The sequence below is a fragment of the Streptomyces sp. NPDC057302 genome, from assembly GCF_042667685.1.
GTDB lineage: Bacteria > Actinomycetota > Actinomycetes > Streptomycetales > Streptomycetaceae > Streptomyces.
On the sequence record NZ_JBHUZJ010000017.1, the window covers coordinates 52,335 to 107,595 of the forward strand.

General features: G+C 70.6%; 54 protein-coding genes and 1 pseudogene. 28 read left to right on the plus strand and 27 right to left on the minus strand.

The genetic code is table 11. The annotated features are described in order from the left end of the window. Nucleotides 1-107 precede the first annotated feature (107 nt). The 8 genes from ACFUPX_RS15280 (at nt 108) to ACFUPX_RS15315 (ending at nt 7,303) form a co-directional block, all read left to right on the plus strand. Nucleotides 108-728 (plus strand): TetR/AcrR family transcriptional regulator, encoded by a 621-nt coding sequence (locus ACFUPX_RS15280; RefSeq protein ID WP_383321249.1) that lies wholly within the window; start codon nt 108-110, stop codon nt 726-728. Between the two features lie 199 nt (nt 729-927). Continuing rightward, nucleotides 928-1,230 (plus strand): urease subunit gamma, encoded by a 303-nt coding sequence (locus ACFUPX_RS15285; RefSeq protein ID WP_266873899.1) that lies wholly within the window; start codon nt 928-930, stop codon nt 1,228-1,230. A gap of 31 nt (nt 1,231-1,261) precedes the next feature. Further along, the gene (locus ACFUPX_RS15290) at nt 1,262-1,573 is read left to right on the plus strand and encodes an urease subunit beta (protein ID WP_383321445.1); all 312 of its coding nucleotides are present in this window, start codon (nt 1,262-1,264) and stop codon (nt 1,571-1,573) included. Further along, nucleotides 1,566-3,287: an urease subunit alpha gene (locus tag ACFUPX_RS15295; RefSeq protein WP_383321253.1), complete on the plus strand. Its 1,722-nt coding sequence runs from the start codon at nt 1,566-1,568 to the stop codon at nt 3,285-3,287. The genes ACFUPX_RS15290 and ACFUPX_RS15295 overlap by 8 nt, the downstream gene beginning before the upstream one ends. Before the next feature lie 11 nt (nt 3,288-3,298). Further along, nucleotides 3,299-3,973, plus strand: a complete 675-nt coding sequence (locus tag ACFUPX_RS15300; RefSeq protein ID WP_383321255.1) for an urease accessory protein UreF — start codon at nt 3,299-3,301, stop codon at nt 3,971-3,973. Nucleotides 3,974-4,093: 120 nt separating this feature from the next. Beyond that, nucleotides 4,094-4,777 carry an urease accessory protein UreG gene (gene ureG, locus ACFUPX_RS15305; protein WP_383321258.1) on the plus strand — a complete coding sequence of 228 codons (684 nt, stop codon included), beginning with the start codon at nt 4,094-4,096 and terminating at the stop codon, nt 4,775-4,777. Next, on the plus strand, nt 4,774-5,547 hold the full coding sequence (locus ACFUPX_RS15310) for an urease accessory protein UreD (RefSeq protein ID WP_383321261.1): 774 nt from the start codon (nt 4,774-4,776) through the stop codon (nt 5,545-5,547). Before ureG ends, ACFUPX_RS15310 begins: the two co-directional genes overlap by 4 nt. A 151-nt stretch (nt 5,548-5,698) precedes the next feature. Next, a complete protein-coding gene (locus ACFUPX_RS15315) occupies nt 5,699-7,303 on the plus strand; it encodes an alpha/beta hydrolase (protein ID WP_383321264.1) in 1,605 nt (534 codons plus the stop codon). A gap of 98 nt (nt 7,304-7,401) precedes the next feature. Here the strand turns inward: ACFUPX_RS15315 and ACFUPX_RS15320 are convergent, their stop codons facing one another. Beyond that, the gene (locus ACFUPX_RS15320) at nt 7,402-8,130 is read right to left on the minus strand and encodes a lysophospholipid acyltransferase family protein (protein ID WP_383321267.1); all 729 of its coding nucleotides are present in this window, start codon (nt 8,128-8,130) and stop codon (nt 7,402-7,404) included. Nucleotides 8,131-8,413: 283 nt separating this feature from the next. Here ACFUPX_RS15320 and ACFUPX_RS15325 point away from each other — a divergent pair, with 283 nt between their 5' ends. Next, the gene (locus tag ACFUPX_RS15325; protein WP_383321270.1) at nt 8,414-8,833 is read left to right on the plus strand and encodes an SSI family serine proteinase inhibitor; all 420 of its coding nucleotides are present in this window, start codon (nt 8,414-8,416) and stop codon (nt 8,831-8,833) included. 73 nt (nt 8,834-8,906) lie between these two features. On the opposite strand, the gene ACFUPX_RS15330 is transcribed toward ACFUPX_RS15325, so the two are convergent. The 5 genes from ACFUPX_RS15330 to ACFUPX_RS15350 form a co-directional block, all read right to left on the minus strand. Further along, nucleotides 8,907-9,068: a hypothetical protein gene (locus ACFUPX_RS15330; protein ID WP_190078913.1), complete on the minus strand. Its 162-nt coding sequence runs from the start codon at nt 9,066-9,068 to the stop codon at nt 8,907-8,909. 85 nt (nt 9,069-9,153) lie between these two features. Next, the gene (locus ACFUPX_RS15335; RefSeq protein WP_383321274.1) at nt 9,154-10,107 is read right to left on the minus strand and encodes a cytochrome c oxidase assembly protein; all 954 of its coding nucleotides are present in this window, start codon (nt 10,105-10,107) and stop codon (nt 9,154-9,156) included. A gap of 102 nt (nt 10,108-10,209) precedes the next feature. Next, nucleotides 10,210-11,235 carry a 6-phosphofructokinase gene (locus ACFUPX_RS15340; protein WP_363207124.1) on the minus strand — a complete coding sequence of 342 codons (1,026 nt, stop codon included), beginning with the start codon at nt 11,233-11,235 and terminating at the stop codon, nt 10,210-10,212. Between the two features lie 143 nt (nt 11,236-11,378). Beyond that, the gene (locus ACFUPX_RS15345) at nt 11,379-12,107 is read right to left on the minus strand and encodes a type 1 glutamine amidotransferase (protein ID WP_383321279.1); all 729 of its coding nucleotides are present in this window, start codon (nt 12,105-12,107) and stop codon (nt 11,379-11,381) included. Between the two features lie 40 nt (nt 12,108-12,147). Further along, a complete protein-coding gene (locus ACFUPX_RS15350; RefSeq protein ID WP_383321282.1) occupies nt 12,148-13,386 on the minus strand; it encodes a MurT ligase domain-containing protein in 1,239 nt (412 codons plus the stop codon). A 142-nt stretch (nt 13,387-13,528) separates the two neighbouring features. Between ACFUPX_RS15350 and def the strand changes: the two genes are divergently transcribed. Next, entirely contained in the window at nt 13,529-14,068 is a 540-nt protein-coding gene (def, locus tag ACFUPX_RS15355; protein WP_383321285.1) for a peptide deformylase, read from the plus strand. 31 nt (nt 14,069-14,099) lie between these two features. Here def and ACFUPX_RS15360 read toward each other — a convergent pair whose 3' ends face one another. After that, on the minus strand, nt 14,100-14,747 hold the full coding sequence (locus ACFUPX_RS15360; RefSeq protein ID WP_383321288.1) for a TetR family transcriptional regulator: 648 nt from the start codon (nt 14,745-14,747) through the stop codon (nt 14,100-14,102). A gap of 167 nt (nt 14,748-14,914) precedes the next feature. On the opposite strand from ACFUPX_RS15360, the gene ACFUPX_RS15365 reads away from it, so the two are divergent. The 4 genes from ACFUPX_RS15365 to ACFUPX_RS15380 all read left to right on the plus strand — a co-directional run bounded on the left by ACFUPX_RS15365 (nt 14,915) and on the right by ACFUPX_RS15380 (nt 18,705). Next, on the plus strand, nt 14,915-16,141 hold the full coding sequence (locus tag ACFUPX_RS15365) for an acyl-CoA dehydrogenase family protein (protein WP_383321291.1): 1,227 nt from the start codon (nt 14,915-14,917) through the stop codon (nt 16,139-16,141). A 107-nt stretch (nt 16,142-16,248) separates the two neighbouring features. Then, on the plus strand, nt 16,249-16,692 hold the full coding sequence (locus ACFUPX_RS15370) for a MarR family winged helix-turn-helix transcriptional regulator (protein ID WP_383321294.1): 444 nt from the start codon (nt 16,249-16,251) through the stop codon (nt 16,690-16,692). Continuing rightward, nucleotides 16,689-18,086: an MFS transporter gene (locus ACFUPX_RS15375; RefSeq protein WP_383321296.1), complete on the plus strand. Its 1,398-nt coding sequence runs from the start codon at nt 16,689-16,691 to the stop codon at nt 18,084-18,086. Before ACFUPX_RS15370 ends, ACFUPX_RS15375 begins: the two co-directional genes overlap by 4 nt. A 70-nt stretch (nt 18,087-18,156) precedes the next feature. Then, complete coding sequence (locus ACFUPX_RS15380; protein ID WP_383321299.1) at nt 18,157-18,705, plus strand: isochorismatase family protein; 549 nt, start codon at nt 18,157-18,159, stop codon at nt 18,703-18,705. A gap of 28 nt (nt 18,706-18,733) precedes the next feature. Here the strand turns inward: ACFUPX_RS15380 and ACFUPX_RS15385 are convergent, their stop codons facing one another. The 4 genes from ACFUPX_RS15385 to ACFUPX_RS15400 all read right to left on the minus strand — a co-directional run bounded on the left by ACFUPX_RS15385 (nt 18,734) and on the right by ACFUPX_RS15400 (nt 23,049). Further along, nucleotides 18,734-19,522: a GNAT family N-acetyltransferase gene (locus tag ACFUPX_RS15385; RefSeq protein WP_383321302.1), complete on the minus strand. Its 789-nt coding sequence runs from the start codon at nt 19,520-19,522 to the stop codon at nt 18,734-18,736. 211 nt (nt 19,523-19,733) lie between these two features. Then, a complete protein-coding gene (locus tag ACFUPX_RS15390; protein WP_383321305.1) occupies nt 19,734-20,774 on the minus strand; it encodes a 3-oxoacyl-[acyl-carrier-protein] synthase III C-terminal domain-containing protein in 1,041 nt (346 codons plus the stop codon). A gap of 106 nt (nt 20,775-20,880) precedes the next feature. Beyond that, nucleotides 20,881-21,702 carry a helix-turn-helix domain-containing protein gene (locus tag ACFUPX_RS15395; RefSeq protein ID WP_383321308.1) on the minus strand — a complete coding sequence of 274 codons (822 nt, stop codon included), beginning with the start codon at nt 21,700-21,702 and terminating at the stop codon, nt 20,881-20,883. A 459-nt stretch (nt 21,703-22,161) separates the two neighbouring features. Then, a complete protein-coding gene (locus ACFUPX_RS15400; RefSeq protein WP_383321311.1) occupies nt 22,162-23,049 on the minus strand; it encodes a Gfo/Idh/MocA family protein in 888 nt (295 codons plus the stop codon). 222 nt (nt 23,050-23,271) lie between these two features. On the opposite strand from ACFUPX_RS15400, the gene ACFUPX_RS15405 reads away from it, so the two are divergent. The 3 genes from ACFUPX_RS15405 to ACFUPX_RS15415 are packed head-to-tail and all read left to right on the plus strand — an operon-like array spanning nt 23,272 to nt 25,826. Continuing rightward, nucleotides 23,272-24,759: an MFS transporter gene (locus tag ACFUPX_RS15405; RefSeq protein WP_383321314.1), complete on the plus strand. Its 1,488-nt coding sequence runs from the start codon at nt 23,272-23,274 to the stop codon at nt 24,757-24,759. Beyond that, nucleotides 24,756-25,331 (plus strand): TetR family transcriptional regulator, encoded by a 576-nt coding sequence (locus ACFUPX_RS15410; protein WP_383321317.1) that lies wholly within the window; start codon nt 24,756-24,758, stop codon nt 25,329-25,331. Before ACFUPX_RS15405 ends, ACFUPX_RS15410 begins: the two co-directional genes overlap by 4 nt. A 48-nt stretch (nt 25,332-25,379) precedes the next feature. Continuing rightward, nucleotides 25,380-25,826, plus strand: coding sequence for a cupin domain-containing protein (locus tag ACFUPX_RS15415; RefSeq protein WP_383321318.1), 447 nt, complete (start codon nt 25,380-25,382; stop codon nt 25,824-25,826). Here the strand turns inward: ACFUPX_RS15415 and ACFUPX_RS15420 are convergent. Then, nucleotides 25,799-26,746, minus strand: a complete 948-nt coding sequence (locus tag ACFUPX_RS15420) for a DMT family transporter (protein WP_383321321.1) — start codon at nt 26,744-26,746, stop codon at nt 25,799-25,801. The genes ACFUPX_RS15415 and ACFUPX_RS15420 overlap by 28 nt on opposite strands. Nucleotides 26,747-26,893: 147 nt before the next feature. Between ACFUPX_RS15420 and ACFUPX_RS15425 the strand changes: the two genes are divergently transcribed. Both ACFUPX_RS15425 and asnB read left to right on the plus strand, forming a co-directional pair. Beyond that, complete coding sequence (locus ACFUPX_RS15425) at nt 26,894-27,481, plus strand: TetR/AcrR family transcriptional regulator (protein WP_383321448.1); 588 nt, start codon at nt 26,894-26,896, stop codon at nt 27,479-27,481. Nucleotides 27,482-27,645: 164 nt separating this feature from the next. Continuing rightward, a complete protein-coding gene (gene asnB, locus ACFUPX_RS15430) occupies nt 27,646-29,487 on the plus strand; it encodes an asparagine synthase (glutamine-hydrolyzing) (RefSeq protein ID WP_383321324.1) in 1,842 nt (613 codons plus the stop codon). A gap of 13 nt (nt 29,488-29,500) precedes the next feature. Here asnB and ACFUPX_RS15435 read toward each other — a convergent pair whose 3' ends face one another. From ACFUPX_RS15435 to ACFUPX_RS15450, 4 genes are all read right to left on the minus strand, one after another. Beyond that, a complete protein-coding gene (locus tag ACFUPX_RS15435; protein ID WP_383321327.1) occupies nt 29,501-29,827 on the minus strand; it encodes a plasmid mobilization protein in 327 nt (108 codons plus the stop codon). A 243-nt stretch (nt 29,828-30,070) separates the two neighbouring features. Then, nucleotides 30,071-30,736: a formylglycine-generating enzyme family protein gene (locus ACFUPX_RS15440; RefSeq protein ID WP_383321330.1), complete on the minus strand. Its 666-nt coding sequence runs from the start codon at nt 30,734-30,736 to the stop codon at nt 30,071-30,073. Nucleotides 30,737-30,752: 16 nt separating this feature from the next. Next, entirely contained in the window at nt 30,753-31,991 is a 1,239-nt protein-coding gene (locus ACFUPX_RS15445) for an RNA polymerase sigma factor (protein WP_383321333.1), read from the minus strand. Beyond that, on the minus strand, nt 31,985-32,401 hold the full coding sequence (locus ACFUPX_RS15450; RefSeq protein WP_383321336.1) for a YciI family protein: 417 nt from the start codon (nt 32,399-32,401) through the stop codon (nt 31,985-31,987). The genes ACFUPX_RS15445 and ACFUPX_RS15450 overlap by 7 nt, the downstream gene beginning before the upstream one ends. A gap of 200 nt (nt 32,402-32,601) precedes the next feature. On the opposite strand from ACFUPX_RS15450, the gene ACFUPX_RS15455 reads away from it, so the two are divergent. Beyond that, nucleotides 32,602-33,426: an isocitrate lyase/phosphoenolpyruvate mutase family protein gene (locus tag ACFUPX_RS15455; RefSeq protein ID WP_383321339.1), complete on the plus strand. Its 825-nt coding sequence runs from the start codon at nt 32,602-32,604 to the stop codon at nt 33,424-33,426. Nucleotides 33,427-33,429: 3 nt separating this feature from the next. Here ACFUPX_RS15455 and ACFUPX_RS15460 read toward each other — a convergent pair whose 3' ends face one another. Together ACFUPX_RS15460 and lpdA are read right to left on the minus strand one after the other, a co-directional pair. Further along, nucleotides 33,430-35,607: an MMPL family transporter gene (locus tag ACFUPX_RS15460; RefSeq protein WP_383321342.1), complete on the minus strand. Its 2,178-nt coding sequence runs from the start codon at nt 35,605-35,607 to the stop codon at nt 33,430-33,432. Between the two features lie 130 nt (nt 35,608-35,737). Then, on the minus strand, nt 35,738-37,141 hold the full coding sequence (gene lpdA, locus ACFUPX_RS15465; protein WP_383321345.1) for a dihydrolipoyl dehydrogenase: 1,404 nt from the start codon (nt 37,139-37,141) through the stop codon (nt 35,738-35,740). 287 nt (nt 37,142-37,428) lie between these two features. Between lpdA and ACFUPX_RS15470 the strand changes: the two genes are divergently transcribed. The 3 genes from ACFUPX_RS15470 (at nt 37,429) to ACFUPX_RS15480 (ending at nt 41,492) form a co-directional block, all read left to right on the plus strand. Continuing rightward, the gene (locus ACFUPX_RS15470; RefSeq protein ID WP_383321348.1) at nt 37,429-38,763 is read left to right on the plus strand and encodes an 8-oxoguanine deaminase; all 1,335 of its coding nucleotides are present in this window, start codon (nt 37,429-37,431) and stop codon (nt 38,761-38,763) included. Nucleotides 38,764-39,351: 588 nt separating this feature from the next. Beyond that, the gene (locus ACFUPX_RS15475; protein ID WP_383321451.1) at nt 39,352-40,227 is read left to right on the plus strand and encodes a TauD/TfdA dioxygenase family protein; all 876 of its coding nucleotides are present in this window, start codon (nt 39,352-39,354) and stop codon (nt 40,225-40,227) included. Nucleotides 40,228-40,259: 32 nt separating this feature from the next. Continuing rightward, nucleotides 40,260-41,492 (plus strand): epoxide hydrolase family protein, encoded by a 1,233-nt coding sequence (locus ACFUPX_RS15480; protein ID WP_383321351.1) that lies wholly within the window; start codon nt 40,260-40,262, stop codon nt 41,490-41,492. A 37-nt stretch (nt 41,493-41,529) separates the two neighbouring features. Here ACFUPX_RS15480 and ACFUPX_RS15485 read toward each other — a convergent pair whose 3' ends face one another. Continuing rightward, nucleotides 41,530-42,075 carry a GNAT family N-acetyltransferase gene (locus ACFUPX_RS15485; protein ID WP_383321354.1) on the minus strand — a complete coding sequence of 182 codons (546 nt, stop codon included), beginning with the start codon at nt 42,073-42,075 and terminating at the stop codon, nt 41,530-41,532. Nucleotides 42,076-42,194: 119 nt separating this feature from the next. Between ACFUPX_RS15485 and ACFUPX_RS15490 the strand changes: the two genes are divergently transcribed. Beyond that, nucleotides 42,195-42,605 carry a hypothetical protein gene (locus tag ACFUPX_RS15490; protein ID WP_383321357.1) on the plus strand — a complete coding sequence of 137 codons (411 nt, stop codon included), beginning with the start codon at nt 42,195-42,197 and terminating at the stop codon, nt 42,603-42,605. Between the two features lie 28 nt (nt 42,606-42,633). Here ACFUPX_RS15490 and ACFUPX_RS15495 read toward each other — a convergent pair whose 3' ends face one another. The 5 genes from ACFUPX_RS15495 to ACFUPX_RS15515 form a co-directional block, all read right to left on the minus strand. Beyond that, a complete protein-coding gene (locus ACFUPX_RS15495) occupies nt 42,634-43,896 on the minus strand; it encodes an RNA polymerase sigma factor (RefSeq protein ID WP_383321360.1) in 1,263 nt (420 codons plus the stop codon). Next, on the minus strand, nt 43,893-44,246 hold the full coding sequence (locus ACFUPX_RS15500; protein ID WP_383321363.1) for a YciI family protein: 354 nt from the start codon (nt 44,244-44,246) through the stop codon (nt 43,893-43,895). Before ACFUPX_RS15500 ends, ACFUPX_RS15495 begins: the two co-directional genes overlap by 4 nt. A gap of 175 nt (nt 44,247-44,421) precedes the next feature. After that, on the minus strand, nt 44,422-45,378 hold the full coding sequence (locus tag ACFUPX_RS15505; RefSeq protein WP_383321366.1) for an aminoglycoside phosphotransferase family protein: 957 nt from the start codon (nt 45,376-45,378) through the stop codon (nt 44,422-44,424). Between the two features lie 146 nt (nt 45,379-45,524). After that, nucleotides 45,525-45,968, minus strand: coding sequence for a subtilase-type protease inhibitor (locus ACFUPX_RS15510; protein WP_383321369.1), 444 nt, complete (start codon nt 45,966-45,968; stop codon nt 45,525-45,527). A 337-nt stretch (nt 45,969-46,305) separates the two neighbouring features. Next, the gene (locus tag ACFUPX_RS15515) at nt 46,306-48,750 is read right to left on the minus strand and encodes a polysaccharide lyase 8 family protein (RefSeq protein WP_383321372.1); all 2,445 of its coding nucleotides are present in this window, start codon (nt 48,748-48,750) and stop codon (nt 46,306-46,308) included. A gap of 121 nt (nt 48,751-48,871) precedes the next feature. Here ACFUPX_RS15515 and ACFUPX_RS15520 point away from each other — a divergent pair, with 121 nt between their 5' ends. Further along, nucleotides 48,872-49,555, plus strand: a complete 684-nt coding sequence (locus ACFUPX_RS15520) for an alpha/beta fold hydrolase (RefSeq protein WP_383321375.1) — start codon at nt 48,872-48,874, stop codon at nt 49,553-49,555. Between the two features lie 100 nt (nt 49,556-49,655). Here ACFUPX_RS15520 and ACFUPX_RS15525 read toward each other — a convergent pair whose 3' ends face one another. Both ACFUPX_RS15525 and ACFUPX_RS15530 read right to left on the minus strand, forming a co-directional pair. Then, nucleotides 49,656-50,483: a hypothetical protein gene (locus ACFUPX_RS15525; protein WP_383321378.1), complete on the minus strand. Its 828-nt coding sequence runs from the start codon at nt 50,481-50,483 to the stop codon at nt 49,656-49,658. Nucleotides 50,484-50,716: 233 nt separating this feature from the next. Beyond that, nucleotides 50,717-51,541, minus strand: a pseudogene (locus tag ACFUPX_RS15530) (slipin family protein); the annotation flags it as partial. 101 nt (nt 51,542-51,642) lie between these two features. Here ACFUPX_RS15530 and ACFUPX_RS15535 point away from each other — a divergent pair. Then, nucleotides 51,643-52,371 (plus strand): class I SAM-dependent methyltransferase, encoded by a 729-nt coding sequence (locus tag ACFUPX_RS15535; protein ID WP_383321454.1) that lies wholly within the window; start codon nt 51,643-51,645, stop codon nt 52,369-52,371. Nucleotides 52,372-52,419: 48 nt separating this feature from the next. On the opposite strand, the gene ACFUPX_RS15540 is transcribed toward ACFUPX_RS15535, so the two are convergent. Further along, entirely contained in the window at nt 52,420-53,358 is a 939-nt protein-coding gene (locus tag ACFUPX_RS15540; protein WP_383321381.1) for a GlxA family transcriptional regulator, read from the minus strand. A 224-nt stretch (nt 53,359-53,582) separates the two neighbouring features. Between ACFUPX_RS15540 and ACFUPX_RS15545 the strand changes: the two genes are divergently transcribed. Both ACFUPX_RS15545 and ACFUPX_RS15550 read left to right on the plus strand, forming a co-directional pair. Further along, nucleotides 53,583-54,092, plus strand: coding sequence for a DUF2269 family protein (locus ACFUPX_RS15545; RefSeq protein WP_383321384.1), 510 nt, complete (start codon nt 53,583-53,585; stop codon nt 54,090-54,092). 154 nt (nt 54,093-54,246) lie between these two features. Beyond that, the gene (locus tag ACFUPX_RS15550) at nt 54,247-55,245 is read left to right on the plus strand and encodes a D-2-hydroxyacid dehydrogenase (protein WP_383321387.1); all 999 of its coding nucleotides are present in this window, start codon (nt 54,247-54,249) and stop codon (nt 55,243-55,245) included. The last annotated feature ends 16 nt before the right edge of the window (nt 55,246-55,261 follow it).

Below are 55,261 nucleotides of genomic sequence, written 5' to 3' on the forward strand. Positions count from 1 at the left end.
AGCTCCTCGAAGATCAAAGAGAAGGATCGTTCGTTTTATGTGGTGCCCACACTGTGCTTCCGGGCGCGGCGCTTGTCAAGAATGAATGTTCGTTTTATTTTGGGTGCATGGCCCGCGTATCCCAGGAGCACCTCGACGCACGCCGCCGCCAGATCATCGACGGCGCCGCCCTCTGCTTCGCCCGCAATGGCTTCCACGCCACCTCGATGCAGGACGTGCTCAAGGAGGTCGGTCTCTCGGCCGGTGCCGTCTACCGCTACTTCCGGGGCAAGGAGGAGCTGATCGGGGCGATCGTCGGCGAGGTCCTCGAATGGATCCAGGAGACCTTCGAGGCGGCGGCCAAGGAGACCCCGCCGCCACCGCCGGACGTGCTGGTCGGCCAGGCCCTGACGCAGGTGCTCAGCCGGAAGCCGGGCGTCCATGAGGGGGAGGCCTCGTACTTCCCGCGGCTCATCGTCCAGGTGTGGGCGGAGACCCTGCGCAACGAAGAGCTCGCCGCCGTGATGAACGAGGGGTACGCCAAGGTGCGGGTGGCCTGGGTGAAGATCGTCGAGGGGTATCAGGCGGCGGGCATGATGCGCGCCGACGTCCCGGCCGACCACGTCGCACGGGTGATGGTCGCCGCGGCCCAGGGATTCGCCGCGCAGCTCGCGCTGTTCGACGAGGTGCCGGTCGAGGCGCTTCAGGACGGTCTGCGCGGCCTGATGAGTATGGGGAAGCCCAGCTGATGGTCATGGGGTGGTCAAGCACTGGTTAACCTCGTTGAAACTCCTCCCAACTAGCCTGCAATGCCACGCCACCAGGGGTTTTCGTAACCAGGGTGCGCAAGATCAAGCGCGCTGCCTGTGTGTTACATCTATATCCGTCGCGGTGGCCGCGGCAGCCGGACCCCGCACGGTCCGGAGCGAGGACTGTGAGGTGGGACGCGTGCAACTGACCCCGCACGAGCAGGAGAGACTGCTCATCCATGTGGCTGCGGACGTGGCCGAGAAGCGAAGGGCGCGGGGGCTGCTGCTCAATCACCCCGAGGCGATCGCGCTCATCACGTCCCACATCCTCGAAGGTGCGCGCGACGGCCGCACCGTCGCCGAACTCATGTCGTCGGGGCGCAAGGTGCTCACGCGCGACGACGTCATGAGCGGCATCCCCGAGATGATCCACGACGTCCAGGTCGAGGCCACCTTCCCGGACGGCACCAAGCTCGTCACCGTCCACGACCCGATCGTCTGACGGGGGCGGCCAGATGAGTCCCACGCAACCCGTGATCCCCGGTGAGATCCTCTTCGCCGACGAGCCCGTCGCCTACAACGTGGGCCGCGAGGTCACCGCCCTCACCGTTCTCAACGCCGCCGACCGCCCCGTCCAGGTCGGCTCGCACTACCACTTCGCCGAGGCCAACCCCGGTCTCGACTTCGACCGCGCCGCCGCGCGCGGCAAGCGGCTCAACATCGCCGCCGGCACCGCCGTGCGCTTCGAGCCCGGAATCCCCGTCGACGTCGAACTCGTCCCCCTGGCCGGTCTGCGGATCGTGCCCGGTCTGCGCGGCGAGACCGGAGGTGCCCTCGATGCCTGAGCTGTCCCGCGCCGCGTACGCGGACCTGTTCGGCCCCACCACGGGCGACCGGATCCGGCTCGCCGACACCGACCTCCTCGTCGAGATCGAGGAGGACCGCTCCGGCGGCCCCGGGCTCTCCGGCGACGAGTCGGTGTTCGGCGGCGGCAAGGTCATCCGCGAGTCGATGGGGCAGTCGCGCACCACCCGCGCCGAAGGCGCCCCCGACACCGTCATCACCGGCGCCGTGGTCATCGACCACTGGGGCATCGTCAAGGCCGACATCGGCATACGGGACGGCCGGATCACCGGCATCGGCAAGTCCGGCAACCCGGACACGATGGACGGCGTACACCCTGATCTGGTGATCGGCCCGGAGACCGAGATCCTCGCGGGCAACGGCAAGATCCTCACCGCGGGCGCCATCGACACCCACATCCACTTCATCTCGCCGACCATCGTCGACGAGGCGCTGGCCTCCGGCGTCACCACCCTCATCGGCGGCGGCACCGGACCGGCCGAGGGCAGCAAGGCGACCACGATCACCCCCGGCGCGTGGCATCTGGCCCGGATGTTCGCGGCGATGGAGTCGAGCCCGGTCAACATCGGCTTCCTCGGCAAGGGCAACACGGTCTCCAGTGAGTCCATGCACGCCCAACTGCGGGCCGGAGCCGTCAGCTTCAAGATCCATGAGGACTGGGGCGCGACGCCCGCCACCATCGACGCCTGCCTGAACGTCTGTGAGGACACCGGAGCCCAGCTCGCCGTCCACACCGACACCCTCAACGAGGCGGGCTTCGTCGGCGACACGTTCAAGGCCGTCGCCGGCCGCACCCTGCACGCCTTCCACGTCGAGGGCGCGGGCGGCGGGCACGCCCCGGACATGATCACGGCGGTGTCGCTGCCCAACATGCTGCCCAGCTCCACCAACCCGACTCGGCCGCACACCGTCAACACCATCGAGGAACACCTCGACATGCTGATGGTCTGCCACCACCTCAACCCGGCCGTCCCCGAGGACCTGGCCTTCGCCGAGTCACGGATCCGGCCCACCACCATCGGGGCCGAGGACATCCTGCACGACATCGGCGCCATCTCGATCATGTCGTCGGACTCGCAGGCCATGGGGCGCATCGGTGAGGTCGTCATGCGGACCTGGCAGACCGCGCACGTGATGAAGCGAAGGCGTGGCTTCCTGCCGGGGGATACCCGGGCGGACAACCGGCGCGCGCGTCGCTATGTCGCCAAGTACACGATCAACGCGGCGGTCGCACAGGGCGTCGACCACATGATCGGCTCGGTCGAGAGCGGCAAGCTCGCCGACCTGGTGCTGTGGGACCCCAAGTTCTTCGGCGTCAAGCCGCAGGTGGTCATCAAGGGCGGCCAGATCGCGTACGCGCAGATGGGCGACGCCAACGCCTCCATCCCCACGCCGCAGCCGGTGCTTCCGCGCCCCATGTTCGGGGCGCACGGGAGGGCGCCGAGCCTCAACTCCCTCAACTTTGTCACCCAGTCGGCCCTGGACGACGGCCTGCCGGAACGGCTCGGTCTGGCCAAGGAGTTCACCGCGATCCGCTCGACGCGTGGGCGCACCAAGGCGGACATGCGCGAGAACGACGCCCTGCCGAGGGTGGAGGTGGCCCCCGACAGCTTCGCCGTCACCATCGACGGGGAGCTCGTCGAGCCGTCACCCGCCGCCGAACTGCCGCTCGCGCAGCGGTACTTCCTGTTCTGACGGGCGCTGTCATGTCCAGAGCCGCACTACTCGTCCTGGCCGACGGCCGGTTTCCCGCCGGAGGGCACGCGCACTCCGGCGGGGCCGAGGAAGCCGTCAAGGCGGGGCGCATCACCGGCGGGGCCGACCTGGAGGAGTTCTGCCGGGGGCGGCTGCACACGACAGGGCTCGTGTCCGCCGCGCTGGCGGCTGCCGCGGCCCTCGGGATCGACCCGCTTGAGCTCGACGAAGCCGCCGACGCGCGGACGCCGTCGGCCGCGCTGCGGGTCGCCGGGCGGCGGCTCGGGCGGCAGATGATGCGGGCCGCGCGGGCGGCGTGGCCCGATCCCTCGCTCGACCGGCTGGCCGCCGCCCGGCCCAAGGGGGCGCACCAGCCGGTCGTCCTCGGTCTCGCCGCCCGCGCGGCGGGTCTGGGGCCCGAGGACGCCGCCTACTGCTCGGCGTACGAGTGCGTCAGCGGGCCCGCGACCGCGACCGTGCGGCTGCTGAGCCTCGATCCATTCGACGCCACGGGTGCGCTGGCCCGGCTGGCACCCGAGCTCGACCTCGTCGCCCGGGCCGCGGCGGACGCGGCGCGGTGCGCGGTGGCCGAGGGGATCGACGCGCTGCCCGCGGCGTCCGCGCCGCTGCTCGAAGTCGGGGCCGAGGGGCATGCGGCCTGGCCCGCGCGGTTGTTCGCGTCGTAGGAGGCTCCGGCCTCCCCGCGCGAGCCACCGCCACCCAAGCCTTCCGGCACCCAAGCCTTCCGGCACCAAAGCCCCCTGGCCCAGGGCGAAACGAACTGCTGAACCACAGAGGAGTCGCACATGCATCTCGATCACTCCCACGACGAATCCGCCGCCGTGAGCGCCGACGCCCACCGCCCCGACGGGCGCCGCCGCGCGCTGCGGATCGGGCTCGGCGGGCCGGTCGGGTCCGGCAAGACGGCCACCGTCGCCGCGCTCTGCAAGGAGCTGCGGGACGAGCGTTCCCTCGCCGTCGTCACGAACGACATCTACACCCGCGAGGACGCCGAGTTCCTGCTGCGCGAGGCCGTCCTGCCGCCCGAGCGGATCACCGCCGTGGAGACCGGCGCCTGCCCGCACACCGCGATCCGCGACGACATCTCCGCCAACCTGGAGGCCGTCGAGGACCTGGAGGACGAAGTCGGGCCGCTGGACCTGATCCTCGTCGAGTCCGGCGGGGACAACCTCACCGCCACGTTCTCCAAGGGGCTGGTCGACGCGCAGATCTTCGTCATCGACGTGGCGGGCGGCGACGACATCCCGCGCAAGGGCGGCCCCGGCGTCACCACCGCCGATCTGCTCGTCGTCAACAAGACCGACCTCGCCCCGTACGTCGGCTCCGACCTCGCGGGGATGGCCGCGGACGCCAAGGCCCAGCGCGCCGAACTGCCCGTCATCTTCCAGTCGTTGAGGTCGGACGAGGGCATCGCCCCCGTCGCCGCCTGGGTGCGCGCCCAGTACGCCGCCTGGACCGCGTCCGCATGACCGTGCACGCCGTCGTGGCATCCGGGGTGCGCGGCATCGCCCGCATCACCGCGCGGGGCAACGGGCGGGGCGGCACCGTCCTGCCCGTGCTCGACGGCGAGGGGCCGCTCGCCCCGCGCCGCACCCGGTCGGCCGGAGCAGGGGCCCAGGTCACCCTCGTAGGAGCGATGAGCGGGCCCCTCGGGGGCGATCACCTCACCGTCGAGGCCGCCGCCCACGAGGGCGCCCGGCTGCAGATCGGCTCGGCCGCCGCCACGCTCGCCCTGCCGGGGCAGTCGAAGGAGGCCGCGCGGTACGACGTGCGCCTCACGGTCGGTGACGACGCGGAACTGCGCTGGCTGCCCGAGCAGTTGATCTCTGTACGCGACAGCGAGCTGCGGGTGACCACGCGGGCCGAGCTCGCCGCGAGCGCGACTCTCGTGCTGCGGGAGGAGCAGGTGCTGGGGCGGACCGGGGAGGAACCGGGACGGCTCACCAGCCGCCTCACCGTACGCCGACAGGGCCGCCTCCTCCTGGACCAGGAGCTCTCCTGCGGTCCAGGAGCACCCGGCGGGTGGGACGGCCCCGCTGTCCTGGCGGGGCATCGCGCCATCGGCCAGCTCGTCGTCGTACGCCCGGAGTTCGAGCAGAACCGCCCCGGCCCCGCGATGCTCGGCGAGTCGGCCGTACTCACCCCACTCGCCGGGCCCGCCGTGCTCGTCACTGCGGTCGCGCCCGACGCGCTGCGGGTGCGGCGCGTCCTGGACGAGGCGCTGCGCACTCTCACCTGAACAGGGGCATAACCGCTCAGCGGAGTTCCGTGCACCGTCTATCGGATTGGTAAAGAAACCCCTGCTGCGTCTGTCGCACTGAACCCTAAGACCGACAGGATCCTCCTACTGTTCGAAAATCGACAGGTAGATCGACAGGGGGAGGAACCAGTTGAGACGCACCACAGCATTCGGCGCCGCCGGCACGCTCATCACGGGCTCGCTCATAGCGGGCGCGATCATGGCGCCCGTCGCCAGTGCCGACGCCCGCCGGAGCGGCGGCGGCGCTGACGCCCGTCAGCGCACCAGCGCCGAGGCGCGCGGTGTCGCGCTCGCGGCGCAGCGCGCCGCCAAGGCAGGCATCGACTGGCAGGCATGCCCCGCCGACTGGGGTCTGGACAAGGCGATCAAGTGCGGCTTTGTCACTGTTCCGCTCGATTACGCCAAGCCCAACGGCAAGAAGATCAAGCTCGCCGTGGACCGCATCGGCAGCACCGGGACGAAGAAGGAGCGCCAGGGCGCTCTTCTCTACAACCCGGGCGGCCCCGGCGCCTCCGGGCTCCGCTTCCCCAACCGCGTGGTCACCAAGGCCCCGCTCTGGGAGAAGACGGCGAAGGCGTACGACTTCGTGGGCTTCGAGCCGCGCGGTGTCGGTCACTCGGCGCCCATCTCCTGCGTGGACCCGCAGGAGTTCGTCAAGGCACCCAAGCTCGACCCGGTGCCCGACTCCGCGGCGGACAAGCGCGCGCAGCGCAAGCTCGCCGCCGAGTACGCGGACGGCTGCGCCGAGCGCAGCGGCGAGATGCTGCCGCACATGACGACGCCGAACACCGCACGCGACCTGGACGTCATCCGGGCCGGGCTCGGTGAGAAGAAGCTGAACTTCCTCGGCGTCTCCTACGGCACCTACCTCGGCGCGGTCTACGGGACGCTGTTCCCGTCGCATGTGCGCCGCATGGTCGTCGACTCGGTGGTCAACCCGTCGAAGAAGAAGATCTGGTACGAGGCCAACCTCGACCAGGACGTCGCCTTCGAGATCCGTCTCAAGGACTGGATGAAGTGGGTCGCCAAGTACGACGCCACCTTCCACCTCGGCAACACCGCCGAGAAGGTCAGCAAGAACTGGGACAAGCTGCGTGCCGGCGCGAAGAAGGAGCCGCTGGGCGGAGTGGTCGGCCCCGCCGAGCTCATCGCCTACTTCCAGAGCGCTCCGTACTACGACTCCGCCTGGGTGGAGATCGCGACGAACTTCAGCAAGTACGTCGCCGGTGACGCCAAGCCGCTGATCGAGGCGGCAAGCCCCGACCTGTCGGACACCGCGGGCAACATCGCGTCGGAGAACGGCAACGCCGTCTACACCGCCGTCGAGTGCGCGGACGCCAAGTGGCCCACCAGCTGGAAGAAGTGGGACCGCGACAACACCCGCATCCACCGCGACAACCCGTTCATGACGTGGTCCAACGCGTGGATGAACCTGCCCTGCGCGACCTGGAAGAGCAAGCAGCACGAGCCGGTCGAGGTCAAGACCGGCAAGGGCCTGCCGCCCGTCCTGATCGCCCAGTCGACCCGTGACGCGGCCACCCCGTACGAGGGTGCCGTCGAGCTGCACAAGCGGTTCAAGGGCTCGCGTCTGATCACGGAGAAGGACGCCGGCTCGCACGGCATCACGAACCTGGTCAACCCGTGCCTCAACGACCGTGTCGAGGCATACCTGCTGACCGGCAAGCTGGACAGCAAGGACGTGACGTGCGCACCGCACGCCACGCCCAAGCCGTAACGGCTCGCCGCTAGGCGGCAGAAGGGGGGCGGCCGGGTTTCCGGCCGCCCCCCTTCTGCCATCCCTGCATGACCTTGGCAGGACCGTACGTCAGGGCATCAACTCAGTGGCATCCGGGGGAACTTCCGCCTGCTCGCCGCGGCGGCCCGCTCGGCCTCCTCCGCCTTCACGACCGCGGCGTACTTGTCGACGTACTCCTGCCCCGAGAGCCCGAGGATGGCGTACATGATCTCGTCCGTGACCGCGCGCAGGACCGCCTTCTCGTTCTCCATGCCCGCGTAGCGCGAAAAGTCCAGCGGTGCGCCGAAGCGGATGGACACACTCTGGAAGTTCGGCACCTTCTGGCCCGGCGGCTGCGCCTCGAACGTGCCGATCATCGCGCACGGGATCACCGGCACCTGCGCCTTGAGCGCCATCACGGCGACGCCGACCTTGCCCTTGTAGAGCCTGCCGTCGTGCGAGCGGGTGCCCTCCGGGTAAACGCCGAGCAGTTCCCCCTTGCGCAGCACGCCGAGACCCTCGCGGATCGCGGCCTGGCCGGCCTCCTTGCCGGTGCGGTCCACCGGGATCTGCCCGGCGCTGTGGAAGAACGCGGCCGTGAGGCGGCCCTTGATGCCGGGTCCCGTGAAGTACTCGGCCTTGGCGAGGAAGGTGATCCGCCGCTTGATGATGGCGGGCATCAGGAAGTGGTCCGAGAACGAGAGGTGGTTGCCCGCCACGATGGCCGCGCCGGATTCCGGTATGTGGTCGAGCCCCTCGATACGCGGCCGGAACATGAGCCGCAACAGCGGCCCCAGGACGACGTACTTCAGCAGGTAATAGAACACCCGTTGCTCCTCACTCCGGTGGACCGGCCTGGGTACTGCGTCGTCGCAGGTCACGGGTCCTCGCGCAGCGGTCAGTTTAGGTGCGCCGTCCCTACGGGAGAAGGGAGCGAAGCCGGTGGCCCCGGTCCGTTGGCCGACGGGACACCCCTAGGGGACACCCACACGGGCCGCGCGCCGACCTCGTACGAGGGACCCGGCGGCGTGTCGCCCGGGTGCGCGGCGGCTGCGGGGGTGGCCTGGCTTCTCTCTCCGACGCAGCACGTCACCGTCCCAGGAGGTCCCCATGAGGTCCCGTCCCACGTCCAGCCTGCGCCGCCCCGTCGTCGCCACCGCCGTCGCGCTGATCTCCCTCGCCGTGGCCGCGCCCGCCCACGCGGCCGAAGGAACGGCCCCCGCCCGGTCGAAGGGCGTCTTCCTCACCGTCACCGGGCAGGACAACGCCTGGGTCCGCGGGGTCCTGCTCGACTGCGTGACCCAGCGGCCCGCGCACCACCCGCACGCGGCCGATGCCTGTGCGGCGATCGACAAGGCGCACGGCGACTTCGACGCCCTGGCCGCGAAGCCGGGGATGTGCACCAAGCAGTACGCCCCGGTCACCGTGAGCGCGACGGGCAGCCACCGCGGCAGGCCGGTCAGCTGGAACAAGACGTTCGGCAACGCCTGCGAGATGGACCTCTCGACGGGCGCCGTCTTCCGCTTCTGACCGCTTTTGGCAAAGCGTTCAGCAGAGCTGCCGACAGCGCCCCGCGCCTCTCCTCGCCGCCGCGCGGCGCCCCTCAGGGGGTGCTGCGCGAGAGCACCATCGCCAGTGTGAGCATCCCGATCACGACCCAGCCGAACCACAGCCAGCCGTTGCTCCCGAGCGCGACCGTGTACGCGGTCACCGCGACCAATCCTCCGATGGTGAATACACCCATCGTCTTCGTCGAATCAGGCATCGCCCTGCCTCCTCCCGGCAGCCCCGGCGCCTCGACGCCAAGACCGCGGCCTGAGACCATCCTGACCCGCGAAGACCCTTCGCCGCTAGCGCCCGCGCGCGGCCAGTGATGCCAGATAGGCGTTGTACGCCTCCAGCTCCTTGTCGCCGTCGCGGTCCGCGGCCCGGTCCGTACGCCGTGCCTGGCGCTGTTCGGAGCGGTACCACTGGAAGAGCAGCGCGAGCAGCACGAGCACCGAAGGCACCTCGCTGAACGCCCACGCGATGCCGCCCGCCGCGGTCTGGTCGGCCAGCGCGTCGATGCCCAGGGAGGAGGGCGGGTTCTTGTACGTGCCGACCATCGGCTCGGACGCCATCATCAGCGCGATGCCGAAGAACGCGTGGAAGGGCATCCCGGCGAACAGCTCCAGCATCCGCATGATGTAGCCGGGCCGGTGCGGCCCCGGGTCGACGCCCATGATCGGCCAGAAGAAGACCAGGCCGACCGCGAGGAAGTGGACCATCATCCCGATGTGGCCCACCTTGGACCCCATCAGGGTGTCGAAGATCGGGGTGAAGTAGAGCGCGTACAGGCTCGCGATGAAGAGCGGGATCGTGAACGCGGGGTGCGTGATGATCTTCATGTAGCGGCTCTGGAGGACCCACAGCAGCCACTCGCGCGGGCCCTTGTGCCCCCGGCGTGCCGCGACCGGCAGCGCGCGCAGGGCGAGGGTGATCGGAGCGCCCATCAGGATCAGGATCGGCGACAGCATGCTGATGATCATGTGCTGCACCATGTGCACGCTGAACATGACCATGCCGTAGTCGTTCAGCTTGGTGCACATCACGAGCAGGATGGTCAGCACGCCCACCACGAACGAGATCGTGCGGCCGACCGGCCACTTGTCCCCGCGCCGTACGAGCCGGACCATGCCCCAGCCGTAGAGCGCGAGCGCCGCCAGGCAGCCGATGAGGAAGAAGGGGTCGGCCGAGAACTCGAGCCCGCGCCCCAGCGTGAACGGCGGCAGATCCATGTTCATGCCGTGCCCGCTGTGATCCATCCACTGGCTCCTGATTCGTGCGGTTGTGCGCTGTGTGTCCGCACCAGACTAGAACGGCCCCCGGACGCGGACGCGTCCGGGGGCCGTTCGTTCAGCCTTGATCTAGAGGACGCACTCCGCCTCGGCGTAGCGCTCGTCCGGCACCGTTTTGAGGGTCTCGACGGCCTCGGCCAGCGGGACCATCGTGATGTCCGTGCCGCGCAGCGCCGTCATCTTGCCGAACTCGCCGCGGTGCACGGCCTCCACGGCGTGCCAGCCGAAACGGGTGGCCAGCACGCGGTCGTACGCGGTGGGGGTGCCGCCGCGCTGGACGTGCCCGAGGATCACCGGGCGCGCCTCCTTGCCCAGGCGCTGCTCCAGCTCGCCGGAGAGCCGCGTGGCGATGCCCGCGAACCGCTCGTGGCCGTACATGTCCTTGGTGCCCTCGTCGAAGTCCATCGTGCCCTCACGGGGCTTGGCGCCTTCGGCGGCCACGACGATCGCGAACTTCTTGCCCGCGGAGAACCGTTCGCCGACCTTCCGCGCCAGCTCCTCGATGTCGAAGGGCCGCTCCGGCACGACGATCGCGTGCGCCCCGGCGGCCATGCCCGAGTGCAGCGCGATCCAGCCGGTGTGCCGGCCCATGACCTCGACGATCAGGACCCGCTGGTGCGACTCGGCGGTCGTCTTGAGGCGGTCGAGGGCCTCGGTCGCCACGCCGACCGCGGTGTCGAAGCCGAACGTCACGTCGGTGACCGCGATGTCGTTGTCGATCGTCTTGGGCACCCCGACGATCGGCAGACCCGCGTCCGAAAGCAGCCGGGCCGCCTTCAGCGTGCCTTCGCCGCCGATCGGGATGACCGCGTCCAGGCCCAGGTCGGCGAGGTGGCCCTTGGCCCGCTCGACGCCGTCGCGCAGATGCGCGGGCTGGACCCGGGACGAGCCGAGAATCGTTCCGCCACGGGCCAGGATGCCGCCCACCGCGTCCAGGTCGAGCTTGCGGTAGTCGCACTCGAGAAGGCCACGCCAGCCGTCGTGGAAGCCGATGACCTCGTCCCCGTGGTCGACGACGGCGCGGTGCACGACCGAACGGATGACGGCGTTCAGACCGGGGCAGTCGCCGCCGGAGGTGAGGACACCAATGCGCATAGCCCGGAATACCTTTGCAACGTGGGCCGAAGTCCGGACCACGTCGTCCGGCTGGAACCCCGCCACCCTATAGGCGGCAGGGGGCGGGGCAGCACCGGGCGTCCGACTGCTGGACGCCCCCGCTCACCTGTGCGGCGGGTGCTTCAGGCGGGCTGCTGCGCCGCCGTCATGCGCTCGGCGCGCAGCGCCTCGTACCAGCGGTCGTCCGTCGGCGGCAGCGCGTTCACGTCGAGGGCCAGCTTCAGGAGCAGGTCGGCGATCAGCGGGTTGCGGGCGAGGACGGGGCCGTGCATGTACGTGCCGAAGACCGTGCCGTTGAAGGCGCCCTCGGTGCCGTCGCCCGTGCCGTTGCCCCGGCCGAGCGAAACGCGTGCGAAGGGGCGCGCCGAGGGGCCGATGTGCGTGATGCCCTGGTGGTTCTCGAAGCCGGTCAGCGAGGGCAGGCCCAGCTGCGGGTCGATCTCGCCGAGGACGTCGCCGACGCAGCGGTCGCCCTCGCCGCGCGTGGAGACCACGTCGAGCAGGCCGAGGCCCGGCTCGCGCTGGCCGAGGTCGTTGATGAACTCGTTGCCCAGGATCTGGTAGCCCGCGCACACCGAGAAGACGATCGCGCCGTTGCCCACGGCACGCTGCAGACCGCCGTCGCGGCGCAGACGCTCGGCCGCGAGGCGCTGCGGGCGGTCCTCACCGCCGCCGATCAGGTAGATGTCGCCGGAGGTGGGCACCGGCTGGTCGCTGCGCACGTCGTAGCGCTCGACCTGGAGCCCGCGCTGCTGGGCGCGGCGCTCCACGACCAGGGCGTTGCCCTGGTCTCCGTACGTGCTGAGCAGGTCGGGGTAGACCCACACCAGCCGCAGGCTGTTGTCGCTCATGCTCATTCGTCCCTACGAGGGTCTAGAGGGTCCGGTGGGGTCAGTTGCCGACGCGGCGGCGCAGGTCCTGGAACGCGGTGTAGTTCGCGATCGTCTCGATCCGTCCCGGCGGCGCGAGCTGCACGGCCTCGTCGAGGGACTCGCAGACCCGGAACTCAAGGCCAGCGACCTCAAGACGCACCGCGAGGTCCAGCTTGCGGTCGCCGAGGACGAAGATCGGGTGTCCGGCGAGGCGCGTGTAGTCGACGTCCCACAGCCAGGAGGTGTCGGTGCCGTCGGCGCCACGGGCGTTCACGGAGAGCACCACCGGGGTGGGCGGCGGGTCGATCAGCGAAAACGTTTCGAGCCAGCCCGCGGGGTTCTTCGCGAGCAGCAGACGCAGATCACGGCCCTGGAACTGCACGACGTCATAGCGTCCCGCGACGGCCTGCACCTGGTACATCCGCTCCAGGGCGACCTGCGGCGGCACGCCGAAGACGGCGGCGACGGCGGCCGAGGTGGTCGCGTTCGCCTTGTTCGCGCGGCCCGGCAGCTGGAGGTGGATCGGCCAGGCCGAACCGTGCGGGTCCAGGACGTGGTCACCGGAGAGCACCCAGCTGGGCGCGGGGCGGCGGAAGCCGCACTCGCCGCAGAACCAGTCGTCCCCGGGACGCTGCATCACACCGCCGCAGGAGGGGCACGACCAGGCGTCGTCCTTCCACTCCTGGCCCGCGGCCACCCATACGACGTTCGGCGACGAGGACGCGGCCCAGACGACCAGCGGGTCGTCGGCGTTCGCGATCACGACCGCCTTGGATCCGGCCAGGCCCTCACGCCAGGCCTCCGCCATCATGCGGGTCTCACCGGCGCGGTCGAGCTGGTCGCGCGAGAGGTTGAGCAGCGCGATCGCCTTCGGCTCCACGTCACGGGCGACACCGGCGAGGTACTTCTCGTCGACCTCGATCACGCCGTACCTGGCGTCCGAGCCGCCCGCGAGGGCCGAGGTGATACCGGCCGGCATGTTCGCGCCCAGGGCGTTCGACACCACGGGCCCGCTGGCGCGCAGCGCCTCGGCGAGCAGCCGGGTGGTGGTCGTCTTGCCGTTCGTGGCGGAGACGAGCACCACGTCCAGGTGCGTGGCGAGACGCCCGAGCAGGTCGGGGTCGAGTTTGAGTGACACGCGGCCGCCGATCACCGATCCGCTGCCGCGGCCCGCCGCGCGCGACACCGCCGCGGCCGCCTTGCCCGCCGTCACGGCCAGCTTGGCCCGCGGCGACAGCGGGTCCGTGTTGCCTGCCATCAGTTCTGGATCCTCCTTGCGTACGGCGCCGCGCCTGCCCCCGGCAACGCGATGAACCTCAGCCTATCGAGATCCACTCCCAAGCCCGAACCGCGGCACCACCCCGACCCCGGGGCTTTCCAAGGACCGTACCCTTGCCGCCATGCGAAGCGGCTCGATCCCGGGCGCCTCAGGGCGCGTACGACCTCTGACACTGCTCGGTGACCCCGTGCTGCACAAGCCCTGCGAGGAGGTCACCGCTTTCGGCCCCGAACTGGCCCGGCTCATCGAGGACATGTACGCCACGATGTACGCCGCCCAGGGCGTGGGTCTGGCTGCCAACCAGATCGGCGTGAGCCGACGGGTCTTCGTGTACGACTGCCCGGACGACGACGATGTACGTCATCTCGGGTACGTGGTGAACCCGCGCCTCGTGGAGGCGGACGGAGTCAGCGTGCGCGGCCCGGAGGGCTGTCTCTCGCTGCCGGGCCTCGAAGCGGGCACGCCCCGCTTCGACCACGCCGTGGTGGAGGGGCTCGACATGCTGGGTGAGCCGGTGCGGGTGCACGGAACCGGCTGGTTCGCGCGCTGCCTGCAGCACGAGTGCGACCACTTGGAGGGCGGCGTCTACACCGATCACGTCACGGGCTGGCGGCGGCGCAAGGTTCTGCGGGCCGCCGCCAAGGCGTCCTGGAACAGCTGACGCCCCGCGCCCGGCCGGTCCTGTCAGGTCCTCAGAACCCGGGGCCGCCGACGCGGTTGCCCGCCGCGGCGAGCCGTCCCCACAGCAGGTCGGCCAGGCTGCTGACCAACTCGGCGCGCGGGCAGGGGCGTTCGCCCAGCCACCAGTCGCCCGCCGCGTGCATCATGCCGACGATGCCGTGCCCCCACACGCGGGCGAGCTGCGCGCTTCCCGGGCCGAGATCGACCCGCTCCTCGATGACCTGCGCGAGCTCCTCGCCCATGCGGCGCAGGACCGGGGCGGAGTGCAGACCCACGTCGAAGCCCTGCTCGCCGGGGGCGGCGCCGTCCGAGGGGTGCATGAGGAAGCGGTATACCTGCGGGCGGGCCTCGATCGCGGCGAGGTAGGTGTCGAGGGTCTGCTCGACGCGCTCCCTGCGCTCGGCCGGGGCGTCCAGGGCGGCGCGCAGCGATTCGAGGAGCGCGTCGGTGTGCCGCGTGGCGAGCGCGGCGTACAGTCCGCCCTTGTCGCCGAAGTGCCGGTAGAGGATCGGCTTGGTGATGCCGGCCTCCGCGGCGATGGCGTTCATCGAGGCGCCGGGCCCGTCGCGAAGCACCACCCGGTCCGCGGCCTCGAGCAGCTCGCGCCGCCGGCGCTCGGCAGACCGTTGCTGCTCGGTCTGCTGTGTGGTGGTCTCCATAGCGTTTCTCTCCCCGCCCATGCGATTGCGCCCCGCACGCGCAACGTAACACCCCGCGCGAGGCGCCCATCGAACGGGCGGCCGGGAGTTGACATCGGCTACCGGCCGGTAACAGACTCCAGTTACCGCAAGTAACGTACGTCTTCACCGCAGGTCCTGGAGGGGTCATGGCCGAGTTCACCATGGAGCTCAACGACGAACAGAAGGAGGTCCGGGACTGGCTCCACGGGTTCGCCGCTGATGTGATCCGTCCGGCCGCCGCCGAGTGGGACGAGCGCGAAGAGACGCCGTGGCCGATCATCCAGGAGGCCTCGAAGCTGGGGATCTACTCCCTCGACTTCTACGCCCAGCAGTTCTTCGACCCCACGGGCCTGGGCATCGTGATGGCGACCGAGGAGATCTTCTGGGGTGACGCGGGCATCGGCCTGTCCATCATGGGCACGGGCCTGGCCGCCGTCGGCGTGCTCGCCAACGGCACCGAGGAGCAGATCGGCACCTGGATCCCGCAGATGTACGGCGACGTGAACGACGTCAAGCTCGCCGCCTTCTGCTCCTCCGAGCCCGACGCGGGCTCGGACGTGGCCGCGATGCGCACCCGCGCCGTCTACGACGAGGCCAAGGACGAGTGGGTCCTCAACGGCACGAAGACCTGGGCGACCAATGGCGGCATAGCCAACGTCCACGTCGTCGTCGCGGTCGTCGACGCCGAGCTCGGCTCCAAGGGCCACGCCTCCTTCATCGTCCCGCCGAACACCCCGGGCCTCTCCCAGGGCCAGAAGTTCAAGAAGCACGGCATCCGGGCCTCGCACACCGCCGAGGTCGTCCTGGAGGACGTCCGCATCCCCGGGCACTGCCTGCTCGGCGGCAAGGAGAAGCTCGACGAGCGCCTCGCCCGCGCCAGGGAGCGCGCCAAGACCGGCGGCGAACGCGTGAAGAACGCCGCGATGGCCACGTTCGAGGCGTCCCGCCCGGTGGTCGGCGCCATGGCCGTGGGCACGGCCCGTGCCGCGTACGAGGAGGCCCTGGAGTACGCCAAGACGCGTACGCAGTTCGGCCGCCCGATCATCGACAACCAGGGCATCGCCTTCCAGCTCGCCGACATGCGTACACAGATCGACGCGGCCCGTCTGCTCGTCTGGCGCGCTTCGTGGATGGCGAGCACCGGCAAGAAGTTCGAGTCGGCCGAGGGCTCGATGTCGAAGCTGTACGCGAGCGAGGTCGCCAAGAAGGTCACCGCGCAGGCGGTGCAGATCCTCGGCGGCAACGGCTTCACGCGGGAGTACCCGGTGGAGCGCATGCACCGTGACGCCGCGATCTACACGATCTTCGAGGGCACGAGCGAGATCCAGCGTCTGGTGATCGCCCGCACGTTGTCGGGGATGCCGATCCGCTAGCAGGGGCGCAAGCCCGCCGGCAGAGGCGCAAGTCCGCCGACAGGGGTGCGAGAGAGATAGACAGGCAGCCTTGCAAGGTTGCCTGTCTATCTCGTACGGTGACGTACATGAGCGCACCCCTTGACGACTCGGCCCCCGAGCAGATCGCCGCCGACCTGTCGAACGTCGTCCGGCGACTCGTGCGACGCCTGCGCGGCGTGACACCGGCGACCGGACTCAGCCCCACGCAGCGTTCCGTGCTCGCCCGCCTCGACCACGGGGGCCCCGCCACCACCGCGGCCCTGGCCCGCGAGGAGCTCGTCAGGCCCCAGTCCATGCGCCTGACCGTGGCCGCCCTCGAGGAGATGGGGTTCGTCGAGCGCGCCCCCGATCCCGACGACGGGCGGCAGTCCGTCGTCTCCGTGACCGATCCGGGGCACCGCACGCTCACCGAGATGCGGGCCGCCAAGCACGACTGGCTCTCGACGGCCCTGGCCGACGGACTCGATCCGGCCGAGCGCCGCCAACTGGCCGATGCCATCGTGCTGTTGGAGCGACTGGTGCAGAAGTGAGGGCGGCGACGACCACGCCGGCCCGCCCGGCGGCGGACGGGCGTCCCGCCTTCGGGGCGCGGCTCACCGCGCCCCTCCTCCTCGGCTCCCTGCTCAACCCGCTCAACACGACGATGATCTCCACCGCCCTGGTGGCGATCGGGCACGACTTCGGCGTCGGCGCCGCCGACACCGTCTGGCTCGTGTCCGTCCTCTACCTCGCGAGCGCCGTCTCCCAGCCGGTGCTCGGCAAGCTCGCCGACAGCATCGGGCCGCGCCGGGTCTTCCTCGGCGGGCTCGTGGGCGTCGTCGCCTCCGGGCTCGTCGGCACGCTCGCCACCGGCTTCGGCTGGCTGCTCGTCTCCCGGCTGCTACTGGGCGTCGGCACCTCCGCCGCCTACCCCGCGGCCATGGCCGTCCTGCGCGACGAGTCACGCAGGCTGGGCACGCCGACTCCGCGCACCGTCCTTGGCCGGCTCTCCTTCGCCGCGCTCGGCAGCGCGGCGATCGGACCGACGCTCGGCGGCCTCCTGGTCGCGACCGCCGGATGGCGCGGCATCTTCGCCGTCAACATCCCCGTCGCACTCCTCGCGTACGGCGCGGCGCTCCGCTGGATCCCCAAGGACCCGCCGCCAGGGGAGCGGCGGGGCAAGGGCGCCGCGGGAGGCCTCGACCCCCTCGGCACCCTGCTCTTCACCGGCGCGCTGACCTGCCTCGTCGTCTTCCTGCTCGACCTGGCGCACCCCCTGTGGTGGCTGCTGGCCCCCGTGGCGGCGCTCTCCGCCGTGCTGACCTGGTGGCAGCTGCGTCACCCGCACCCCTTCATCGACCTGCGCATGCTCGGCCGCAACCACGCGCTGGCCCGCACCTATCTGCGGCACGGCCTGAGCTACCTCGTCGTGTACTGCGTGATGTACGGATTCACCCAGTGGCTGGAGGAGGCGCGCGGCCTCTCGTCCCTGCACACCGGGCTCGTCATGCTCCCCATGTCGCTCGCCGCGCTCGCCTGCTCACTGCTCGGCGCCCGTACGAAGGGCATTCGCGCCCCGCTGGGCATCGCCTCCGTCCTGCTCGTCGTGGGCAGCGGGCTGCTCTTCCTCACCTCGGGCGGTACGCCGCTCGCCGTGCTCCTCCTGGCGGGCGCCTGCTTCGGCATCCCGCAGGGCCTGATGGGCACCAGCAACCAAGCGGCCGTCGCGAGTTTCGCCCCGGCCGACGCGATCGGCTCGGCCGCGGGGCTGCAGCGCACGGCCCAGTACATCGGCGCCATCGCCGCGTCCGGTCTGATCGGCCTCGCCTACGGGCAGCGGGCCGACGACGCGGGCCTGCACCTCATGGCCGCGGTCGGCGCCGTCCTGGCGCTGGCCCTGGTCGCCCTGACCCTCACCGACCGGGCCTTGCGCGCCCGCCCCTGACTGACCAACTCCCTCCCCAACCATCCCCGTACGACCCCCGTACGACCCCCGTAAGAAAGAGATCTGAGCCATGACTGCCACCACCCTCGACCCCACCACGGCGCTCGTCATCGTCGACCTCCAGAAGGGCATCACCGGCCTGCCCACGGTCCATCCCTCCGCGGAGATCGTCGAACGCTCCGCCCGTCTCGCCGACGCCTTCCGCGAGCGCGGCCTGCCCGTCGTCCTGGTCCGGGTCACCGGCGGCGCCCCCGGGCGTACCGAAGGCCCCGCCCGCGGCGGCGACGTACCCGCGGACTGGGCGGACTTGGTGCCCGAACTCGGCCGCCAGGAAAGCGACATCGTCGTCACCAAGCAGCAGTGGGGCGCCTTCTACGGCACCGACCTCGACCTCCAGCTGCGCCGCCGGGGCGTCACCCAGGTGGTGGTCACCGGCATCGCGACGAGCATCGGCGTCGAGTCGACGGCCCGCGCGGCACACGAGCACGGCTACCACGTCACGGTCGCCGTGGACGCGGTCACCGAAATGGACGCCGAGGCGCACCGCAACAGCGTCGAGAAGGTCTTCCCGAGGCTCGGCGAGACGGACACGGCGGAAGCGATCATGAAGCTGCTGTGATCGACCCGGGGACGGGCGCCGGTACGGGCTAGGGCCGGTACACGTACGGCGTCGTCACGCTCAGCTGCTCGAACCCGAGGCGCTGGAGGATCGGGCGGCTGTCCTCCGTGGCGTCCACCTGGAGGTAGCGGTAGCCGCGTTCGGCGGCGATGCGGGTGCGGTGGGCGATCAGCGCCCGGTAGATGCCCTTGCCCCGCCACTCGGGCGCGGTGCCGCCGCCCCAGAGGCCCGCGAAGTCGGTGCCGGGGCAGAACTCCATGCGGGCCGAGCTCACCGGCACGTCGCCGGCCATCGCGACCACCGCGACGATGGTGTCCGGGGTCTCGGTCAGCTGGGCGAGGACCCGCTTGGCGAGGCGTTCGCCGAGATCCGAGCTGTCCTCGCCGAACGCCACGTCGTGGGCGTCCGCCATCAGCCGCGCACCGGCCGCGTCCGTCACCGGCAACAGGCGTACGCCTTCGGGCAGTACGGGCTCCGTCGGCAGGTCGGCGACCTCGGCCACCAGCATGGTCTCCGCCGGCTCGGGGACGAAGCCCGCCGCCAGCAGGCGGTCGGCGAGGTCGGCCGGGCTGTCGTGGGAGTGCAGCTTCCACTCGAACTCGCGCCCGAGCGAGCCGTAGTGGCGCACCTGCTCGGCGATGACGGCATCGGCCGTCGCCGCATCGACATCCGCCCAGTGAACGCCGTTCCAGTCATGCGCGGCCCCGGTCTGCCGAACGACGGCCCCGACCCGCTCGACACACACACCGGCACTGTCCGCCTGAGCGCCACGCCGGATCTGCCGGTCGTACGCCGCCAATACCGCTTCGAGATCCATGCGGGCACTTCAGCAGCGGGGCGGGGGTGGGGCAAGCGAATTACCGCTGGTGGCGCTCCAACTCCACCCTTGGGCGCAGACCCTGCGGCAGGCCGCAGCTCCTGGGGTGCACGGCCATCGCATACTGCCCTCGCCAGGGCGGTGAGTACGGAGGATGAGGGAGGGCGGCGCGGCGCGGCGCGTCGGTGGGATGCCGGGGGAAAGCTCCTGGTTACGCCTGCCAGTGACAGCGCAGGGCCGCGGTGGCGAAGCCGGGGCCGAAGGCGACGGAGACGCCGTGCGCACCCTCTGCGGGCGGGGCCGCATGGGTGCGTTCAAGGACCCGGAAGACGCTCGCGCCGCCCATGTTGCCCTCATCGGTGAGTGTGTCCACGGAATGGCGGATGTCATGGGCATCGAGACCGAGTGCCTTCGCGGCGTCCGAGATGATGCGATGGCCGCCGGGGTGGATCACTGCGAAGTCGACATTCTGCGGCCCGAGCCAGTCCATGAGGACCGGGAACGTTTCGGCAGCGGCGGACGGGGCCTGCTTGGTGGAATCGAAATGCATCCCGCGTGCGTCAAGTCGGCCTCTGTACCGGTCGAGGCTGTCGGGCAGCGTGTACTCGAAGGTGTCCTCGATGGCCAGGCCCGCGGTCAGCGGAGTTCCGGTGACGACCGCGGCGCCCGCGGCGTCCGCGAACAACGCCTTGTAGATCATCGCTTCCATGGTCGTGGCGGAGTGGTTGTAGGAGGTGGAGAGGACTTCCGCCGCCACCACCAAGACCTTGCTGTCCGGATGCGCGGCGATGAGGTCCGATGCTCGGACGAGGCTTTGGACGCCTCCGGCACAGGCGACGGTCGTCAGTGCGACACGGCGCACTGTGGGGCGCAGGCCGAGCCGAGCCATGAGGTGGATGTCGAGGTTGGGGACGGCCCAGCCGGTGGAGTGCGTGGTGACGATCGCGTCGATGTCTCCCGCCGTCAGCCCTGCCGCGGCGAGGGCTGCCGTGGCGGCCTGCTCGGACATCGTGACGGCATCGTCGAACGCGGCCTGGGTGCGCTCGTGGACGTCGGCCGTGCCGGAGACGGTGGGTGAGATGAGGGGGCGGGTGAAATGGCGGGTGCGTACACCGCAATTGCCCACGACACGCAGGATCGAGGAGAGCCGCGGGTGATCGTGGTGGTGGGCGCGGATGTTGTCGGCTATCTCATCGGTCGTGACCTTGTGCGAGCCGAACACGGTTCTGGGGCTGGATACGAAGGCAGGCACGGTTGCTCCCACGGTGCTAGGGCGGGCGGGTGCCGTTCAACGTACTTGACGGGGCTGAAATCCTACCCCTGCGCTTGCGGGGGGAAGGGCAGCGGCAGACGTGCCGTCAGTTGGCTCGAAGTACCGGCGCGCGAGTGTGACTGCGCTGTGCGCCCGCCTTGAATATGAGGATGAACAACCGTGCACCGGGCGCCGCCATGGGTTGTGCCGCGCAGATCGACACCCATCCCGGCCCGTGCAGGGCGTGGCGCAACGGGCGTTCGTGCCCGTCGGGATGGATCAGGGCGCCGTCGGTCTCGTACAGGGCGGCCATCTCGGGGTCCGTGAGGACCTCTTTCTCGATCTGGCGGAGAATCTCGTCGTCCGGCCGGGCCGTGAGCGCGGCACGCAGCTGCGGTAGAACCATCGGCGCCCACGAGTTGCGCCAGTCCGTCAAAGATTCCCGGCCGTTGCGGTCAAGAAGCATCCACCGCATGGTGTTGCTCGGTACGTGGCCTTCGGGGAACAGGGCGGCGAAGGCGTCGTTGTGCGCGAGCAACTCCCATGAGGCGTCGGTGACGTACGCCATGTGCTTGATGCCGTCCACGGCCTCCCGCCACACACCGGCGATCTCCTTGCCTGATGACGAGTACAGCGGTCCCGGTGGCTCCTGCATCAATGCGTACCGACACAGCGAAACCCACTCCTGCTCATTGAGCCCGAACAACCGCGCCACATCCCGCAGCAGCGAAGTGGGCGGATTGGGGTAACTGCCCGACTCCAGGCGGTGATACGTCCCGATCGCCCGGTGCAGCAGCTGGTCGACCTGATGCTGGGAGAGGCCGCGGGCCCGGCGTCCCTGGCCCGTGGGGCGGCTGAAGCCGTGTGATTCGGGGGCAATGAGGGCGCGTCGTTCGCGGAGCAGTGCGCGCAGCGCCGTCTTGTTCATGGTGGGTAATCCCTCTTGGTGCATGCCGAGTTGAGCATCAGCAGTCTAAATATTCTCACCAGCTTTGGTAGTAAAGATTGCCCGAAGAAAAACGATCAGTCGATGCGGCATCATGGGCGGAGCGGGACCACCGACCTGCGAGTTCCATCGTCGGCGGGCACGCGGACACAACTGTGGGGCATCTTGACCGGGGAGCTGGAAATTGGCTGAAATTCCCCGGCGTTGGATACCCCCTAGGCCCATTGGGCCGCTGCGGGAAGAGTATGGATCGCTTGTTCGTATTCCGATGTGTGTGGTCGGAAGCGTGGCACTCGGGACGTACGACGCATGACTTCCCGAATCGGTTCCTGGGTCCACTGGCTGCGGCCGGTGCCGTCACTCGCCATTACGTAGCGGCCACGGTACCGGCCGCCCGCGGTTGTCCCGGGGGCGGTTCGCCCGAGCCGGTCAACAGCCGCCTCAGCCGGCAGGCAGCTGCTCCTCGGCACGGGCCAGGATCTCCGTCACGCGTACCCCGAACCGCACGTCGCAGTCGTGCGCGCGGCCGGATCGTGCCGAATCGACGAGCGCGTCGATCGCCGAGCGGAACGCGTCCAGCGCCCCGCCCCCCGACGGCATCAGCGCCGTCCCCGCCTCACCGCGCAACTCCACCGTCACCCCCGCGGCCTTCGCGGGCGTGGTCAGGCTCAGCGTCGCCGTGCTGGACGCCCCGCCGCTGTGCCGCAGGATCAGATGGACCAGATCCGCCTGTCCCGCCGCCGCCGTCACGTCGGTGACATCGCCGAGCACCGGCATCAGGGCGGACAGCGCGTGCGGGCCCACGTCCCACAGGCCGCCCCGCCGTGCCCGCCACGGCGAGGAGAACGGGCTGGTCCCGTCCGGCGAGTAGAACGAGCCGTACCAGTCGGCGCGCCCCGTGAACCAGCCCTCCGTCGCCGCCTGCTGGGACACCCAGGCCGACGTCGGCGCGGCGAAGCGCAGCGTGAAGAAGACCACGGACGCCACCCTGGCCGCCTCGACCGCCGCCGCGAGGTCACGCGCCGCGGCCACCGTCGTCGCCACCGGCTTGTCGAGGAGCAGATGACGGCCCGCCGCCGCTGCCCGCGCGGCGAGCGGCGCCTGTACGTCCGGCGGGACGGCGAACGCCACGGCGTCGCTCGCCGCGAACAGTTCGTCCACGTCCGCGTACGCCGTGGTCGCGTGCGCCGCGGCCAGCGCGGCCGTCGCGTCGGGCCGGCGCCCCCATACGCCGCTGAACTCCACGTCCGGGTGCGCGGCGAGCGCCGGAGCGTGCGTGGACGAGGCCCAGGGGCCCGTGCCGACCAGTCCAATTCGCAGTCTCGTCATGGGCGGCATTATGGCTGACTCCATACCGTCGGCGGTGGCGCCGACCAGCGCCCGCAAGGCGGTTGGCCGCTCTTCGCCGACGTGTTCACATCGCGGATGGCTTGATCTCGTATCCGAAATCGGCGGTGGTGAAAGCCCATTCACCCGCTATGGTGAATTCTCATTCACTTGGTTTCGCCCGCTCTTCACTTCTCTCCACTTCGTGTCCGCGCTGGAGTGATCATGAAGCTCGTCCCGATTTCTTCCGCAGACAGAGCGCGCACAGGTGCCCGCCTGACGGTTCCCGTCCTGGCCTTCGGCGGCATTCTCATGGCGATCACGCAGACGGTGGTCGTGCCCCTGCTCCCCGATCTGCCCCGCCTGACCGGAAGTTCACCGGGCGCGGTGTCCTGGCTGGTCACCGCCACCCTCCTGGCCGGGGCCGTCCTGACGCCCGTACTGGGCCGGGCCGGCGACATGTACGGCAAGCGGCGGGTGCTGCTCGCCGCGCTGGGCCTGATGACCGTGGGATCGACGCTGTGCGCGCTCACCTCCGACATCCGGCTGCTGATCGCGGCCCGCGCGCTGCAGGGCGCGGCAGCGGCCGTCGTCCCTCTGTCGATCAGCATCCTGCGGGACGAACTCCCGCCGGAGCGCACCGGTTCGGCGGTGGCGCTGATGAGCTCGACGGTCGGCATCGGGGCGGCGCTCGGCCTGCCGCTCGCCGCGCTGATCGTGCAGTACGCGGACTGGCACGCCATGTTCTGGGCCACGAGCGCGCTGGGCGCCATCGGGCTCGCCCTCGCCTGGTGGACCGTACGCGAATCGCCCGTTCGCTCCCCGGGGCGCTTCGACACCTGGGGCGCGCTGGGTCTCGCCGTGGGCCTGGTCTGCCTGCTGCTCGCGGTGTCGCAGGGCGGGCAGTGGGGGTGGGGCAGCGCGCCCGTACTCGGCCTGTTCGCCGGGTCCGTCGTGACCTTGACCGTGTGGAGCAGGCAGCAACTGCGCTCGAAGCAGCCCCTGGTGGACCTGCGCCTGGCCGCGGGGCGGCGCGTCGCGCTGCCGCACGTGGCGGCGCTCCTGGCCGGGTTCGCCTTCTACGCCAACTCCCTGGTCACCGCCCAGCTGGTGCAGGCGCCCGTGGCGAGCGGCTACGGACTGGGTCTTTCGATCGTGGCGACGGGCCTGTGCCTGCTGCCCAACGGCGTGATCATGCTGGTGCTCTCGCCCGTGTCGGCGCGGGTGTCCACCGCTTACGGCGCCCGCGTGACGCTGGCCATCGGGGCGGCCGTCATCGCGCTCGGCTATGTCGTACGCATCGTCGACAGCCGTCACCTGTGGGTGATCATCCTGGGGGCCGCCGTGGTCTCGGTGGGGACGACGTTCGCGTACTCGGCCCTGCCCACCCTGATCCTGCGGGCGGTGCCCCTCGCGCAGACCGCGTCCGCGAACGGCGTGAACGTCCTGATGCGCACCATCGGGCAGAGCGTGTGCAGCGCGGCGGTCGCCGCCGTCCTCGTCCGGCACACCACGCTGCTCGACGGGGTGCACGTGCCGACCCTGTCCGGCTACCGGCTGGCCTTCGCCATGGCCGGAGCCGTCGCTCTCGTCGCCTGCGCCGCGGCCCTCGCCATACCCTCGGATCCCGCGCCCCAGGGCTCGGAGCGGGCCGCCGGGCAGCCGGGACCCACGCAGGAGACGGCCCTGGAAGGGAAGAAGGTGACGCCATGAACACCACCTCCGCACCCGCGCCCGCCCGCCGGGACGCCGAAGCGACGAAGGCCGTCATCATCCGCGCCGCCCGCTACCTCCTCGCCCGGCACGCGCACGCCGACATCACGCTCAAGGCGGTGGCCGAACGGGCGGGTGTGAGCGCGCCGTTGATCCTCAAGTACTTCGGCAACAGGGACGCGCTCTTCGCCCGCATCATGTCCTTCGAGGCCGACGTCGAGGCCCTCCTCGACGCGCCCCTGGCCGCACTGGGCCACCACATGGTCCACCACCTGCTGACCGGGCAGGCGGAGCACGGCGCCGATCCCATCCTGCGGATCGTCTTCGCCCCGCTCCACCGCGAACAGGGCGACATCCTGCGCGCCAACTTCCGTACTCAGGTGGTGGACCGGCTCGGTGAGCGCCTCGAAGGGCCGGACGCGGGGCTGCGCGCCGAGCTCGCGGTGGGCACGCTGCTCGGTCTCGGCGTGATGTACGGGATAGCCCGCGCGCCACGCGTGCGCGCCGCATCCGTCGCCGAGATCACCGCGCGGTACGGACCCACGGTGCAGGCCTTCCTCACGCCTGCGTGAGAGTCTCGGACTCCGGAACCCCGTCGACCTCCGGAACGGAGAGCACGTATGAGCGACGCGAGTGAACGCCCCGCCCTGGCGAGCGAGTTGGGTATGGAGCCGCACCCGGAAGGCGGCTGGTTCGTCGAGACCTGGGCCTCGGGGCACTCCTTCACGCCTCCGGGCTACCCCGGCGCGCGGACCGCGGCCACCGCCATCTACTTCCTGCTCTGCCCGGGGGAGGAGTCCCGCTGGCACGTGGTGCGCTCCGACGAGATCTGGCTCTGGCACCGCGGCGGCCCCCTCGACCTGCGACTGGGCGGTGACGGTGAGCTCCCGAAGGAGGGTGCGGCGCCCATGCGCCTGGGACCGGACGTCGAGCACGGCGCACGCCCGCAGATCCTGGTGCCCGGCGGTGTGTGGCAGGCGGCTCGCCCGGCCGGCGACGAGCCGGTCCTGGTGAGCTGCGTCGTCGCGCCCGGCTTCGACTACGCGGACTTCCGGCTGGCGGACTGACGCGGCGCGGCCGTCGACGAGGCGTCCCGGGGCGAGCGCACCACCGTGCCCGCCGAGCCCTTGCCCCGGTGCACGACGGCGACCGCGACGAGCCCGACCGCGAGGCCCACCGCCGTCTGTACGCCGAAGGGTTCGCCGAACATCAGGGCGCCCCACAGGGCCGTCACCGGCGCCATCAGGAACATGAGCGTGTTGACCTGCGTGACCCCGGAGCGCCGCAGGATCAGCCAGTAGAGCCCGTACCCGCCAAACGTGGAGAGCGTCACCAGCCAGCTGATCGCCACCCAGAACGACGCCTCCGCGGGCGGCTCGGCGGCGCCCGCGCCCACGGCGAGCGCGGTGAAGATGACGGCGCTGGTCACGCAGTGGACCGTCATCGAGACCGCCGGGGCGACCGGGCGGGGGGAGCGGCGGTCCAGGAAGGTCGCCGCGACCAGCGAGAACATGCCGAGGAACGGCACCAGATAGGCCCACCACGGAGCGTCGGTGCCGCCCGTGGCGTCCGCCGCCGTCACGATGGCCACCCCGCTCACGCCGAGCCCCAGGCCCACCCACTGCGTGCGCGATACGTACTGGCCGAGCAGCGGCCCGGCGAGGGCGCCCGCGACCAGGGGCTGGGTGCCGTCGATCAGGGCGGTGGTGCCGCTGGAGACGCCGAGCTGGATCGCGTAGTACACGGTGAGCAGATAGCCGCTCTGCGAGAGCGCCCCGACCGCCGCCTGGCGCAGCGCGTCACGTGCCGTGAGCCCCTTCCATGACGCTCGCGCCACGGTGAGGGCGATTAGGGCGAGCACGAGGGCCAGCGGCAGGAACCGCCACATCAGGACCGTCACCGCGCAGGCGCTCCCGGCGCCCAGCTTGGCTCCGATGAAACCCGAGCTCCAGGTCAGTACGAACGCGATCGAGAGCAGGACGTTCATGGCGTTCCTCCGATAGCGGCTGGGTATACAGATCGGTCTACTCGCCGTCGAGTATACAGATCGGTTTACTATGGAGAGATGGACGACAAGGTGAGTGAGATCGCGAAGGCCGCCACGGGCTCGGGGAGTGCGCCGCACAGGATCGTCATGACGCCGGGGGCGCGGCGCGCCCTGGACGCCGCGAGCGCGCTGTTCTACGACCGCGGTATCCACGCCGTCGGTGTGGACCTGATCGCCGCGGAGGCGGGGGTCACCAAGAAGACGCTGTACGACCGGTTCGGCTCCAAGGAGCAGATCGTCGTGGAGTATCTGGCGGCCCGTGACGAGCGCTGGCTGGCCTTCCTCGCTCCGTACGTCGAGAACGCGACCACCCCGCGGGCCAGGGTCCTGGCCGTTTTCGACGCCTCGCGCGACTGGGCCGGGGTGAACAGCGCCAAGGGGTGCAGCATGGTCAACGCGCACGCCGAGATCAGCGACCCCGCGCACCCCGCCTATCAGGTCATCACCGGTCAGAAGGCGTGGATGCTCGCCCTGTTCACCGGCCTGGCCCGTGACATCGCGCCCCGGCGTGCGGCGAAGCTGGGCCGCACGCTCATGCTGCTGCACGAGGGTGCCCTGGTCGCGCACGGCCTGCGCATCTTCCCGGACGCGATCGGCCGGGCCCGCGACGATGCGGCGGCGGTGCTCCGTGAGGCCTCGCGCCCCACCGCTGCCGCCGATGAAAAGCGCAGGTGAGAGCCCCTTTGGGGAAGTCTTTGCCGTTGGCCGGAATGCGCCGTTCCGTGTTACCGGCTCATTGACCGTACGCAGTCGCGAGGCGCACCCTTGCCATATAGCTGCCATCTACACCTAGTTTGCCGGGTGGTAGCGCACAGGCAGCGTGAAGCAGGAGGTAGCGCATGTGTGGCATTACTGGCTGGGTCTCCTTCGACCGTGATCTGCGGTCCGCGTCCGGCACGTTGGACGCGATGACCGAGACGATGTCCTGCCGTGGCCCCGACGACCGCGGCACCTGGATCGAAGGCCCCGCCGGACTCGGGCACCGCAGGCTCGCCATCATCGACCTGCCCGGCGGGCGCCAGCCCATGACCGCGGCGACACCGCGTGGCACCGTCGCCCTCGTCTACTCGGGGGAGACCTACAACTACACCGAACTGCGCCGTGAACTGACCGGCCGCGGCCACGAGTTCACCACCGACTCCGACACCGAAGTCGTCCTGCGCGGCTATCTGGAGTGGGGCGAGGCGGTTGCCGAACGGCTCAACGGCATGTACGCGTTCGCGGTGTGGGACGGCAGGAACGACAAGCTCGTCATGATCCGCGACCGGATGGGCATCAAGCCCTTCTACTACTACGAGACCCCGGACGGCGTCCTGTTCGGCTCCGAGCCCAAGGCGATCCTCGCCAATGAGCTGGCCCGCGCACGGGTGAACGCCGACGGTCTGCGGGAGCTCTTCACCTTCGTCAAGACGCCCGGTCACGCCGTGTGGGAGGGCATGCGCGAGGTCGAGCCCGGCACCGTCGTGACCGTCGACCGCTCCGGCCCGCGCCGTCACGTCTACTGGCAGCTGGAGACCCGGCCGCACCCCGACGGCCAGGAGGAGTCGATAGCCAAGGTGCGCGAGCTCCTCGACGACATCGTGCGCCGCCAGCTCGTCTCGGACGTGCCGCGCTGCACGCTGCTCTCCGGCGGCCTCGACTCCTCGGCGATGACCGCGATCGCCGCTCGCCAACTCGGCGAGGCAGGCGAGACCGTACGCAGCTTCGCCGTCGACTTCGTCGGCCAGAGCGAGAACTTCGTCGCCGACGAACTGCGCTTGACCCCGGACACGCCCTACGTGCACGACGTGGCCAAGGCCTCCGGCACCGATCACCGCGACATCGTCCTCGACTCGCACGCCCTCGCCGACCCCGAGGTCAGGGCCAAGATGATCCGCGCCCGCGACCTGCCCATGGGCTTCGGCGACATGGACGCCTCCCTCTACCTCCTCTTCCGTGCCATCCGCGAACACTCGACGGTCGCGCTCTCGGGCGAGTCGGCGGACGAGGTCTTCGGCGGCTACCTCCAGTTCTTCGACGAAGAGGCCCGCAATGCCGACACCTTCCCCTGGCTGGTGAAGTTCGCCGAGCACTTCGGCGACGACGCGGACGTCCTGCGCCCTGACCTGGCCGCGACCCTCGACCTGCCCGCGTACATCCAGCAGAGCTACGACACGGCGGTCGCCAAAATCCAGCGCCTCGACGGCGAGAGCGACTTCGAGTTCCGGATGCGCAAGGTCTGCCATCTGCACCTGACCCGGTTCGTGCGCGTCCTGCTCGACCGCAAGGACCGCGCGAGCATGGCCGTCGGCCTCGAGGTGCGGGTGCCGTTCTGCGACCACCGCCTGGTCGAGTACGTCTACAACACGCCCTGGTCCCTGAAGTCCTTCGACGGCAGGGAGAAGAGCCTCCTGCGGGAGGCGACCGCGGACGTCCTGCCGCGCTCCGTGTACGACCGGGTGAAGAGCCCCTATCCCTCCACCCAGGACCCCAAGTACGCGATCGCCCTCCAGGGGCACGTCAAGGACCTCCTCGCCAAGCCCGACCACCCGGTGTTCGACCTCGTCGACCGGGACCGCGTGGCGCGGGCCGCGGGGCGCGACGTACCGCAGATCACCCAGGCGTCCCGGCGTGGTCTCGAACGCACGCTGGACCTGGCGCTCTGGCTCGACCTGTACAAGCCGGAGATCTCCCTGGCCTGAGGCTCACCGCCCCTCACTGCCCCGAGCAGCTGCGGACCGTCGGCTGCGGTGGGACCCGCTCCTCGGGGGCGGGCTCCACTGCGGTCGCGAGCGTGTCCAGGAAGCGCTGGAGCGCGGGTGCGCCACCGGGGCCCAGGCTGCGGCGGATGCGCGGCACGGCCGCCGGGGCGCCGGAGCCGCGCCGGGCGCCGGCGGTGAGGCAGGGGAGCTCCGAGGCGTCGACGGTCGCGGCCCGGCGTATGAACTCGTCGACCGTGAGGCCGAGCTGGTCCGCGTTGCGCTGGACCGCTTCGTACTCGTCGGGAGTGAACAAGACCTGCACAGGCTTGGCACCGTCCATGAACGCATGATGCCGTCCGGGGGGTGCGCCGCGCGGTGCGGTTGGCATATTCGCGCTCGAAGGCGTGAAACGGAACGGGATGGACATGCCCGGTCGGAAAGAGAGGTAGGCCCCGACCGGACGGGGGAATCGCGATCGGGACCTACGTACTGTTCAACGGTGAACCAATAGCCTGTGTTCCCAGGTCGGGCCCTTGTCCCTGTGAGCTGCGTTACGTGCGGGACGGCTCCGGGCGGCTCCCGTTCAAGGGGCGGAGCTGCGCGCGACGCGGAAGCCCACGTCGTCGATCCGGAACGTCGGGTGGCTGCGGCGCCGTACCGAGGCCCGGCAGCTCCAGTGCTCGTCGAACCAGCCGCCGCCACGCAGCACCCGGTAGGTGCCGTACACCTCGGGGTCGTAGAGGTCCCAGCACCACTCCCACACGTTGCCCAGCATGTCGTGCAGGCCCCACGCGTTGGGCCGCTTGCCGCCCACGTCGTGGATCCGCCCGGCGCCGTTGCCGGCGTGCCAGGCGATCTCGTCGAGCGGGCCGTACCGCGCGCCTGCCGTACCGGCCCGGCACGCGTGCTCCCACTCGGCCTCGGTCGGAAGGCGGTAACCGTCCGTGGAGGCGTCCCACTCCACGCCGTCATCGGCGTCGAGGGCGTAGGCGGGTGCCAGCCCCTCCCGCACGGACAGGGCGTTGCAGAACCGGACCGCGTCCAGCCAGGACACGCCCTCGACGGGCAGCCGGTCGCCGTGCGCGGTGCTCGGCCGCTCGCCGGTGACCGACGCGTACTGCTCCTGGGTGACGGGGAACGGCGCGAGCGCGTGGGCCGCGACATCGACCGGCCAGCTGCGTTGCGTCCGCCGGTCCGACAGCGTCATCCGGCCGCCCGGGACGCCGGTCATCTCGATCTCCGTACTCATGCTCCGTACTCGTGGCTCAGGTCGACGACAGGCGGGCCGCACGCATCTGGAGGTAGCGCGTCTCGGGGATGCTCAGCGTACGCTTGGCCGCCAACTGGTACGCGGCGCGGGCCGCTTCGGTCTCGCCCGCCCGCTCCAGGAGGTGGGCGCGCACGGCGTCGAGCCGGTGGTGGCCGGCCAACCGGTCTTCCAGGGAGTCCACTTCGGCGAGACCGGCCCGCGGCCCGTGCACCATGGCGAGGGCCACGGCACGGCTGAGTTCGGCCATGGGTTCGGGAGTGCGGCGTACGAGGATGTCGTACAGGGCGAGGATCTGCGGCCAGTCGGTGTCCTCGGCGCGCGCCGCCTCGTCGTGCAGCGCGGCGATCGCCGCCTGCAACTGGTAGGCGCCCGCGACGCCTTGGGACAGGGCCTTCTCGACCAGCGCGGAGCCCTCCTCGATCGCGCTCGGGTCCCAGCGCGTGCGGTCCTGTTCGTCGAGCGGGATGAGCTCCCCGTGGGGGCCGGTGCGGGCCGCGCTGCGGGCCTCCGTGAGCAGCATCAGCGCGAGAAGGCCGGTCACCGTGCCCTCCTCCGGCAGCAGCGTGCGCACGGACCGGGTGAGCCGGATCGCCTCGCGCGCCAGATCCGCGCGGTGCAGATCGCTGCCCGAGGTCGCCGTGTAGCCCTCGTTGAAGATGAGGTAGAGCACCTGAAGGACGACCGCGAGCCGCTGATCACGGTCCTGGCGGTCCGGCTGCCGGAACGGCACGCCCTTGACCTTCGCCTTCGCCCGGCTTATCCGCTGCGCCATCGTCGCCTCGGGCACGAGATGGGCGCGGGCGATCTCGGCCGTGGTCAGACCGCCGACCGCCCGCAGCGTCAGCGCGACCTGCGCCGCCGGACTCAGCCCGGGATGGCAGCACAGGAAGAGCAGGGTCAGCGTGTCGCCGTCGGACGGCGCGCGGCTCTCGCCCGGCGCGGGCGCCGTGAAGGTGTCCCGGGGCGCCAGCTGGGCCGCCTCCTCCTCACGTCTGCGCCGCGCCTCGTCACTGCGCAGCTGATCCATGAGCCGCCGCGATGCGACCCTGATCAGCCAGCCGCGCGGATTCTCCGGGACGCCCTGTTCGGGCCATTGCCGGGCCGCCGACAGGAGCGACTCCTGCACGGCGTCCTCGGCCTCGCCGAAGTGCCCGTACCGCCGTACGAGCGCGCCGAGGACCTGCGGCGCGTGCAGGCGCAGCAGGTCCTCGACCAGGTCCGTGCCGTTCAGCACGCGACGTCGGGGCCGCCCATGATGGGGCGGATCACCACGGGGTAGAGGGGCGCGCCCTCGGGAACCGGGCAGGTCTGGATGCGGTTGGCGATCTCGGTGACCCGCTCCAGGCTCGCGCACTCCAGGACCCAGTACCCGGCGAGTACTTCCTTCGTCTCGCCGTAGGGACCGTCCGTGATGACCGGGCGGCCGTCCTTGCCGACGTCGACCAGACGGGTCTGCGCGGGCTCGGCAAGGCCCTGGCCGTCGACCATCTCGCCGGACTCGGCCAGATCGTCGTTGAGCGCGCCCATGAAGGCGAACATCGCCTGCAGGTCCTTCTCGCTCCAGGCCGGGCTGGTCGCGTTCGCCTTGCCGCTCTGCGCCTCGTAGTCCGCCTGCGTGCCCTGAACCATCACCAGATACTTCATGATGTCGCTCCTCAGCTGTGCGGTGGTCACCCCTTGTGGGCAACTCTCACAGGGGACGTCGGAGCGGACGACCCGTTCTCGACACTACGCCGGAACAAATTCGGTGCGTCGTCGAAAGTGCTCGCCCGGCCACCGCCCCGGCCCCGGCCGACCAGGACGTTTCGGCAGCGGCCGAATCGACGCGCGGCTACGGTCCGTGCATGACGTACGCACATCGAGCCGCCGCGTTCCGCGCCCTGCACCGCACGGGTGAGCCTCTGCTGCTGCCCAACGCCTGGGACCACGCGTCGGCCGCCGCGCTCGCCCAGGGCGGCTTCCCGGCGATCGGCACGACCAGCCTGGGGGTGGCGGCAGCCGCCGGAAAGGCGGACGCCACGGGTGACACGCGGGAGGAGACCCTGCGCCTGGCCCAGGGCCTGGCCCGGCTGCCCGCGCTGATCACCGTGGACATCGAGGGCGGCTTCAGCGAGCGGCCGACGGAGGTAGCGGAGCTCGCGGCGGACCTGGTCGGGGCGGGCGTCGTGGGAGTGAACATCGAGGACGGGCGCCCGGACGGCACGCTGGCCGACACGGCTCCGCAGTGCGAGCTGATCCGTGCGATCAAGGAGAGCGCCCCCGATCTGTTCGTCAACGCCCGCACGGACACGTACTGGCTGCGCGCCGGGGGAGCGGACGAGACCGAGCGCAGGGCCGCCGCCTACCGGCAGGCGGGCGCCGACGGCCTGTTCGTACCCGGCCTCCAGGACGACAAGGCCATCGCGGCGCTGGTGGAAGGGCTGCCCGACGTCCCGCTGAACATCCTCTTCGCGCCCGGCGCCCTGACCTACGCCCGTCTCGCGGAGCTCGGCGTGCGCCGGGTGAGCAGTGGCTCGCTGCTCTTCCGGGCCGCGCTGCACGGAGCCGTCGAGGCGGCGCGCTCGATCACCCGGGGCGGCGCGGTGCCGCAGGACCTGCCGTCGTACGCGGATGCCCAGGCGCTCTCGGCGGCGTACGGCGATAAGGACCAGCCGCCCACTCGGCGGTGAGGACTAGCGGCGCGCCCCGTCCGCCTCGGTCGCGCCGCCCGCGTCCGGCTTCTCGTCCCCGCCGTGTCGCGTGCCGCCCCCGTCGCGCTTCCGGTCCCCGTGCCCCGGCCACCACGCCGCGTGCCCGATCAGGGCCGTCAGGGCGGGCGTGAAGATCATCGCCATCACGAAGGCGGCGATGAGGATGCCGAAGGAGAGGGAGAAGCCCATCTGGGAGAGCGTCGAGTTGCCCGCGAGCATCAGTGTCGCGAACGTGCCCGCCAGGATCACGCCCGCCGAGCCGATCGTCGGACCCGAGTGGCGCACCGCCGTGCCGGCCGCGTCGTGCGGGCTGCGGCCCTCGCGGGACTCCTCGCGCAGCCGCGACACCATCAGGATGTTGTAGTCCGTGCCGAGGGCGACCACGAACAGATACATGATCACCGGCAACATGAACATCAACCCGGGCTGGCTGCCGATCTGCTGGAACAGGAGCGAGGTCGCGCCCAGGGTCGCGCCGAAGCCGAGGGCGACGGACAGCATCAGGTACCAGGGCGCCACCAGGCTCCGCAGCAGCAGACCGAGGATGACCATGATGGCCAGGGCCGCGACCGGGAAGACCACCGAGTAGTCGCGGTCCACGGCCTTGTTGATGTCGACGTACACCGCCGTCGTCCCGCCGACCAGTGCTTCGGTGCCGGACGGCGCGTCCTGGTGGGCGGTCGGGCGCAGCCGGTCCTTGACGGTCTCCAGCGCCGCGTCGGAGGCGGGCGGGTCGGAGAGGATCACGGAGAAGGACGCCGTCGTACGGTCCTTGCTCAGCTGGGGAGCGGAGACCTTGCCCACGCCCTTCACGTCGTCCAGCTGTGACCGGAAGGCAGCGGTGCGCGCCGCGGGCAGCGCCCCGTCGTCCTTCGAGGTGAGGTAGACGGAGGTCGGGTCGGTGGAGCCCGCGGGGAAGCCCTTCTGGAGGTTGTCCAGGGCGACCATCGACTCCTTGTCCTTGGGCAGCGAGGAGCCCGCCAGGTCGAAGTTGGCCCGGTAGCCGAGCGCGCCGAGCGTGAGCGCGCCCATGAGCACCGCCGACAGCAGGGCCCAGACGGCGGGCTTGCGGGCGATGGACGCGCCGAGCCGCGCGAATCCGGTGCCCTGCGGCTCGCGCTGCCAGGTCTTCGAGGGCCAGAACACCTTCGTGCCGAGCAGCGAGACGACGGCGGGGACCAGCGTCAGCCCGGCGAGCAGCGTCACGAAGACCGCGATGGCCAGGGCCGGGCCCATGGAGCGCAGCATGCCGAGCGAGGAGAGCGTGAGCGCGGCGAACGCGACGATCACGGCGCCCGCCGCCGAGGTGATCGCCTCGCCGACCCGCTCGACGGCATGCACCATGCCGCCCTTGGAATCCTCGCCCGCCCGCAGCGCCTCTCGATAGCGGAAGAGCAGGAACAGGATGTAGTCCGTGCCGACGCCGAACAGGACGACGGTGAGCAGCTCCTGGATGGAGGAGTCGGCCTTCATGTCGAAGGCTTTGTTCGCGGAGGCGATCAGGCCGGTCGCCATGGGGGAGATGAGGCCGATCAGGACGACGGGAAGCAGCGCGATGATCGGGCTCCGGAAGATCACCAGGAGCAGCACGACGATGATCACGATCGTGCCGACCCCGACGAGCAGCCCCGCCCGCTCCGACGCGTCGCTCTCGTCGAGCGCCTGCGCGGCGGAGCCGGTGATCCCTGCGGACAGGTCCGTCCCCTTCAGGTCGGGCCCCAGATCGGAGCGCAGCTCCTTGACCGCGTCCTGCTGTGCGGTGTCCTCCGGGTTGGTCATCTTCGGCATCGCGACGACGGACGTCTGCACGAGCTTGTTCGGCGAGACCGCGCTCGGCACGACCGCCTGCACCTCGGGGATCTTCTTGGCCTGCAGGTCCTTGGAGATACGGGTGACGTCCGCGGAGTCGGCCGCCGTCAGCTTTCCGCCGTCGGAGCGCTGGAAGACGATGATCGCGCCGATGTTCTGCTGCTTGGGGAAGTCCGCTTCCTGCACGTCCGCCGCGCGGATGGACTCGTAGTGGTCCGGCAGGAAGCTCGCCTCGTCGCTGCTGGAGGTGAGTTTCGGCGCCAGGGAGATCACGGCACCGGCCGCCACGACCCACGCCAGGATGATCCACCACGGGCGACGGACCACGAATCGACCCAGGCCAGCGAACATCGGCTACTGCCTCTCCCTCGCCCCCGAGGCGTCACAGCACGTTCCGACCAAGGATCTTCCGGACCGGGCGACCCCGCCACTTGAGCCGTTCGGCGCAAGCGGCGGGGTCGCCCCGGGAGACGGGGAGCCGCTAGAAGTTGATCATGTGTCCGGCCAGGCCGTGCACCGCTTCCTTGACCGCCTCGCCGAGCGTGGGGTGCGCGTGCACGTTGCGCGCGACCTCGTGCACCGTCAGGTCCCACTGCTGGGCCAGGGTCAGCTCGGGAAGCAGCTCCGTGACGTCGGGGCCGATCAGGTGGGCGCCGATGATCTCGCCGTACCGGGCGTCACTGATGATCTTGACGAAGCCGACGGTGTCGCCGAGGCCGTGCGCCTTGCCGTTCGCCATGAACGGGAACTTGGCGACCTTGACGTCGAAGCCCTTCTCCTTGGCCTGCGCCTCCGTCCAGCCGAAGCTGGCGATCTGCGGCTGGGAGTAGGTGGCGCGCGGGATCATCGGGTAGTCGAGTTCCATCGTCTCGGCGCCCGAGAGGGTCTCGGCGGCCACGATGCCCATGGACTCGGCGGTGTGCGCGAGCATCAGCTTCGCGGTGACGTCACCGATGGCGTAGATGTGCGGCACGTTCGTCCGCCCGCGACCGTCGATGTCGATGGCGCCGCGCTCGGTCAGCGCCACGCCCGTCGCCTCCAGGCCGAAGCCCGTGACGTTCGGTGCGAAGCCGATGGCCTGGAGGACCTTGTCCGCCTCCAGGACCTCCTGCGCGCCGTCCTTGCCGGTCACGGTGACCTTGACCTTGGGCCCCGACTCGTCGATGGACTCGACGCGGGTGGAGGTCTTCACGTCGATGCCGAGCTTGCGGTACTGCTTGGCGAGCTCCGTCGAGACGTCCGCGTCCTCCAGGGGAGCGATGCGGTCCAGGAACTCGACGATCGTCACCCGCACGCCGTAGTTGTGCAGGACGTAGGCGAACTCGATGCCGATGGCGCCGGCGCCCGCGATCACGATCGACTCGGGCACGCTGTCGGCGAGGATCTGCTCCTCGTACGTCACGACCCGCTCGGAACGCCGCGTGCCGGGCAGCAGCTTCGGCGTCGCGCCCGTGGCGATGATGCAGTTCTCGAACGTGATCGTGTCCGTGGAGCCGTCCGACTTGGCGACCTGGAGCGTGTTCGCGTCGACGAACGTGCCCCGGCCGTCGAACTCCGTGATCTTGTTCTTCTTCATCAGGAAGTGGACGCCCTTGACGCGGCCGTCCGCGACCGTGCGGCTGCGGTTGAACGCCTCGCCGTAGTCGAAGGACACGCTCCCCTCGACCTTGATGCCGTACGTCTTCTGCTCGTGCGTGAACAGATGTGCCAGCTCGGCGTTGCGCAGCAGTGCCTTGGTCGGGATACAGCCGACGTTCAGGCAGACACCTCCCCAGTACTTCTCCTCGACGACCGCTACCCGCTTGCCCAGCTGGGCGGCGCGGATGGCGGCGACATAGCCGCCGGGTCCTGCTCCGAGCACGACGACGTCGAAGCGGTCTTCCATGGGGAGGTCCTCTCTGGTGGTACGTATCTCGCGTACGGGTGGTGATACCGCTGATGGGGCGGAAGCGCTGGTGCGGACCGCCCGCTGCCACGATCATGCGTCATGTGGCCGCCTCGGCGCCGGGCGGGTGTCCCGGTGGCGCGGCGCGTGAGAGGGCCACGCACTCGGCCGGTCAAGTAGCGCCTTTCTGCCGGAGGTTCACTGTGCCCCACGATCCGCGTCCCCTCGAACCACAGCCCCATGTCACGCACAACCCGCACGGCGGACCGGCTCTTCCTGATCTCCTTGTGAAGGACGCCTCACTGCTCGTCGTGGACGGCGGACGTGAACTGCCCGGCGGCTGGGTCGCGATCACCGACGGCAGGGTGAGCGCCGTCGGAACCCCGGGCAGCGAGCCCGCGGCCCGGCGGACCGTGTCGGCGGGCGGGCGGCTCGTCACCCCCGGCCTGGTCAACACGCACCACCACATCTACCAGAACCTCACCCGCTCCTACGCACCCGCCGTCAACGGCTCCCTCTTCGACTGGCTGACCACGCTGTACCCGCTGTGGGCGGCGCTCGACGAAGAGGCCGTCCACGTCTCCGCGTACGTCGGCATGGCCGAACTCCTCATGGGCGGCTGCACGACATCGATGGACCACCTCTACGTCCACCCCCGCCCGCGCCTGGTCGACGCCGAGATCCGGGCCGCCCAGGACATCGGCTTCCGCTTCCACGCCACCCGCGGCTCGATGACACGCTCCGTGGACGACGGAGGACTGCCGCCGCGCAGCGTGACACAGGCCGAGGAGGAGGTCCTCGCCGACAGCGAGCGGCTGATCGCGGCCCACCACGACCCGGAGCCGGGCGCCCTGGTGCGCGTCGCGCTCGCGCCCTGCTCGCCCTTCTCCGTCACGAAGGAGCTGATGCGGGCCACCGCCGAACTCGCCGAACGCCACGACGTACGGCTGCACACCCACCTCGCGGAGGACCCGGACGAGGACGCGTACTGCCAAGAGGTCTACGGATGCCGCCCCGTCGAGTACTTCGAGGACGCGGGCTGGATGAGCGAGCGCACCTGGGTCGCCCACTGCATCCACCCCGACGACGCCGAACTGCGGCGCCTTGCGGCCGCCGGAGTCGGCGTCGCCCACTGCCCCAGCTCGAACATGCTCATCGGCGGCGGCACCGCGCGCGTACGCGACATGCGCGATCTCGGCCTGCCGGTCGGCATCGGCTGCGACGGCTCCGCGTCGACCGACCACGCCTCGCTGTGGATGGAGACCCGCGCCGCCCTGCTCCTGGGCCGCTACCGAGGCGGTCCCACGGCGATGACCGCACGTGACGCGCTCGACATGGCGACCCGTGGCTCCGCCCAATGCCTGGGCCGCGCGGACGAGTTGGGGCATCTGCGCCCCGGCGCCTGCGCCGACCTCGTCGTCTGGGACACCCACGAGGTCGCCCTGGCAGGGGCGTTGAGCGACCGAGTCGAGGCCTGGCTGCGCTGCGGACCCGCGCGCGCCTGGACCACGGTCGTCGCCGGGCGCGTCCTGGTGGACCGGGGCGAGCCCGTCCTGCCCGGCCTCGCGGACGCCCTGCGGGACCACGCCCGGATCGCGCGCCGGATGCAAGGGGTGGGGTGACCGGGTCAGATAGCCCAACGGGCTCTGGGCACACCCCTGTTGGAGATCCGGTACCGGGTTCACCCGGGTTCGGATCACGGGATAGTGCCGCCGCGACGGAGCGCGAGCACATGTCCCTCCGGGAGAGGTGGAGAACGCGCTGTGGCGGCAGACGTACAGTCCGGGACGACGTCCATTCCGACATCGCCCGGCAGCTACCTGGGCCTCTCGCAGGTCGTCGTGGACCGGGGCGAGCGGGGGCTGGTCGGCGTCCGGGCGCCGGTCGAGCCACCGAGCAGATCAAGGGGATCTACGAGTACGGGGGTTTGCTCCGCAAGGCATAGCCATACACAATGGTGGACATGATCCAGCACCTGACCGCCGCCGTGAGGACCTTCGGGGTCCCGTGGCGCCGTGGGTGCGAGCGATCGGGTCGATAGCTGTCCGGAGATCCGTCTCCAGCTGTCCTGCGTGCCGTCCTCGTGACGCCACCCGCTCACTCACAACTGAAGGATCACCATGGCCGTGGTTTCCCCTGCCGTCTCTCCCGCATCTCCTGCCTCGCCCCTCTCTCCCGCGCTGCGTGACGCCCGCGTCCCCGCCGACGGCATGTACGAAGGCCGCCGCACCCTGCGCCGCGTCCCCGAGGGCTGGGAAGAGCGCCCGTACGAACTGATCGACGTCGTCCCCCAGGGACGCATCATCGGCGCCGAGATCCGCGGCGTCGACCTCGCGCAGCCGCTCACGCCCGCGCTGCGCGAGGAGCTCAACCGCGCCCTCCTGGAGTGGAAGGTGCTCTTCTTCCGGGGCGCCGGTATCACCTCCGAGCAGCAGCGTGCCTTCGCCCTCAACTGGGGCGAGCTCGAGACCAATCCGCTGCTCGCGCGCGGCTCGGCCGACGACGTCGTCCGGTTCGACAAGGGCGGCAGCGCCACCCCCACGTACGAGAACGTCTGGCACGCCGACGTCACCTTCCGCGAGCGCCCCGCGCTCGGCGCCGTCCTGCAACTGCGTGAGGTGCCGCCGGTGGGCGGCGACACGATGTGGGCGGACATGGCGGCCGCGTACGACAACCTGCCCGAGGACGTCAAGGCCCGCATCGAAGGGGCCCAGGCCGTGCACGACTTCATCCCCGGCTTCGTCCGCTTCTACGGGCCCCAGAAGCTGATCCCGCTCCAGGAGCAGTTCCCGCCGGTCACCCACCCCGTCGTGCGCAGGCACCCGGAGACCGGGCGCAAGATGCTCTTCGTGAACACCTCCTTCACCACGCATATCGTGGGCATGGAGCGGGCCGAGAGCGACCGGCTGCTCGGCTACCTGGTGCGGCAGGCGCAAGTCCCGGAGTACCAGGTGCGGTTCCACTGGCAGGCGGGTGACGTCGCCTTCTGGGACAACCGCTCCACCCAGCACTACGCGGTCGACGACTACGCCCCGCACCGTCGCGTGGCCGAGCGCGTCGCGATCGCGGGTGACCGCCCGTACTGACCCCTTTCTTCGGTTCACCCGGAAGGAACCTCATGTCAGCCGCAGCGCGCTTCCCGTTGACGCCCGAGCCGATCCACGTCCCCGACGCGGTGCTCGACGACCTCAGGGCGCGGCTGCGGCTGACGAGGTGGCCCGACGACGTGGGCAACGAGGACGGGTACTACGGCGTTCGCCGCGGCTACCTCCAAGAGCTGGCCGAGTACTGGCTCCATCAGTACGACTGGCGCAAGGCCGAAGCGGCGATCAACTCCTACGAGCACTACCGGGTGAGTGTCGACGGCGTGCCGGTGCACTTCATGCGCAGGCCCGGCGTCGGCCCCGCCCCCACCCCGCTCATCCTCACGCACGGCTGGCCCTGGACCTTCTGGCACTGGTCCAAGGTCGTCGACCGGCTCGCCGACCCCGCCGCGTACGGCGGCGACCCGGCGGAGGCGTTCGACGTCATCGTCCCCTCGCTGCCCGGCTTCGGCTTCTCCGCGCCGCTGCCCGACCACCCCGACATGAACTTCTGGAAGGTCGCCGACCTCTGGCACACCTTGATGACCGACACGCTCGGCCACGAGAAGTACGCCGCAGCGGGATGCGACATCGGCGCGCTCGTCACGGGTCAGCTCGGCCACAAGTACGCCGGTGAACTGCACGGCATCCACATCGGGTCCGGCCAGAAGCTCACCATGTTCAACGGCGACCGGGGCTGGGACCTCAGCGGCGGGCAGCCGATCCCCGAGGGCCTTTCCGCGCCCGCCCACCGCCAACTCCTCTCTCTGGAACGGCGCTTCGCCGCCCACCTGGCCGTACACGTCCTTGGCCCCAGCACCCTCTCCTACGGGCTCAGCGACTCGCCGGTCGGTCTGCTCGCCTGGATCCTGGAGCGCTGGGACAAGTGGAGCGACAACCGTGGCGACGTGGAGAGCGTCTTCTCCAAGGACGATCTCCTCACCCACGCGATGATCTTCTGGGTGAACAACACCATCGGTACGTCGGTCCGCTATTACGCCAACGCCAACCGCTACCCCTGGACGCCCTCCCACGACCGGCAGCCGGCGATCGAGGCCCCCACCGGCATCACCTTCGTCGGCCACGAGAACCCGCCCGGTGTCACCACCACCGAGGAGCGGATCCGGAGCTGGCTGGGCGGCGAGCGTGCCGACTGGTATCAGCACGTCAACCTCACCGCGCACGAGGACGGCGGTCACTTCATCCCGTGGGAGATCCCCGACGGCTGGGTGAACGATCTGCGCCGTACGTTCCGCGGCCGACGCTGAGGCGTCGTGATGCTGAGGGATTGAGGGACTGCGTTGCTCAACGCTTAAGTAGCCGCTGCCACTTGACCTCGCCGTCCTGCCACTCATGGGTGGGGGCGAGGCCCGCGGCCGCTGCCACGGCCGCCGAGGCGCGGTGGTCCGGGTGGACATGGGCGATGACGCCGTGCACGGCCCGTCGGCCCGCCAGCCATTCGACGAGGCCGCGGGCAGCCTCCACCGCGAGGCCCCGCCCCTGCCAGGGGGTTCCCACGACCCAGGCGATCTCGGCGACAAGCCCTTCGCCGCCGTCGGCGGGACCGGCCGTCGCCTGCACCGTCCCGGCCAGGCAGCCCTCGTCGCGCAGCCGCAGCACCCAGTTGCACCAGGAGACCGCCGGGTCGGGGGAGCCCGCGGTCATCCGCCGGTAGCGGGCGCGCAGGGCCTGTGGATCATCCGGAGAGCCGCCGATGAAGGCGTGCAGGGCAGGATCGGCGAGCACGTCGGCCATCTCGTCCGCGTGCTCGACCTGGAGAGGTACGAGGTCGAGGCGGGCGGTGCGGATCTCCTGGGCGCGGATGATGGCCCTGCTTGGCTGACCGTTCAATTCCGTACGCCCCCCGAGGCCGAGACTCCCTGTGCGCGAGGCAGCGTAGCCGAGGAGCGGACGGGCGCGTGATCAAGGGCTGGGCTCGATTGTCAGTGGCGGCTGCGAGGATCACGACCATGAACCCGTTGCAGCTCACCGACATCGAAGAGGCTGTGCGCGCCAATTGGGGCCCCGACACGTACCCCTCGGACTCCGCCCGCGCCTGGCCCCCGGACAACCCGGCCCGCGGCCAGTGCGGCGTGACCGCGCTGGTGGTCCAGGACCTGCTGGGCGGCGAGCTGATACGGGGCGAGGTGCGCGTCGCCGACGAGTGGACCGACTACCACTGGTGGAACCGCCTGGGCATGGGCCTGGAAGTCGACCTCACCCGCGAGCAGTTCCGCCCGGAGGAGACCGTCGGCGGAGGCGTCCCCATCCCGCGACCCCCACAGATCACACGCCTCCGAGAGGAGTACGAGCTGCTGCGCGCCCGCGTCCTGGAGAAAGTGGGCGACCCGCGACATGCTCCGGACGGTGCGCGACGGTAGCTTCACCGGCGGACGCGTGAGGGTCGGTTCACGCGGCGGGCAGGCTTTCGCGGCGGGCGAGCAGGAAGGCGCGTTCGGCCGCGTTCTCGGTGCGGGTGAGGGCGGTTTCGTAGGCTCGCGATGCCTCGGCCGTGCGGCCCAGGCGGCGGAGCAGGTCGGCGCGGATGGCGTGGAAGACGTGGTAGCCGTCCAGGGCGAGTTCGTCGACCAGGGGCAGTGCCTGGGCGGGGCCCTTGACCTCGGCCACCGCGACGGCACGGTTGAGGGCCGCGACCGGGCTGGGGGCCACGGCAAGGAGCTGGTCGTACAGCTGGAGGATCTGGCCCCAGTCCGTGGCCGCCGCGGTCGACGCGTCGCTGTGGACCGCGTTGATCGCGGCCTGGATCTGGTAAGGCCCCGGCCGGTCGCGGCGCAGGCAGCGGCGGACGAGCTCCTGGCCCTCGGCGATCAGGGCGCGGTCCCACCGGCTGCGGTCCTGGTCGCCGAGGAGGACGAGCCCGCCGTCCGCGGTGGTCCTGGCCGCCCGCCGCGACTCGGAGAGCAGCATGAGGGCGAGCAGGCCAAGAGCCTCCGGCTCGTCGGGCATCAGCTCGGTCAGGAGCCGCCCCAGGCGGATGGCTTCGGCGCACAGATCGTCACGGATGAGCGCGTCACCCGCGCTGGCCGTGTGTCCCTCGTTGAAGACGAGATAGAGGACGGCGAGGACCGCGCGAAGCCGGTCCGGCAGATCGGCGTCACTGGGGATCCGGTAGGGGATGTGCGCGTCCCGGATCTTCCCCTTGGCCCGCACGATCCGCTGGGCCATGGTCGCCTCCGGCACCAGGAAGGCGTGGGCGATCTCCGCGGTGGTCAGTCCGCCGAGGAGACGCAGTGTGAGGGCCACCCGCGCCGCGGGGGCGAGCGCGGGGTGGCAGCAGGTGAAGATCAGACGCAGTCGGTCGTCACGCACGGGTCCCTCCCCGGCCGGTGGCTCCTGGGCATGCAGCAGAGCGGCCTGCGCGTGCCGGTCGTCGCGGGACGACTCCCTGCGGAGGCGGTCGATCGCGCGGTTGCGTGCGGTGGTGATGATCCAGCCCGCCGGGCTCGGCGGCAGACCGGCGGTGGGCCACCGCCGTACCGCCATGATGAACGCTTCCTGGACCGCCTCCTCGGCGATGTCGATGTCGCCGAACACGCGGACGAGGACGGCGACAGCGCGGCCGTACTCCGCCCGGAAGACGCGCTCGATCTCCTCCGACGTGACCTCGGGGGCGGGGGGAACCGATGTGCTCTCGGCGGGCTCCGACGTCACTGGCCGGACCCCTCATGGAGCGGCCTGACCTCGATGGGCAGGGTGATGGCACGGGCGACCTTGCGGCCCCAGGCGAGCGCCTCGTCCAGATCGGCAGCCTGGATGACGGTGAACCCGCCGAGGTGCTCCTTGCCCTCGACGTACGGGCCGTCGGTCGTGAGCACCTCGCTGTCCTTGAGCCGCAGCACGGTCGCCGTGCTCGGCGGGAAGAGACCCCCGCCGAACACCCAGGCGCCGGCCTCCCGCATTTCGCTCTTCACGGCTTCGAGGTCGCGCTGGATCGGTTCGAGGATCTCCGGCGCCGGTACGTCGCCGTCGGGCTGGTAGACGCTGAGCAGGTACTGGTTCATGGCTGTCTCTCCCTGGTGGATCTGCGTCGGGGGCCGGTTCGGCACCGGCCTCTCACTGTCTGTACGAACGGCGAGCGACCGGATCGACATCCGGATCGAAAGAGAAAGACGAAAGACGAAAGACGAGCGACGAACGACGAAAGATCCGCCCGGCATTCTCGCCGGGCGGATTCGCCTAGTGATCGGAGATGATCGCATCGAGGTGCCGCAGCGCCGCCGTCACGCGGGCCGGATCGTCGAAGAACGGGTCGTCAGGGACGGGCAGCGACCCCGCGAGGGCGAGCCCGCGACCACGCGCCCACGTCGCGTCGTCGACGTCGACCGCCGCGCGGAAGGCGCCCCGGGCCCCGTCGGGCAGGAACAGCCACGCGGGGAGCAGGTCGACGGCGGGGTCCCCCACGGCCAGCGTCCCGAAGTCGATGACGGCGCTCAGGCGGCCGTCGACGGCCAGGAGATTGCCGGTGGCGAGGTCGCCGTGGACCCACGAGGGCGGGCCGTCCCACGCGGGCGCCGCGAGGGCTGCCTCCCACACGGCGGTCACCGCGTCGCTGTCGACGAGATCCGCCGCCTTCAGCTTCGCGATCTTGGAGCGTACGAGGGAGTCGGCGAACAAGGAGTCGCACTCGGTGCCCACTCGCTCCCCGCGGTAGGCGTTGCTGAGCCTGGGGACCGGACCGCCCGTGGGATCGATCCGCCGCAGAGCGGTGACGAACCCGGCGAGGTCGGCCGCCGCCCGGAGCGGATCGGCCAGCGAGCCGGTCGTCGCGGTCTCGCCCTCCAGCCACCGGTAGACGGACCAGGGGAAGGGGTAGCCCTCGCCGGGCTCGCCCTTGCCCAGCGGCTCGGAGACGGCGAGCGGCAGTTGCGGGGCGAGCCATGGCAGCCAGCGCTGCTCCGCCTCCACCTGCCCGACCCATCGGCGGTAGCGCGGCAGTCGTACGGACATGTCGTCGCCGAGCCGGTAGGTCGCGTTGTCCATGCCGGACAGCGGGACCGGCGCGAGCGGCAGGTCCGCCCACCGGGGGAACTGCGCCGCGAGCAGCCGACGGACCAGATCCGTGTCGATGGACGGATCACGATCGGGCTGGGGCTCACGCTCGAAGGCCCGGTCGTCCGGTCCGCCTGATGCCATGTGGGCAACTCCTTTTACGGGCAAGCGCCTTGGACGTCGCTCAGGGCGTCGTCCAAGGCGCGATCGTGAAGGTCGGGGCCTCATCCCACCGTCAGGGCCGAGGCCGCGTCCACCCAATTACCGTCGGGCGCACGGCAGGCGGGAGGTCAGAACGCGAGGGCCGCGCCTCCCGCCACACTCGCCCGCATCTCGCAGCTGTTGCCGAAGGTCGTGGTCCACGCGACTCGTCTGCCCTGCCACACGCCGTCGACGGTGACCACCATGGGCTTCCATTCCTTCGTGCAGATCATGCCGGGTGACTTGCCGACCAGTTGCGCGAACTCGCCGTTCACCGCGCGCAGTTCGGCGCAGGCGGCGGACGCCGTGGGGTGGGTGCCCGAGGCCTTGGGCGTACAGGTCAGGGTCACGGCGCGCTGCATGGTCGCGGTGTCCGCCTCTTCGCCCTGGCCGACGGCGAGGACCAGCGACGAGGGCGCGTAGAGGCCGGCGGACGCGGCCTTGGGCTGAGCCTGCGCCGTGCCAGCGGTTCCGGACATCACACAGGCGGCCACGACAGCGGTGGCGCCCACCGTCTTGAGGAAGAAACGCACGTCAACTCTCCTTTGATGCGGGTGTTTTGCTGGTTGCGGACGGGAGTCTTGCCGGTGCGGAGAGTGAGCACCAAATGCATGGTCGATTTCCGGATGTAGGTGTCCGCTGAGCGGTCGCCGGACGGTTGTTCGGGCAGCTCAGGACGGGCGGCGGGGGCAAGGGAAGGCGCGCGAAAGGTGTCCAACATGTGGACCGGAAGCGTTGGTGCAAGCAAGAACAACTGCCTGACCTGCGAAAACAGTTGTTTGGATTTTCTACCGGAATCTACGGTAGACCGGAAAGCATCGGTGCTAAGGGTTCACGGGACCAAGGGTCCAAGGTCCCCCGGGCCCACGATCAGCCGAGCGTGACGCTGATCCGCTGACTGGCACCCTTCGTGCCGCTGAGATCCCCGAAAGTCAGCTTCAGGGAGGCGCCGGTGACCGCCGACGTGACCGTGGCGGGCTTCGCCGTCACCGCGGACACGGCACGGTTCCAGGTGAGGGTCAGCGAGGTCTGCGCGCGCATCGGGTCGCTGACGCAGATGACCGCGGTGCCGTCGCTCTTCTCGCTGATCTGCACGGAGCAGGGCGCGCTCGCGCTGAGCTTGCCCACCGTGCCGCCGAACCAGAAGTTGACCCCGGTGAAGCCGAGCGAGGGTACGGAGACCCCTTGCTGACTGTCGGTGTTGGCCAGGATCTGGAGCCATCCGCTGTCCGCGGAGCGGGCGGCCGTCTGCGCCGCGCTCGCGCCGGGCATCAGGGCGTAGGCGTACGTCCCGTTCATCGGTGCGGTGCCGTGGTCGACGTACATCGTGAGGTACTTGCGGGCGAGCGCGGTCGTCGCGCCGCCCTTGTTGATGTCGCTCCACTTGCCGGTGCGCTGTTCGCGCAGCGCCTTCACCGTCGCGCCGCCGGGGAAGACATAGCCGCCGTGGCCCCCGATGTGTGCCCACTTGGCGCCTGTGAGGGTCGCGGACCAGGGGGCGTTGGCCGGCTTGGCGGCGCCGTCCACCTGGAAGGAGGTGGTGCCCGTCGGGCCGAGGTTGCGGTTCTCGACGGTCGTCTCCACCGCCGCCCCGTCCGTGCAGACGATGCCCGCGCCCAGACAGACGATCGCGTCGTCCAGGCAGAACCACGACTTCTTCGCGCGCAGGGTGCTCTGCAGGCCCTTCAAGTACTGTCCGATGGAGGCGCGTTGCCCGTCGCTCGCGCCGCCCACCCACTTCACGTCAGGCATCGACGCGCCCCAGTCGCCGCCCGCCGCGTCCGCGAGCACCTTGCGCGACGCCGTGATGCCGGGCAGTCGGTACGGGTCGACCGTGGGCCAGAAGGCGTCGCTGTACTGCCCGTTGGCGTAGGTGTCGCCCCACCAGTAGAGCATTCCGGATCCGGTGTGCCAGCCGCGCAGATTCTCGCCGTTGCCCGTCTCGTAGTACGTGATGCGGGGATCGGCCATGCTGATCGACGCCGCCCAGCCGGGGCGCCGGTGCGTGGCGCGGGCCATGTTCGGGAAGAGGCGGTGGCCCGAGGGCTCGGCGATCGCGGTCACCGACGGGTCGTCCTCAACTCCCTTCAGCCGGGCCAGACCCGTCAGCCCGAGCGAGGCGTCGCTCAGCGGCGGGCTGTAGTAGTCGCGCCGCATCCAGCCCTTGACCAGGCCGCGCCACCGCGCGTTCTCGGCCGCGCTCGCGCCCTGACCGAGCAGCACCACCGCGGACATGATGGGGTGGCCGCGGCGGTGGTCGTCGGCCTGGATCTTCTTGGCGTCGGCCGTGGCGAGGCCGCGGCTGATGGCGCGGCCCGCCACGCCGTCCATGACGAGACCGTTGTAGATGAACGGCGCCCAGGCCTTCTCCACGGCGTCGAAGACGATCTGCTTCTTTGTGTCCGTGACCTCCCAACTGGAGCCGCGCAGAAGGGAGAAGAGCATGCCGAGGCCGCCCAGCATCACCGACCCGTACGACCCCGTGTAGGGGACGGTGGTGTGCTGGATGAACGAGCCGTCGGTGTAGAGGCCGTCGCCGGCCGTCACGTACGGGAACACGGGGGACAGGGCGTCCCTGGCCAGCGCGATCTTCGCCGATGAGCCGCCGACGACCCCGCGCAGCGCGAGCACCCGGCACAGGTCGACGCGGTTCGCGCCGGTGCTCGTCCCGGTGTAGCTGCCCACCGCCGAGTCGGGCACGAAGTGGTCCACGGCCTTGCAGTAGTTGGCGACCTGGGCCGCCGACAGCTGGTCGTACATCAGCACGCAGACGTCGAGGAGGTTCTGCGGGGCGCCTATCTGCCAGCTGTACCAGTTGCCGAACCGCGCCTGGTTCTCGTTGTAGACCTGCGTGTGGAGATGGTCGAGGCCGGTGAGGATGGTGGCCTTGAGACCCGCGTCGCCGGTCAGGCCCGTGCCCTCCTGCCGGTAGGCCTGGGCCATGGTGTTGAGCCTGCTGTAGCAGGTCACCATGTTCGCGGAGTAGCCGTACGACTCCTGGTCGGTGTCCGGATCGGGATCGGCGTACGAGGCGTCCGGCCACAGGGAGCCCGTTGCGGGGGCCATGGTGGCGCGCAACTCCCGTGCCGTGGCGCCAAGTTCAGTGAGACGGCTCTTGAAGGGCTCGGCAGTGGGGGAGAAGCCCTCTCCGAGCGTCAAGGTGCGCCACTTGCCGCGCAGCGCTTCGTACGCGTCGGCCGTCACCGCCTCCGCTGCCGCGGCCTCGTCGGAGAGCGGCAGCCCCGGGGCCGACAGGGCGAGGGCGGAGCCGCCGGTGGTGAGCAGGAAGGCGCGGCGGGACCAAGGAGAGTGCATGGGGTCTCCGGTGGTGAGCGGGGAGGCGGGGGCGCCGGAAGAGGCAGGAGAGCAAGCGCTTTCTAGCATGGGTCCAGGCCACTGCTCAATGGGTCGCGCAACGCGCTGTAGCGTCAGGGGTATGAACGATCACGCAGTGGTGGATGTGGGCGACGTACGCCTGGCCTATCGGACCTGGGGCGACTCGTACGGAGCGCCCGTCGTGCTGCTGCACGGGCTCGGCGATTCCTCGGCGTCCTGGGAGCAGGTCGGGCAGGTGCTCGGCCAGGAGTGGCGCGTGTACGCCATCGATCTGCGCGGGCACGGGGAGAGCGACTGGCCGGACGAGTACTCGGTCGAGCTGATGCGCGAGGACGTGCTCGGCTTCCTCGACGAGCTCGGCCTCGACCGCGTCGGCGTCGTGGGCCACTCCATGGGCGGGGTCGTGGCGTACCTGCTCGCCCAGGAGCACCCGGACCGCGTCGAGCGCCTCGTCCTGGAGGAGACGCCGCCGCCCTACCCGCGCGACATGGTCGAAGCCCCCCGCCCCGAGGGCGCCCTCGACTTCGACTGGCCCGTGTCCCCCGCCGTCCGCGCCCAGATCTTCGACCCCGACCCGGAGTGGGCCGAGCGGCTCGGCGAGATCGTCGCGCCGACGCTGATCGTGGCGGGCGGGATGGACAGCAGCATGCCGCAGGAGCGCATCCCCGACATGGCCACGGAGATCCCCGACTCCCGGCTGATCACGATCCCGGTCGGGCACTCGGTGCACGAGGCGAGCCCGCAGCAGTTCGCGGAGCAGGTCAGCGAGTTCTTCACCAGCTGAGCCGAGCTGAGCCGAGCCGATCTGGGCTACTGGGCTGGGCATTCCCGACAGTGCGGGGCGTGGTCCCACCACGCCCCGCACCGCGTCCGTCGCGCAGGTGCTACGCCGGGCGTGGCCGTGACTGGTGGAGGCGGGTGTAGTAGCGGCCCTCCGCCTCCAGGCCCGTGGGATCGTCACCGGCTTCGAGCACCTGGTCCACCGCGCTGCTCTGCTCGGCGAGATCGCTGAACAGCCGCTGCGGATACGTCCGTTCGGGATCGGTCTCGGTGGCGAGACCATGGGTTCCCAGCACCGTCAGGATCTCCTGGAACGGCACCGTGCGCAGGACGAACGCGCTCACCCACACCGGTACGCGCGTCGCGTCGAGAAGCGCGCCGAAGGTGTGATGCGTGATGTAGCCGATGCCTCCGGTGACCGTGATCAGGCCGACGCGCCCCATCGCGCGGCGCAGCCCGTCGCTGGGCGGGTGACGCTCCAGGTTCTCCGCATACGCCTCGTCGAGCAGCCCCACCTCCAAGGCGTAGCGCGTCGCGTTCTCGGCCGTATCCAGTCCGATGACCGGGACCGCGTCCTCGCGCCGGCGCGAGGCGTAGAACTCCTTGTCGCACTCGACGAGCTCACCCCGGGTGAGGGCGCAGGTCTTGGCACTGGTGTAGTGCGCGTACAGATCCGCGAGCGTGAGGTCGTGGTTGAGCAGCGCCGCGTTGATCCCGTAGGAGCAGCAGAGGTCGAGGACCGTGACGGGCAGGTGGGTGCCGCGCACCCCGGACCGCTGGGCGAGCGTGCGCCGGAAGACGTCCTGGGCCTGCTGCGGTATCTCGTACTGAAGGGGCGCGAGCGTGCGGAAGTAGGCGCGGGGGTCGGGCTCGTCGTAGATGTCGTCGAACCGGGTCTTGCCTGCTGCGGTGGTGGTGCGGGCACCGGTCATGAGGCATGCCTCCTCGTGCTGAGTGGTGGGTCTGCGGCCGCGATACGTCTACCTGACCCATGGCTCAACCCGATAGACCTCCTGGCGGTAACCGGCCATGAGGCCCGCTACGCCTCCCTGACGCCGCCCCCGACCGTCCCCTGTGCACGCTGGTCAAAGGCCGGTGCTCCGCTGTTGTCCAAGAAGACCTCCGAAGATGGTTTGAGCCCGAACGGCTGGGACCGGGCCTATGTGGGGGCGGGTCGGTCCGCAATCGGCTCCGCCGAAGGTGCGGGTGGGGCGGGCAGAGGCGGCTGTGGCTGCTGAGCCTTCTCCAGGAAGCGGAGCAGCTCCACGGGGAAGGGCAGCACGAGTGTCGAGTTCTTCTCGGCGGCGACCGCCACCACCGTCTGCAGCAGCCGCAGTTGCAGCGCCGCGGGCTCGTCCGCCATCTCGTGCGCGGCCTGCGCGAGCTTCTTGGAGGCCTGGAGTTCGGCGTCCGCGTTGATGACGCGGGCCCGCCGCTCGCGGTCGGCCTCGGCCTGCCGGGCCATGGAGCGTTTCATCGTCTCCGGAAGCGATACGTCCTTGATCTCGACCCGGTCGATCTGCACGCCCCATCCCATGGCAGGGGAGTCGATCATCAACTCCAGGCCCTGGTTGAGTTTTTCCCGGTTGGAGAGCAGATCGTCCAGGTCGCTCTTGCCGATGATCGAACGGAGCGACGTCTGCGCCATCTGCGAGACCGCGAAACGGTAGTCCTCGACCTTGATCACCGCGTCCGCCGCGTCGACCACCTTGAAGTAGATGACCGCGTCCACGCGGACCGTGACGTTGTCCCGGGTGATGCCGTCCTGGGCGGGGACCGGCATCGTCACGATCTGCATGTTCACCTTGCTCAGCCGGTCCACCCCGGGGACGATCATGGTGAATCCCGGCTGGCGGACTTCCTCCCGCAGCCTGCCGAGACGGAACACCACGCCCCGCTCGTACTGCTTGACCACGCGGGCCGCCGTCGCCGCGTACATGAACCCGGCTGCCGCGACCGCGGCCCCTGCTGTGAGCAGCTCTTCGATCATGACGACCCCCTATCTTCCGAGTCGCCCTTCACAACAAAGATATGCCCAGGTTTGTCCATGGTCGAGCCCCTGCCGTCCCGCCGCTGACTAGGGTGGGCATGGTGTTCACCTCTCAGGGACCCACGCTCCGCGAACTGGCCGTGCAGGCTCTCTCCTCGATCGAGGACGGCTATGACCTGCTGGCCCCGAAGTTCGACCACACCCCGTTCCGCACACCCGACCGGATGCTCGACGCGGTCGCGGACGCGCTGCGTGGTCTGGGGCCGTTCGACGCGGGTCTCGACGTCTGCTGCGGTACCGGCGCGGGCGTCCGGACGCTGCTGCCGCTGTGCCGGGAGCGGGTCACCGGCGTCGACTTCAGTACGGGGATGCTGGAGCGGGCGCGGGCCGCGGTGGTCGCCGGGGATGGGGGGCCCGCGGTGGAATGGGTGCGGGCCGACGCGCTCGCCCTGCCCTTCACGGGGGCCTTCGACCTGGCGGTGAGCTTCGGGGCGTTCGGGCACTTCCTGCCCGCCGAGAGGCCGCGGCTCTTCGCGCAGGTCAACGGTGCGCTGCGGCCCGGCGGGGTCTTCGCCTTCCCGGTCGGCGCCCCGCAGCCCATGACCTCGCCGCTGTACTGGGCGCTGCTCGGCTTCGACGGGGTGATGCGGGTGCGGAACCTGCTGTGGCGACCGCCGTTCGTCATGTACTACCGGACCTTCCCGCTGCGGGGCGTCATCGACGATCTGCGCGGGGCCGGGTTCGCGGTGCGGCTGCGCCCGCTGGAGGAGTTCGGCCGCCGGGCCGACGGCAGCCCGCACTGGTGCCTCGTCGAGGCGCGGAAGTCCTGAGCGTCACCGCGTCACCCGGCCTCACCCAACGTCACGTGGCGCCCTCGCTCACTGGAACGCCCTGCGGTAGGCCTGCGGGCTGACACCGGCGACGCGCTTGAAGCGGTCGCGGAAGGCCGTGGGTGAGCCGAAGCCGACCTGCACGGCGATGCGCTCGACGGTGTGCCCCGTCGTTTCGAGCAGGTACTGGGCCTGCCGGACCCGTGTGCGGTGCAGCCACTGCAGCGGCGTGCTGCCCGTCTGCTCCCGGAAGCGGCGCAGCAGGGTGCGGGTGCTCATGCCCGCCCGCCCCGCGATGTCCTCCAGGGTGAGCTCGCGTCCGGCGTTCTCCTCCAGCCAGTGCAGGAGCGGTTCGAGCTCCGATCCCTGCGGTGTGGGCGGCGCCTCGGAGACGATGAACTGGGCCTGGCCGCCCTCGCGTTCCAGGGGCATCACCGAGAGGCGGGCCGCGTCCGCGGCGACGGCGGAGCCGTAGTCCCGGCGGATCAGGTGCAGACACAGGTCGAGCCCGGCGGCGGCGCCCGCGGACGTCAGGATCTGCCCGTTGTCGACGTAGAGCACGTCCGGGTCGACGTCGATGTCGGGATGGCGCTCGGCGAGCCCGGCCGCGGCCATCCAGTGCGTGGTGGCGCGCAGCCCGGAGAGCAGGCCGGCCGCGGCGAGCGTGAAGGTGCCCGCGCAGATGGAGGCGATCCGCGTGCCGTCGGCCGCCGCGTCCCGCAGCGCGTCGAGCACCGCGCCGGGGACCGGCAGGGACACGTCCGCCGTGCCGGGCACGATGATCGTGTCCGCGTCCGCGAGCCCTTCGAGACCCCACGGTGCCTGGAGCGTGAACAGGCCGGCGTCGATCCGGGGCGCCGCGGCGCAGACCCGCACCCGGTAGCCGGGCCGCCCGCCGGGCAGCCGGGTACGGCTGAAGACCTCGATGGGGGTGGACAGGTCGAACGGGACGACGGTGTCCAGCGCCAGGACGGCCACGGTATGCATGGCGGCAACGTACGGCAGAGCCGCCATCCCGCCAAGCCCGCACACAGGGACCGGGGCTTTCGCATGTCCCGCTACCTGGGCAGGGAGCTGATGGCGGTATCTCTGCGGAGCCTGTCACTAATGCCACTGTCGGCGGGCGTCCGCGCTGGCTAATCTCGGCGACCGGGTCCCGATCGGGAGCCATCCGATCTCCGCCGTCCGACGAAATCCCGAGGGCTCCCGCTGTGACCAAGTTCCTTCTCACGCTCCATGTGCTGGCCGCGATACTCGCCGTCGGCCCGGTCGCCGTCGCCGCCAGCATGTTCCCCCCGGCGCTGCGCCGCGCACAGGCCGACCCGCAGGACACGGCGGCCGTCGCCTCGCTGCGCCTGCTCCAGCGCATCTGCTCCGTGTACGCGTTCGTCGGCATCGCCGTCCCCATCACCGGACTGGTGACCGCGGGCAGCCTGCACGTGCTCGGCAGCCCCTGGCTGATCGCCTCGATCACCCTCACGATGGCCGCGGCCGCGGTGCTCATCGTCCTCGTCCTGCCCCGTCAGGAGGCGGCACTCGAAGCGGTGACGGGCGAAAGTGGCGACGGGACCCGCGGTGAACCGGCCGAGGGGGCGGGCGTGGTGACCGTGGGGGCGCGCGCGGGATTTCAACTCGCCATGTACACAGGTGTGTTCAACCTGTTGTGGGCCGCTGTCACTGTCCTTATGATCATCCGTCCGGGCTCCACGACCGGAGCATAGCCCTTGATATGTAAGCGAGTTGGGGCCGTCGAGTGGGGAGCGTTCGTCTTCTCCGACGACACGGACGGATCGCTGTTGACCCCCGTGGAGCGGAAGCCCTAAGTTCGGTGAACGTGCGTTCACCAGCGCTTTCCGCACCACGGGGGTATCAGGGATGGTCCGTGCACCACATGATCCGCAGGCCTCTGACCGGGTCACCCTGCCTCCGGACGCCGGCCTCTATGTGGAGCTCGCGCTCGACGTCGCAGAACAGGATCGGCTGCGCGCCGTCGCACCGGGCCCCGTCTGGTTCGCCGAACCGGACTCCGCATCCGCCGACGACGCGCGTGTCCTCGCCGAATCCCACATAGCCCTCGGAAACCCGGGGGCGGACCGCGTGGCGAGGGCGCCGCAACTGCGCTGGATGCAACTCGCGTCCGTCGGTATCGACCGCTACGTAGGCCTGGACTGGCCGGCCCTGGAAGGGCGTCTCACCGTCACCAACCTCGGCGGACTCTTCGCCGACCCGGTCGCGGAGACCTGCCTGGCGGGCATCCTCGCGCTCTACCGGGGCGTCGACGTGCTGGCGGGACTCCGCGCCGGGGAGTCCTGGTCGAAGCTCGACGTCCGGCCCGGCCTGCGACTCCTGGGCGGCGCGAACGTCCTCATCCTGGGCAAGGGATCCATCGCCCTGCGCCTCGCGGAACTCCTCGCGCCCTTCGGCTGCTCCGTCGCGCACTTCGCACGGAGCGACGGACACCTGCGCACCCGGCAGGAACTCGACGCCAGGCTCCCCGAGTTCGACATCGTCGTGGGACTGCTCCCGGACACGGCCGACACGGCGGACCTCTTCGACCGGCGCCGCGTCGACCGGCTGCGCCCCGGCGCGGTCTTCGTGAACGCCGGTCGCGGCACGCTCGCGGACGAGACAGCCCTGGTCGCCGCCCTCGCCTCCGGACGCCTCGGCGGCGCGGTCCTCGACGTCACCCGCGAGGAGCCGCTGCCCGCCGGGCACCCGCTGTGGAGCTGCCCGAACGTCATCCTCACCCAGCACACCGCGGGCGGCTCACGCGAGGAGACGGAGCGGATCCTCGACCTGTTCGCGGACAACTGCAGGCGGCTCGCCGACGGGGAGCCGCTGCGCAACGTCGTGCGGTGGTCTCAGGGGTACTAGAGGTACTAGAGGTACT

Coding starts and splice junctions, on each gene's coding strand:
- ACFUPX_RS15280 (WP_383321249.1), top strand. CDS start 108: ATGGCCCGCGTATCCCAGGAGCACCTCGACGCACGCCGCCGCCAGATC.
- ACFUPX_RS15295 (WP_383321253.1), top strand. CDS start 1,566: ATGCCTGAGCTGTCCCGCGCCGCGTACGCGGACCTGTTCGGCCCCACC.
- ACFUPX_RS15300 (WP_383321255.1), top strand. CDS start 3,299: ATGTCCAGAGCCGCACTACTCGTCCTGGCCGACGGCCGGTTTCCCGCC.
- ureG (WP_383321258.1), top strand. CDS start 4,094: ATGCATCTCGATCACTCCCACGACGAATCCGCCGCCGTGAGCGCCGAC.
- ACFUPX_RS15310 (WP_383321261.1), top strand. CDS start 4,774: ATGACCGTGCACGCCGTCGTGGCATCCGGGGTGCGCGGCATCGCCCGC.
- ACFUPX_RS15325 (WP_383321270.1), top strand. CDS start 8,414: ATGAGGTCCCGTCCCACGTCCAGCCTGCGCCGCCCCGTCGTCGCCACC.
- ACFUPX_RS15330 (WP_190078913.1), bottom strand. CDS start 9,068: ATGCCTGATTCGACGAAGACGATGGGTGTATTCACCATCGGAGGATTG.
- ACFUPX_RS15335 (WP_383321274.1), bottom strand. CDS start 10,107: ATGGATCACAGCGGGCACGGCATGAACATGGATCTGCCGCCGTTCACG.
- ACFUPX_RS15340 (WP_363207124.1), bottom strand. CDS start 11,235: ATGCGCATTGGTGTCCTCACCTCCGGCGGCGACTGCCCCGGTCTGAAC.
- ACFUPX_RS15345 (WP_383321279.1), bottom strand. CDS start 12,107: ATGAGCGACAACAGCCTGCGGCTGGTGTGGGTCTACCCCGACCTGCTC.
- ACFUPX_RS15350 (WP_383321282.1), bottom strand. CDS start 13,386: ATGGCAGGCAACACGGACCCGCTGTCGCCGCGGGCCAAGCTGGCCGTG.
- def (WP_383321285.1), top strand. CDS start 13,529: ATGCGAAGCGGCTCGATCCCGGGCGCCTCAGGGCGCGTACGACCTCTG.
- ACFUPX_RS15360 (WP_383321288.1), bottom strand. CDS start 14,747: ATGGAGACCACCACACAGCAGACCGAGCAGCAACGGTCTGCCGAGCGC.
- ACFUPX_RS15365 (WP_383321291.1), top strand. CDS start 14,915: ATGGCCGAGTTCACCATGGAGCTCAACGACGAACAGAAGGAGGTCCGG.
- ACFUPX_RS15370 (WP_383321294.1), top strand. CDS start 16,249: ATGAGCGCACCCCTTGACGACTCGGCCCCCGAGCAGATCGCCGCCGAC.
- ACFUPX_RS15380 (WP_383321299.1), top strand. CDS start 18,157: ATGACTGCCACCACCCTCGACCCCACCACGGCGCTCGTCATCGTCGAC.
- ACFUPX_RS15385 (WP_383321302.1), bottom strand. CDS start 19,522: ATGGATCTCGAAGCGGTATTGGCGGCGTACGACCGGCAGATCCGGCGT.
- ACFUPX_RS15395 (WP_383321308.1), bottom strand. CDS start 21,702: ATGAACAAGACGGCGCTGCGCGCACTGCTCCGCGAACGACGCGCCCTC.
- ACFUPX_RS15400 (WP_383321311.1), bottom strand. CDS start 23,049: ATGACGAGACTGCGAATTGGACTGGTCGGCACGGGCCCCTGGGCCTCG.
- ACFUPX_RS15405 (WP_383321314.1), top strand. CDS start 23,272: ATGAAGCTCGTCCCGATTTCTTCCGCAGACAGAGCGCGCACAGGTGCC.
- ACFUPX_RS15410 (WP_383321317.1), top strand. CDS start 24,756: ATGAACACCACCTCCGCACCCGCGCCCGCCCGCCGGGACGCCGAAGCG.
- ACFUPX_RS15415 (WP_383321318.1), top strand. CDS start 25,380: ATGAGCGACGCGAGTGAACGCCCCGCCCTGGCGAGCGAGTTGGGTATG.
- ACFUPX_RS15420 (WP_383321321.1), bottom strand. CDS start 26,746: ATGAACGTCCTGCTCTCGATCGCGTTCGTACTGACCTGGAGCTCGGGT.
- ACFUPX_RS15425 (WP_383321448.1), top strand. CDS start 26,894: ATGACGCCGGGGGCGCGGCGCGCCCTGGACGCCGCGAGCGCGCTGTTC.
- asnB (WP_383321324.1), top strand. CDS start 27,646: ATGTGTGGCATTACTGGCTGGGTCTCCTTCGACCGTGATCTGCGGTCC.
- ACFUPX_RS15435 (WP_383321327.1), bottom strand. CDS start 29,827: ATGGACGGTGCCAAGCCTGTGCAGGTCTTGTTCACTCCCGACGAGTAC.
- ACFUPX_RS15440 (WP_383321330.1), bottom strand. CDS start 30,736: ATGAGTACGGAGATCGAGATGACCGGCGTCCCGGGCGGCCGGATGACG.
- ACFUPX_RS15450 (WP_383321336.1), bottom strand. CDS start 32,401: ATGAAGTATCTGGTGATGGTTCAGGGCACGCAGGCGGACTACGAGGCG.
- ACFUPX_RS15455 (WP_383321339.1), top strand. CDS start 32,602: ATGACGTACGCACATCGAGCCGCCGCGTTCCGCGCCCTGCACCGCACG.
- ACFUPX_RS15460 (WP_383321342.1), bottom strand. CDS start 35,607: ATGTTCGCTGGCCTGGGTCGATTCGTGGTCCGTCGCCCGTGGTGGATC.
- lpdA (WP_383321345.1), bottom strand. CDS start 37,141: ATGGAAGACCGCTTCGACGTCGTCGTGCTCGGAGCAGGACCCGGCGGC.
- ACFUPX_RS15475 (WP_383321451.1), top strand. CDS start 39,352: ATGTACGAAGGCCGCCGCACCCTGCGCCGCGTCCCCGAGGGCTGGGAA.
- ACFUPX_RS15480 (WP_383321351.1), top strand. CDS start 40,260: ATGTCAGCCGCAGCGCGCTTCCCGTTGACGCCCGAGCCGATCCACGTC.
- ACFUPX_RS15490 (WP_383321357.1), top strand. CDS start 42,195: ATGAACCCGTTGCAGCTCACCGACATCGAAGAGGCTGTGCGCGCCAAT.
- ACFUPX_RS15500 (WP_383321363.1), bottom strand. CDS start 44,246: ATGAACCAGTACCTGCTCAGCGTCTACCAGCCCGACGGCGACGTACCG.
- ACFUPX_RS15505 (WP_383321366.1), bottom strand. CDS start 45,378: ATGGCATCAGGCGGACCGGACGACCGGGCCTTCGAGCGTGAGCCCCAG.
- ACFUPX_RS15515 (WP_383321372.1), bottom strand. CDS start 48,750: ATGCACTCTCCTTGGTCCCGCCGCGCCTTCCTGCTCACCACCGGCGGC.
- ACFUPX_RS15520 (WP_383321375.1), top strand. CDS start 48,872: ATGAACGATCACGCAGTGGTGGATGTGGGCGACGTACGCCTGGCCTAT.
- ACFUPX_RS15525 (WP_383321378.1), bottom strand. CDS start 50,483: ATGACCGGTGCCCGCACCACCACCGCAGCAGGCAAGACCCGGTTCGAC.
- ACFUPX_RS15540 (WP_383321381.1), bottom strand. CDS start 53,358: ATGCATACCGTGGCCGTCCTGGCGCTGGACACCGTCGTCCCGTTCGAC.
- ACFUPX_RS15550 (WP_383321387.1), top strand. CDS start 54,247: ATGGTCCGTGCACCACATGATCCGCAGGCCTCTGACCGGGTCACCCTG.